We start from the raw sequence: 44,200 nt of genomic DNA, 5'->3' as shown, positions 1-44,200 counted from the left end.
CCCGCGTGCCCGCCGCCGTCCGCCCGCCGCCCGCCTTCCGCTTGGCGCCCGCCCTCCGCTCGGCGTAAGTGCACGCCTTCCCGACTCGGCCACCTGCCCACCTCGGCTCCCTTTGGAGCTGATGTCGCAAACGAATCAGGCTGGGTTCCCGTGGGTGATGTCGTAAACGATTCAGCTCCAAAGGGACTGTGGAGTGGGTCATCCACCGCCCCAGGCTGTTATCCACAGCGTTATCCACAGCCCTCGGCAAGGGTGTTGATAGCTCGCTGACCAGCGGGGACGATCGGCCTGTGAGTGAGGCGACTGACCGCACCGACGGGGCTGACCGCACCGACGGGACTGACCGCATCGACGGGGCTGACCGCACCGACGGGCCTGACCGCACCGACGGGCCTGACCGCACCGACGGGGCTGGCGGCATCGACGGGGCTGGCGGCGCCGACGGGAGTGGCGGCACCGACGGGGCTCGCCGCACCGACGTCGGCAGGATGCTTCGGGCGCTGCGTCGTCGGGCTGATCTGAGTCAGCGGGAGTTGGCCGAGAAATCCGGGGTGCCCCAGCCGACGCTGGCGCGGATCGAGTCGGGACGATCGGTTGATCCCCGGTTCCGGACTGTGGAGCGGCTCGTCCAGGCGGCAGGCGGGGAGGTGGCCGTCGGCGTGCCGTCAAGCACCCCCACTACGACCGTGCCGACGCTGGTCCCCCACGACGACATGCGGGACGAGGCAGGGCGGAGGTATCCGGCCCACCTGGACGTTTGGGAGGTCCACGAGCCCCGGGACTGGCCGGGTGCCTGGTGGGCGGAGTGGTACCGGTTGCCGCCCGAGCGATATCCGCTTCCGTTGCCGCCGGCTGCCTACGAGCTGAACCGTCGCTACCGGGACAACCGGCGCTGGGGTGCGGAGGTTCGGCGCACGGTTCAGGTGCGGCGGTTCACCGGCGACAACCTGCCGGCCACCTGTTGGCGGTTCCTCGCCGAGCTACCCGACGGGGAACTGGTCGGTGAGCTGCGGGCGCACGAGCGGAGCCCGCAGCTCGAATACGGGGAGTGGCATCCGGGCATGCCGGAGCGGGAGATGGTGCTCGACGGAGTCCTCGTCGCTGCTCGGTACCGACGGCTGGGGCTCGGGCGTCGGCTGGTGACGGCCCTGGTCACCGAGATGCGCGAGGCGGGGATCGAGGACGCGGCGGGCGTTGCCGAGGGCTTCGGCGTCGAACTGCTGCTGGCCTGCGGTTTCTGGATCGAGTCCCGCAGGCCTGCCGCACTGCGGTTCGGCCCTTGGCGAGCCTACGGCTGAACGCAAAGCCACCGCCGCACGGCTGAACGCAAAGCCACCGCCGCACGGCTGAATGCAAAGGCCGCCGCCGCACGGCTGAACGCAGTGCCGCCGCGTCACGGTTGAACGCAGTGCCGCCGCGTCACGGTTGAGCGCGGGGGAGGCGGCCCTACGGTCGAGCCCGAGCCGGCGGCGTCGACGCAGCCAGGTCAGCGCAGTGCTGAGGCCGCCTCGGTCAGGGCGGTGAGGGCCTCGTGCAGGCGCCAGGCGTCGCGGTCGCGAGGGCCTATCGGGTTGGAGATGGTGCGCAGCTCGACGAAGGGCACACCGGCCTGCGCGGCGGCGACCGCCACTCCGTACCCCTCCATGGCCTCGGCCACGGCGGTCGGATGGCGGCGGCGTAGCTCCTCGGTGCTGGCGGCGGTGCCGGTGACCGTGCTGACCGTGAGGACCGGACCTGTCGTGGCGGCGGGCAGGGCTGCCCGCAGCGCCGCCAGCAACTGTGGGTCGGCCGGCACCACGCTGCCGCCGCCGAGCAGCGCGGGCGGCATGCCCAGCTCGTCGACGGGGATGAAGCCCTCGGGTGATTCGGCTCCGAGGTCTGCGGCGACGCTTGCGGTGCCGAGCACGATGTCGCCGACGGCGGCGCGGCCGGTGAAGCCGCCGGCCACGCCGGCGCTGACCACGGCACGGTACGGACGTCGGGCCGCCTCGGCCAGCGCCAGCAGCCGGGCGGTGGCGGCGCCGGCCACGGCGGGGCCGACCCCGACCGGGGCGACGGTCACGGTGGCGTCCGTCAGGCCCGCCCGCACCGCGTCGGCCTCGGCCGGCACCGCAGTCACCACGAGCAGCCCGGTCACGAGAGAGGCCCGGGGGACTCTCGGCGGGTTTCGTCGTCCGCGCCGCTTCCGGGGCCGCCGACGGCCGAGGATGGGCGGTAGATGTGGTAGCCCGGCGGGGCGAGCCCGGGGTCTTCGTACTGCGGCGAACTGGCCTGCGCGGGTGCCGGTGAGGTGGGGGCGGCGTCGCTCGGAGTCGTGGGCTCGTCGGCCGTCTCGTCCTCTGCCAACTCGTCGTCACCAAGTGGCCGGCCGGCCAGCTTCTCGGCGCGCAGCCGGGTGGCGACCAGCACCCCTCGGGCGGCGGCCAGGACACCAACGCCGGCGGCGACCGCGATGCCGGTGCGACCGTCGAACGGGACCAGCCCGAGCCCACCGCCGACGACGAAGGCGAGCATCAGCACCGTCTCGGAATGGGCGAACGAACTGGCCCGCAGCCGCTCCGGGATGCGCTCCTGGATCGAGGCGTCCACGGCCAGCTTGGCCACGCCGCTGACCAGCGCGGTGACCAGGCAGAGCAGGGCCACCATCAGCAGTGAGAACTGGATGACGGCGAGCACACCCACCCCGGCCACGATGATCATGCTGCTGGACTGGATGGCGGTCGGCCGGTGGATGCGCAGGCGGGTGCCGACCGCGGTGGCAAGGAAGCTGCCCACGGCGAGCGCGGCACCGACCAGCCCCAGCGCCCACTCGGCGCCCAGGTCCCGGCCGAACATCTCGGTGTCCAGGTCGCCCTTCTTGATCGCGAAGGCGAGGAAGAGCAGCAGGAAGCCGTACAACGCGCGTAGGGTCGCGGCGCCGATCAGGCTGGCGATCACCAGCCGGCCGGCCGGACGGCCGCGGCCCAGCGGCCGGTCGCCCCGTCGCCGGCCCAGAGCCCGCAGCGGTCGGGGGACGCGCTCCGGTGGCTCCGAATCCGCCTTCGGAGGCAGCCGCAGCGAGATGACCATGCCGACCAGGAAGATCACCGACGCGACGCGCAGCGGCCACTGCGGCCCAAACCAGAACGCGGCGAGCCCGATGGGCGCCACGAGTGCGCCCGCCACCGTGCCGTAGACACTTGCTCGTGCGCCCACCTGGGAGAGGCCGAGCCCTGCCGGCAGCAGTCGGGGCACGGCAGCGGACCGGGCCACGCCGTACGCCCGGGACAGCGCGAGCACCCCGAACGCGGCCGGATAGAGCCCGAAGCCGTGGATGTAGTCCGAGATCAGCCAGGCCAGGAATGCCCGGCCGAGCATTGTGGCGGCCAGGGCGTAGCGCCGGCCGTGCCGGAAGTGGTCAAGCAGCGGGCCCACCACGGGGGCGAGCATCGCGAACGGAACCATCGTCACCAGCAGGTAGAGCGCGACCTTGCTGCGGGCCTCGCCGAGCGGCACGTTGAAGAAGATCGTCCCGGCCAGGCCGATGGCGATCAGGGTGTCGCCCGCGCAGGAGACAGCGTGCAGGTCGAACAGGCGGACCATGCCGACCTCGCCGCCGGCCCCCCGGGTCCGGGCTAGGCCGGCGCGGCGGGTCACCCAGCGTCCGCTGCCAACCGAACCACGCAGAAGAAGGCGGATGGCCCGAATGCCGGTGCCGACGGTCCGCCCGAGGACGGATCGCCCGGAGCGGGTGTACGGCGGCATGTGCACCATCCTCGCCCATCCGCTGCGCGTACGCCGCACCACTGCGGTGAAAGGTTCCCCGGGAGTCCCTGTCACCCGTGCGGGGCGCATGAGGAACAATGGTTGGGTGACCAGGCCCGTCTCCACCCGTGCCGCCCGCCTTGACCAGGTCTGCGCCGCCGCCGTCGAGGCGGCCCGCGCCGGCATCACCGAGGTGGGTGCCGATGATGTCGGCGACCACCTGCAGGTTGTGGCCGAGGGTGATCGGCTGGTCACCCACTACTTTGACTGTCGCCTCGCCGGCTACCAGGGCTGGCGCTGGGCGGTCACCGTGACCCGGGTGCCGCGCAGCCGGACGGTGACCATCTGCGAGACGGTGCTGCTGCCCGGCTCGGACGCGCTGCTCGCGCCCGGCTGGCTGCCCTGGCAGGAGCGGCTCAAGCCGGGCGATCTCGGCCCGGGTGACCTGCTGCCGACCTCACCTGAGGACGAGCGGCTGGCTCCCGGCTATCTGCTCTCCGACGACCCGGCGGTCGAGGAGACGGCCTGGGAGTTGGGCCTCGGCCGGCCCCGGGTGCTGTCCCGGGAGGGGCGCGCCGACGCGGCACAGCGCTGGTATGACGGCGACCACGGTCCCACCGCGGCCATTTCCACCGCTGCTCCGGCCGCCGCCCGCTGCGGCACCTGCGGCTTCTACCTGCCGCTGGCCGGTGCGATGCGTCTGGCGTTCGGTGCGTGCGGCAACTTCTACGCCCCCGACGACGGCCGGGTGGTGAGCGCCGACCACGGTTGCGGCGCCCACTCCGAGACGCTTATCGAGGCCGCCGAGTCCGCGGTCGACGATCTTCCGACGGTGTACGACGACAGCGCGGTGGAGGCCATGTCGGTGAGCCGCGCGCCTGGTTCGGTGGAGTCCGCTGAGCCGGCGGAGCCGTACGGGCACCCCTGACCGTTCGCGCCGGTGCCGGGGCGGGCGGCTGAGGTCAGCCCGCTCGGCGGCGACGTCGGTTGGCGTCGTGCCGCATCATCACGGCGAGGCCGGGAAAGCCCCACAGGAAACCGGCCAGGCAGGTCCAGAGCCAGTTCTGGTGGTCGTGCTCGGTCAGCCAGCCGCGGAAGAACACGAGCAGGATCAGCCCGGCGACCGCCCAGCCGATCAACCCGGCGACGGCGAACGGCACCATCGGCGGGTCCAGCGGCGCGGGCCGCGGTTGCTGGTCGTTCGGCACCCGGCAAGCGTACGCGATCTACTTCCCCTGCCTGCCGGTGATCTGGGACGATGCCCGCGTCAAACCGGAAGATCACCTGCGAGGACCTGATGGCAGTATTGCCGCCCGAGAACGGCACACCTCCCGCCCCCGCTCAACCGCGTAACGGCTTTGACCGCTTTTTTGAGATTTCCGCCCGTGGCTCAACGCTGAGCCGTGAAGTACGCGGTGGTCTGGCGACCTTCTTCACGATGGCGTACATCGTGGTGCTCAACCCGCTGATCCTCGGCGGTGCCGTCGACGGTGACGGAAAGTCCCTCCCGATTCCCGCGCTGGCCGCGGCGACCGCGTTGGTCGCCGGTCTGATGACGATCCTGATGGGGGTGGTCGGCCGGTTCCCGCTGGCGCTCGCCGCCGGCCTGGGTGTCAACGCCCTTGTGGCGTACGAGATCGCGCCCGAGATGACCTGGGCCGACGCGATGGGCCTCGTGGTGATCGAGGGTGTGATCATCGGGGTGTTGGTGTTGACCGGCCTGCGGACCGCCGTGTTCCGCTCGGTGCCTACCCAGATGAAGACAGCGATCGGCGTCGGAATCGGTCTCTTCCTGACCATCATCGGCCTGGTGGACGCCGGGTTCGTCAGGCGGATCCCGGACGACGCCAACACCACGGTGCCTGTCGGTCTGGGTATCGGCGGCAAGCTGGTGAGCTGGCCGATGCTGGTCTTCGTGGTGGGCCTGCTGGTCACCCTGGTGCTCGTGGTGCGACGGGTGAAGGGCGCGATCCTGATCGGCATCTTCGCGTCCACGGTGCTCGCGGTGATCGTGGAGGCCGTCGGCAACATCGGCCCGTCGTTCGTCAACGGTCAGCCCAACCCGAAGGGCTGGTCGCTGAACGTGCCGGAGTTGCCGAAGACGGTCGTGGACATGCCGGACCTGTCGCTGCTCGGCAAGTTCAACGTGCTCGACTCGTGGGGCCGGGCCGGCTGGCTTGTCGTGCTGATGTTCGTCTTCACTCTGCTGATCACGGACTTCTTCGACACCATGGGCACGATGGTCGCGGTGGGGCAGGAGGGTGACCTGCTCGACAAGGAGGGCACTCCGCCGAGGGCGAAGCAGATCCTGCTCGTCGACTCGATCGCGGCTGCGGCCGGTGGTGCTGCCAGCACGTCCAGCAACACGTCGTACGTCGAGAGTGCCGCAGGTGTCGCGGAGGGTGCCCGGACCGGCGCGGCCAACCTGGTCACCGGCGTCCTCTTCCTGCTGGCGATGTTCCTGGCGCCGCTTGTGGTGGTCGTGCCGTTCGAGGCGGCCTCGACGGCCCTGGTGGTGGTCGGCTTCCTGATGATGACGGCGGTGCGGACGATCGACTGGTCCGACTACGAGATCGCCATTCCGGCGTTCCTCACCATCGTGTTGATGCCGTTCACCTACTCGATCTCCAACGGGATCGGTGCTGGTCTGATCACGTTCGTGGTGGTCAAGCTGGCCAAGGGCAAGGCCCGAGAAATCCACCCGCTGCTGTACGGGGTGGCCGCGCTGTTCGTGCTGTATTTCCTGCGTGGGCCCATCGAGTCTTTGGTGCTCTGACGCGTTCGGGCGGGGGATCCCTCCGGATTCCCCGTCCGAAACAGCCCCAATGTCCTCGTGAGCCTGGTCATAACGGATGTCGTTAGCCAGGCTCATTAGTTAAGCTAACTATCGTGACGGAGCGGACGGTGACGGCGGAACGCGTGCCACCGGCGCAACTGGCTCCCCAGTTGCGTGATGCGATCACCCGACTCAACCGGAGGGTCCGACGGGCCCGGCCGGTCGGCGACCTCACGGTCACCCAGGTCTCCGCGCTCACCAGCCTCCGGCTGGCGGGTGCGATGACGCCCCGGGAACTGGCCGAGGTCGAACGGGTGCAGCCGCCGACGATGACCAAGATCGTTGCGAAGTTGGAGGAGCGCGGCCTCGTGCAGCGGACCCCCCACCCGACCGACGGCCGGCAGGTCATCCTCGCGGCGACCGAAGGAGGGCAGGCCGTGCTCGACCAGTTCGAGCGGGCCCGCGACGAATGGCTGGCCCACCGGCTGGCCGCGCTCGACGAGGACGAACGGGAGACCCTGCTCAGGGCCGCCGGGATTCTCCAGCAGCTCGCTCGCGCCTGAGCCCGCGCCCGCGCCACCGGGCCGTGCCGTCACGTGTCGATGACGCGTACGTCCAAGGAGGCGCACCAAGAGTGCAGGCCAAGCTGAGCACGATGTTCCAGTCCCTACAGGTCCGCAACTACCGGCTCTTCGCGTCCGGGCAGCTGATCAAACTGATCGGCGTCTGGATGATGTTCATCGCCCAGGACTGGCTGGTCCTCGAGCTCTCCGACAACTCGGCCACCGCCCTCGGTGTGGTGACCGCACTTCAGTTCACTCCGGTGCTGCTGCTCACGCTGCTCTCCGGCCGGCTCGCCGACCGGTACGACAAACGGGTGCTGCTCTTCGCCGCCAACGCGTTCTGGACCGTGCTGGCGCTCGGCATGGCAATGCTGGTCCTCACCGACATGGTGCAGCTCTGGCACGTCTTCGCGTTCGCCGCGCTGCTCGGCACCGCCAACGCCGTGGAGACCCCGGTCCGCCAGGCGTTCGTCTCCGAACTGGTCGGCACGCCGCTGCTGCCCAACGCGCTGTCGCTGAACGCGGCCGTCTTCAACTCCGCCCGGATCGTCGGCCCGGCCGTCGCCGGCCTGGCCATCGCCGCCTTCGACGTGGGCCCGGTGTTCCTCTTCACCGCGCTCAGCTCGATCGCGCCGCTTGTCAACGTGGTCCGGATGCGGACGGCCGAGCTGCACCGAGACGCGCTGCTGCCGCGCGACGAACGGGCGCCCGCCCGGGTTGTCGACGGGCTGCGGTATGTGTGGCGTCGCCCGGACCTGCTGCTGCCGATGGCGGTGATGTCGGTGATCGGCATGTCGCTGTTCAACTTCCAGCTCACCCTTGCCGCGCTGGCCAAGACGGTCTTCCACACCGGTGCCGCCTCCTTCGGCCTGTTCAGCACCGCGCTGGCGGTCGGCGCACTCGGTGGCGCACTCAGCGGCACCGGCCGGCGCAGCCGCCCGTCGGTCTGGCTGGTGCTCGGTGCGGCCATCGCCTGCGCCAGCTTCGGCACCCTCGTCGGCTTCGCGTCGACGTACTGGCTGGTCGTGGCACTGCTGGTGCCCACCGGTTTCTTCATGGTGTTCTTCGCCCAGGCCGCCAACCAGCGCGTCCAGCTCGGCGTGGACGCCGCCTTCCGGGGTCGGGTGATGGCCCTGTGGGTGCTTGTGTTCCTGGGCACCAACCCGGTCGGCGCACCGCTTATCGGCTGGGTCGCGGAGCACTTCGGTGCCGGCGCGAGCATCTGGATGGGTGGGCTGATCTCGCTGACCACCGCCCTGATCGCGCTCACCTGGCAACTGCGCCGCTCCGGTGCCCGGGTGCGCTTCCGGGTGCTGCCGATGCCCCGCTTCTACGTCGTCTCCGCCAACAGCTGAGCGCGTCCGACAACGGCCCCTTCCTCTCGAAACCCGTCGAGGAGGGGGCCGTCGCCGACCCGGGGCGCCGACGTGAGTCCCGATCTGCGGATCGTGCGGATGCGGCCAAATCGCTGGCGGGGTGGCACGACGGGGCTTAGCGTCGATATGTGGGAGCCGAACGCGCGCTGATGCTGACCCTGGCGTTCCTCGCCGTGGCCAGCCTCCCGGCGGTGTTCGCCCTGCTCTTCTGCGCCGACGAGATCCTCGACCGGGTGGTCTGCGGCTGGTCGGAGTGGCGCGAGCGCCGTCGCGAACGACGCACGATCGCCCGCCTCGACCGCGCCGTCGAAGCCGACTCGCTGACGCGGGACATCGACCTCAGCGATTTCGATCGCACCGACCGGCGTCCTCTGGAGCAACTCGCCGCCGACCTGCGCCGCCTCGGCGGCCAACGGCTGGGCAGCAGCGGCCGGTCCATGGTCTGGTACGCGGGGGTGGTCCAGGCGTACGACGACCGGCTCCGGCTGGCCTGCCGCGCCCTCGGCATCACCGAGCACCTCGCCGAGCTGAGCGGCGTCGACCAGGAGATCGAACGCGTACGCGTCGAAGGTGTGCTGCACGCCGCAGGCCTGACCCTCCCGGCGGCCCGCGCCGGGCACCGTCAACGGCACCGCTGAACGGTTCGTCGTTGCGGCTCTTCGTCGCTGTCTACCCGCCGGCCGAGGCGGTCACCCACCTCGGCGCGTGGGTCGCCGGCCTGCGGGTCGGTGCGGCGGCTGCCGCCGGCACCCCGGTCCGGCTCGCCGACCCGGCCAACCTCCACCTCACAGTGGCATTCCTCGGCGAGGTCGAGGCCGCCCGGCTGGTCGAGGTCTTCAGCGCCCTAGGGCTGGCCGCCGAACGGTTCCGCGACGGTCAGGACAACCCGCCCCGGCTGCGGCTCGGCGGCGGAGGCCTGTTCGGCGATGGCCGGCGCACAGTGCTCTGGACCGATGTGCGAGGTGACGTCGAGGCGTTGCGGACACTGGCCCGGCTGACCCGGGACCGGTTGCGGCACGCCGGGCTGCCGTATGACGAGAAGCCCTTCCGGGCGCACCTGACCATCGCCCGCCCCGGCGACCGGATGGCACCGGCCGACATCGAGGCCGACCGGGTCACCCTCGACGACTACCAGGGGCCGGAATGGCCGGCCAACGAACTGCTCCTGGTGAGCAGCCACCCCGGCCCGCGCTACGAACGCCTCGCCGCCTGGCCCCTGTGAACCGAGGCCGGCGGCGAGCGTACGTACGTCGCATTCGGTGGGTGGGGTCGCGCGGCCCCGCGTCGACCGGCGGCGGATCGCCACCCGTCAACGCGGAACGTCAGGAAGACTCGCGCGCCGCCGGGCCGCTGCCGAAGAGGACGTCGTCCCAGCTCGGCAGCCGCTTACGCGGCTTGCCGCTGGCGTCGGTGGACTCGCCACCGGCCGCCGCGGCGGCACCGGTCCGTCGGGGCCGCAGCACCGCAAGCGACGGCACGGCCGGGACCTCCTTGGGCGCGTCCGCGTCGTCGTCGAAGGCCGAACCCTGGCCACCACCGAGGAGCGCGGCGGCACCGCCGCCGACCGGCCGCTGCCGGGGGGCGTCCGACCCGGCCAGAGCAGCCGGTGTACGCGGTTCCAGGCCACGACCCGACGAGGAGCCGAGCGGACGGTCCAGTGAGGCGAGCAGGGCGTCCCGCCCGGCCCGGATCGGGTCCCGACCGGGGCGGGGGTGCTCGGACGCCGCCGGCAACCCGTGCCCACCACGGCTCGGCTCACCACGTGACGGACCGGGCAGGGCGTGCCCGCCCCGCTCCGGTGCCGGCTCCTGGCCGAGGATCGGCGTGGGCCGCTCGGCGCACAGATATTGCGCCATGTCGTCGTGCGGCGTGACCGCCTGCCGGGTCTTGTCGAGATCCCAGATGGCCTGCGCGGTGGCCTTGCCGGACGGCCAGGTGGCGATGATCCGCCACGTGCCGTCGTCGCGCCGGTATGCGTCCCAGGAGATCTTCTCGGTGTCGATGCCGTGCTGGCTCAGCCGACCGTTGACCACCTCGGCGAGTGGCGTGGGCTTCTCCGCGCCCTTGAGCCGGGTGCGACGGGCGTGCTGGGCGAGCATCGCCCGCTCCTGCAGCACCGGGCCTGCGTAGCGCAGCACCCGGTCGACAGGCACACCGGCGATCCGGGCGACGTCCTCCGCGGACTCACCCGAGCGGATCCGGGCCTGAATGTCCCGGGGGGACAGTGAGGGGATCGGGTCGGCGGCACTCGGTGCCACCGCGAGCGGCGGCGCACCGGGCTCGGCGTGCAGCGCACCGGCGATCCGCTCGTCGATCGGCAGGGCGAGCAGTCGCCCGACCTCGTCGGCGAGAACCAGAGCATGGCCGTCCTCGGAGAGGGCGACGAAGCGTACTGGGCGCATTGCGTTGCCTCCGTCCCGCTTCGCTGGCCGCACGCCACGAGTCGGCCACCCAGGCGTCTCCGAACACCGTACGCGCATCTGCCACGGGGTGGGGGAAGCGACACCCCGCATGTCGCGACTGAGCTGCGGCGATGATCACGGTCGGTGTCGGTCGAGGCTCCGACCGACACCGACCGTGACGATCGTCAGAGGCGTTCGACCACGTAGTCGATGGAGGCGGTCAGCGCCTCGACATCGGACGGCTCGACAGCCGGGAACAGCGCCACCCGCAGCTGGTTGCGGCCCAGCTTGCGGTACGGCTCGGTGTCGACGATGCCGTTGGCGCGCAGCGCCTTCGCGATCGCGGTGGCGTCCACCCCGTCGGCGAAGTCGATTGTCGCGACCACGTTGGACCGCAGTGCCGGGTCGGTCACGAACGGGGTGGCCACTGTGGACCGCTCCGCCCAGCCGTACACCGTCGCGGCGCTCTCCGCGGTGCGCTTCGCTGCCCAGGCCAGGCCACCCTGCGCGTTCATCCAGTCGGTCTGCTCGGCGGCCAGGAAGATGGTCGCCAGCGCCGGAGTGTTGTAGGTCTGCTCCAGCCGCGAGTTGTCGATCGCGGTGACCAGGTCGAGGAACGCCGGGATGTAGCGCCCGGACGCCTTGATCTCGGCGGCCCGGTCCAGCGCGGCCGGCGACATCAGGGCCAGCCAGAGGCCACCGTCGGAGCCGAAGCACTTCTGCGGTGCGAAGTAGTAGACGTCGGTCTCGCCGACGTTGACATCCAGGCCACCGGCGCCGGAGGTGGCGTCGACAAGCAGCAACGAGCCCTCGTCCGCGCCGGCGACCCGGCTGATCGGCACTGCCACGCCTGTCGAGGTCTCGTTCTGCGGAGTGGCGTAGACGTCCACGCCGCTCTCGGCGACAAAAGTCGGCGCGCTGCCCGCGTCGGCCTTGCGGACGGTCGGCTCGCCCAGGAACGGGGCGTCCTTGACCGACTTGGCGAACTTGGCGCCGAACTCGCCGAAGCTGGCGAACTGCGCCCGCTCGCGTACGAGGCCGAACGTGGCGACCTCCCAGAACGCGGTGGTGCCGCCGTTGCCGATCACGACCTCGTAGCCCTCGGGCAGCGAGAAGAACTCGGCGATGCCGGAGCGCAGCCGGGCTACCTGATCGCGGACCGTCTTCTGCCGGTGCGAGGTGCCCAGGTAACTGGTGGCCACGTCGGCGAGGGCGGACACGGCCGCCGGACGGACCTTGGACGGGCCGCAGCCGAATCGTCCGTCAGCGGGCTTGATCTCGTCGGGAATCCGGATGATCGGGGCGTCAGCCACGGTGTAAAGGTCCTTCCACAAGGGCGGGGGCGGCCCGGCGACACTGCCGGCCCCCATCCTCGCACCCCGATTGAGCGGTGGAGGCCAGGGTCTCAGGGGCTGGCCTGAGTCCTTCAACACACTCAGCCCCACCCGCCCCGAGGAAGGGCCCCTTCTTGACAGCAGGCGTTGAAAAGGGGCCCCTTCTCTGCGCCAGGCGTTGAGAAGGGGCCCTTCCTTACACCTCAGACGCCGTGGGGGATGGCGGCCCAGCCTTCGACGTCGGACGGCTTGCGGGTCTCCGGGCCGACGTAACGGGCGGACGGGCGGACCAGCCGCTGGAGGCGCTTCTGCTCCAGGATGTGCGCGCTCCAGCCACCCATCCGGGCGCATGTGAACATCGACGTGAACATGTGCGCAGGCACCTCGGCGAAGTCCAGCACGACGGCCGACCAGAACTCGACGTTCGTGGCGAGCACCCGGTCGGGGCGGCGGGCCTGCAACTCGGCCAGGGCCGCCTTCTCCAGCGCCTCGGCGATCTCGAAGCGCGGCGCGCCCAGCTCCTTGGCGGTGCGCCGGAGCACGCGGGCGCGCGGGTCCTCGGCCCGGTAGACCCGGTGGCCGAAGCCCATCAGCCGCTCGCCGCGGTCGAGGACACCCTTGACGTACCCCTCGGCGTCGCCGCTGCGCTCCACGGCCTCCAGCATGCTGAGCACCCGGGACGGCGCGCCGCCGTGCAGCGGGCCGGAGAGGGCGCCGATGCCGGAGGAGATGCACGCCGCGGCGTCCGCCCCGGTGGAGGCGACGATCCGGGCGGTGAAGGTGGAGGCGTTCAGGCCGTGCTCGGCGGCCGAGATGAAGTACGCGTCGACGGCCTTGACGTGGCGGGGGTCGGGCTCGCCGCGCCAGCGCTTCATGAACCGCTCGACGATCGTCTGCGCCTTGTCGATCTCCTTCTGCGGCACCGCCGGCAGGCCGAGGCCCCGGGCGGACTGGGCGACGAAGGAGAGCGCGGTCACCGAGACCCGGGCGAGGTCCTCACGGGCCTGCTCGTCGGAGATGTCAAGCAGTTGGTTGAGCCCCCAGTACGGGGCAAGCATGGCGACCGCGGACTGCACGTCGACCCGGATGTCACCGGAGTGCACGGGCACCGGGAACGGCTCCGCCGGGGGCAGGCCCGGCCCGAAGCGGCCGTCGACAAGCAGCGCCCACACATTGCCGAACGAGACCTGCCCGATCAGATCCTCGATGTCGACCCCGCGATAGCGCAGCGCCCCGCCCTCACGGTCGGGTTCGGCGATCTCGGTCTCGAAGGCTATGACGCCCTCCAGACCGGGTTTGAAATCGGCCATGTCGCTCTCCTGGATCTGCTCGGTGCGCCCGATCAGCTCATCCGGCCCGGTCGGCCGTGCGCCTTAGGCGACCCTCAGGGATGTGTCCGGAACATCTTGCCTGCTGTGTAACTGGATACGCGACCCGCTGCGACTGTGCTGCACGCGACATCCCCGGATGCGCGTTTCGGCTGCCGCCGGGTGAGACTGTGCGGTGCGGGCTGGTCAGCGCCGGGGGTGCGCCGACAGGGCCGCCGAGAAGGAGTACGTTGTGACGGGCGACACACCCGCCCCGTCCGCGATGCGTAACGAGTACGCCGCGGAGCTGGGCCTGACCGAAGCTGACCTGGCCGCCGACTGGCACACCCAGTTCGACGGCTGGTTCGCCGACGCGGTGGCCTTCGGGCTACCCGAACCGAACGCGATGGTGGTGGGCACGGCCGACGCCGCCGGCCGGCCAAGCGGCCGGACCGTGCTGCTGAAGGGGTACGACCCCGAGGGCTTCGTCTTCTTCACCAACCATCTCTCGCGCAAGGGCGTCGAGGCGTCCGCGAATCCGTACGCCAGCCTGGTCTTTCCGTGGTTTCCCATGCAGCGGCAGGTGGTCGTCGCCGGCCGGGTCACCCCGGTCGAGGCGTCGGTGACCGAGGCGTACTTCGCCAGTCGGCCGCGCGGCTCCCAACTGGGTGCCTGGGCCAGCCCGCAGTCGCAGGTGGTGCCGGACCGGGCCGCGATCGAGGAGCGCTACCGGGAGGTGGCCGAGCGGTTCGCCGACGAGGCGGTCATCCCGCCTCCGCCGAACTGGGGTGGGCTGCGGGTCCGGCCCGATTCGGTGGAGTTCTGGCAGGGCCGGGCCGGCCGGCTGCACGACAGGCTGCTCTTCCGTCGCACCGACGACGGGCCACCCGGCGGCACCCCCGGTGGCGGCGGAAGCTGGATCGTCGAGCGGCTGGCGCCGTGACGGGTGTGCAGGAGGCCCGGCGGGGAGCAGGCCGCTGGGCGATCGACGTACGTCCGCTGCGTGTGCCCGCGTACCGCCGGCTCTGGCTCGGCAACACCGTGGCGATGTTCGGTTTCCAGTTCACCGCCGTCGCGGTGCCGGTCGAGATGTACGCCCTGACCAGGAACTCGTTGTGGGTCGGTCTGCTGGGCGTGGCGGCCTTCGTGCCGCTGCTGATCTTCGGGCTGTGGGGCGGGGCCATCGCCGACGCCCGGGACCGCCGGGTGGTGCTGCTCGGCGGGTCGGTGCTGCTCTGGGCGTCCACCCTCGGTCTGCTGGTCCAGGCGCTGCTGGATGTCGGCAGCCCGGTGCTGCTGCTGGCGTTGATGGCGGTGCAGTCGGTGGCGTTCGCCATCAGTTCGCCGGCCCGCAGCGCCATGCTGCCCCGGCTGGTTCCGGAGAACCTCGTTCCGGCCGCCGCCACCCTGAACTACACGACGTTCACCGCCGCCTCGGTGGCCGGACCGCTCGCCGCAGGCCTGATCCTCGCCGCCTCCACGGACACCAGGTTGGCCCTGTCGATCGCGTACGGCGTCGACGCGGTGCTGTTCACCGCGATGCTCTGGGCCGCGCTGCGCCTGCCCGCGCTGCCGCCCGAGCCCGCCGCCGACGGTGAGCCCCGCCGTGCCGGCCTGGCAAGCGTTGTCGACGGGTTCCGCTACCTGGCGACCACGCCCGTGCTGCTGCTCTCCTTCGGGGTGGACCTGATCGCGATGATCCTGGCCATGCCGCGGGCGCTGTTCCCGGAGATCGCGCACGAACGGTTCGGCGGTGGTGGCGCGGTGGGCCTGCTCTACGCCGCCATCGCGATCGGCTCGATGATCGGCGGGTTGACCTCCGGTTGGATCGGCCGACTCCGCAGGCAGGGGCTCGGCCTGGTGGTCGCGGTGGTCGCCTGGGGCCTGGCGATCGCCGCCGCCGGGCTGGCCCACCACCTCTGGCTGATGGTCGTACTGCTCGCTGTGGCCGGTGCCGCCGACCTGGTCAGCGCGGTGCTGCGCCAGTCGATGCTGTTGATCTACGCGCCGGACCGGATGCGTGGTCGACTCCAGGGCGTCAACACGGTGGTGGTGGCCGGCGGGCCGCGCCTGGGCGACCTGCGGGCCGGCACGATGGCCGCCGGGTTCGGTGGCGGGGTCGCCTGGGTGGCCGGCGGGCTCGCCTCGGCGGTGCTCGTGGTGGTGCTCGCGCTCGTCTTCCCGGCGCTGCTGCGCTACCGGGCCGCGACAGCGTCGAGCGGTGACCGGTCGTGACGGTGTCGAGCGGCGCTCGGGCGTGACCGTGTCGAGCGGGGACCGACGGTTACCGGTTAGGGTCGCCGGCATGGAGAGCCCCGACCAGCGCCCGTTCTCCGGCGCCCAGTGGACCATCGCCGCCGCCGGCCACGAGGCCGTCATCGTCGAGGTGGGCGGCGGGCTGCGGACGTACCGGCAGGACGGTGTCGATCTGCTCGACGGGTACGCCACCGACGAGGTCTGCCCCGGTTGCGCCGGGCAGGTGCTGGCGCCCTGGCCAAATCGGATCCGGGATGGCCGCTACCCGTTCGCCGACCGGACGCACCAGCTCGCGCTTACCGAGCCGGAGCGGCACGTGGCCATCCACGGGCTCGTCAACTGGGTGCCGTGGCAGCTGGTGGAGCAGACGGCGGACACGGTGACTGTCGGCTACGACCTGCCGCCGCAGCCGGGCTACCCGTGGCCGCTGCGGCTGGTCAGCCGGTGGCGCGTCGGCGCGGACGGTCTGCGCGCCGAGCACGAGGTGACCAACATCGGTGCCGAGGTGGCGCCGTTCGGCTTCTCCGTGCACCCGTACCTGCAATTGCCGGGTGTCGCGGTGGACGACCTGGTCATGCGGATGCCGACGCGTAGCCGGGTGCTTGTGGACGGTCGGCTGCTGCCGGTCGGGGTGACACCGGTGACCGGCACCGAGTACGACTGGACCAGCCCGCGCCGGATCGGTGCGGCTGTGCTGGACCTCTGCTTCGGTGATGTCATCCGCGACGCCGACGGCGGCTCCTCGGTGAGCCTTGCCGCGCCGGACGGCTCGTCCGGGGTGAGCATCTGGGCGGATGCCGAGTTCGGCTGGTGGCAGGTCTTCACCGGCGACGCCCTCACCGGCGAGCGGCACAGGCGTTCGGTGGCGATCGAGCCGATGACCTGCCCGCCGGACGCGTTCCGGTCCGGTAGGGACATGCTCACGCTCAAGCCGGGCAGCACCTGGCGGGGTTCCTGGGGCATCCGGCCCGGGGCCTGAGCAGGCCGGCGAGGGGGAGCGGGATGGAGTTCGCCGAGGTCGTCAGGCGGCGGCGGATGGTGCGCAACTACGACCCGGACCGTCCGGTCCCGCCCGACGTGGTGGACCGGCTGCTCGACCACGCGGTCCGGGCCCCGTCGGCCGGTTTCGCCCAGGGTTGGGGCTTCCTGGTGCTGGAGGAGGCCGCCGACCGGGAGCGGTTCTGGGCCGCCACCACTCCCGAGGGTGGGGGGCGGGAGCGCTGGCTGGCGGGGATGCGTCGGGCGCCGCTGATCGTGGTGCCACACGCGAACGAGTCGGCCTACCTGCGGCGCTACGCGGAGTCGGACAAGGGCTGGACGGATCAGTCCACCGACCGATGGCCGGTGCCCTACTGGTACGTCGACACCGGCTTCGCCGCGCTGCTGATGCTTCTCACGGCAGTGGACGAGGGTCTGGGGGCGTGTTTCTTCGGCATTCCGCCGCAGCGGCTGGCCGCGTACCGGGACGCGTTCGGCGTACCGGCGGAATACCACCCCATCGGTGCGATCACAGTTGGTTACCGGGCACCCGACCATCGGTCACCATCCCTGCGCAGAGGGCGTCGTGGAGTGGACGAGGTGGTACGACGAGGCCGGTGGAGCTGAGGTGTTCGTCCCGTTCGTCCAGGTGCGGAACGGACGAGCGGTAGCGAAACTGACATCAGGCAGCAGAACGCGACGTGCGCTGGGCCGCTAGGCTGGCACGGTCATCGGTGCTGCGCCGTGCGGTACCCGCTGCGGCCCGGCACGGCGCCGTCTGGTCGGCCCGGCCACAGGGGAGGGGAGCGTGCCGTCGTGATCTTCAGAGCGGTCCGGGACGGGCGTCCCTATCCGGAGCACAACCTGACGCTCAAGCAGTGGGCGGAGATCCCGCCGCGTCCGCTGCGCCTGGATCAGTTGATCACCACCAAGCGTGAGCTGGCGCTCGACAAGCTCCTCGCCGAGGATTCCACCTTCTACGGTGACCTCTTCCCGCACGTGGTGCAGTGGAGCGGCGGGCTCTACCTGGAGGACGGCCTGCACCGCGCCCTGCGCGCGGCCCTGCAGCAGCGCAACCAGATCCACGCCCGGGTGCTCGTGCTCTCCGGGTCGATCGAGTGACGCGAGCACTCCCACCGGCCTGAGTCTTCGTTAAGGTGGCGTCCATGACCGCTCCGCTGGACCTGCTCGACCTGGACCCGTCGCTCAGCGAGGAGGAGCGGCAGATCCGCGACGTCGTCCGCCAGGTCGTGGACGACCAGGTCCGCCCCTACGTCGCCGACTGGTACGACAAGGGTCGCGTGCCGGCCCGGGAGTTGGCCCGGGAGTTCGGCAAACTCGGGCTGCTCGGCATGCACCTGACCGGCTACGGCTGCGCCGGCGCCTCCGCCGTCGCCTACGGGCTCGCCTGCCAGGAGTTGGAGGCCGGCGACTCCGGCGTCCGCTCGCTGGTCTCGGTGCAGGGCTCGCTGGCCATGTACGCCATCTGGCGCTACGGCAGCGAGGAGCAGAAGCAGCGCTGGCTGCCGTCGATGGCGACAGGCGACGCGATCGGCTGTTTCGGGCTGACCGAACCGGACCACGGCTCCGACCCGGCGTCGATGACCACCCGCGCACGCCGCCACGGCGACGACTGGGTGCTCACCGGCGGCAAGCTGTGGATCACCAACGCGCCGATCGCCGACGTCGGCGTGATCTGGGCGCGCACCGACTCCGGCGTGCGGGGTTTCGCCGTACCCATGGACACGCCAGGCGTCACGGCCCGCGAGATCCACCGCAAGATGTCGCTGCGCGCGTCGGTGACCGGCGAGATCTCCCTCGACGACGTCCGGCTCCCGGCGGACGCCCTACTGCCCGAGGCGATCGGGCTCAAGGCCCCGCTGAGCTGCCTCACCGAGGCCCGCTACGGCATCGTCTGGGGCTCGGTCGGCGCCGCCCGGGACTGCCTGGAGACCGCCCTGGCGTACGCCACCACCCGCACCCAGTTCGGCCGCCCGCTCGCCGGGTTCCAGCTCACCCAGGCCAAGCTCGCCGACATGGCCGTCGAGCTGGTCAAGGGCCAACTGCTCGCCCTGCACCTCGGCCGGCTCGCCGACGCCGGCCGCCTGCGCCCCGAGCAGGTGAGCGTGGGCAAACTGAACAACGTGCGGGAGGCCCTGGCCATCGCCCGGCAGTGCCGCACCATCCTCGGCGCCAACGGCGTCTCCGGGGAGTACCCGGTGATGCGGCACGCGAACAACCTGGAGAGCGTGCTGACGTACGAGGGCACCTCGGAAATCCACCAGTTGGTCGTCGGGCAGCGGCTCACCGGGCTCTCCGCCTTCGCCTGACCTGCCCGTTTGTGCTTTCCGGCCGCTCGGCGCGCGGCTGTCGTACGGGGGCCGTACCGTCATTGACAGACGACGTGTCTGACGAGGACGGTGAGTGTGATGGCTCGCGACGCTGGCATCAACGAGCCCACGAGAGAGTTCCCCGGTTACCCGACCGGCGACGATCTCAAGGAGCGCTCGACCCCTGCACTCGAATCGACAGCGGACACCCCCGGTGGCACCGGTGACCCGACGACAGGCGGGCCAGGTGGGTCCGGTGGGGCGGCCCGTGGCCTTCTCCTGCTGCTCGGTGCTGCCGCGTTGGCCGTGGTGGTGCTGCTCGGCGTGCAGGCGACAGGCTTCCTGCCGGATTTCCGCAACCCGTTCGCCAAGGAGCAGACCGACCGCAGTCAGCCGCCGCTGTTGAAGTCGATTCAGGACCTCAGCCGCTACGTGGCGGCGGAGGGCAACTTCCAGGTCGTGGTGGACACCCAGAACGACAGGCGCAACGTTCCCGACTTCCTGCTCAACGAGCGCACGCTCTTCGTCGGGGCCGGCAGCGTGGAGGCGTACGTCGACTTCGCCAAGATCGGTGAAGGTGCGGTCGTCGAGTCCGCCGACGGCACCTCGGTCGAGATCAAACTGCCCGCGCCGCAACTCGGTGAGACAAACCTCGACCTGGAGAAGAGCTACGTCTTCGCCGAGCAGCGCGGTCTGCTCAACCGGCTCGGTGACCTGGTCGGCAACGACCCCAACCGGCAGCAGCAGGTCTACCAGTTGGCCGAGGAACGGATCACCGCCGCCGCCCGGGACAGCGGGCTCTCCGCCCGCGCCGAGGAGAACACCCGCAAGATGCTTGAGGGGCTGCTGCGCTCATTGGGCTACCAGCAGGTCACTGTCACCTACACGGCTCCCTGATCTGCCACTACTCCGTACGCGCAAGCGCCCGCCCCGACCATCGTCGGGGCGGGCGCTTGACGGTGGCGCGGTTGGGGGTCAGTGCCGGGCGGTGGCGAAGTAGCGGTCCTCGTTCGGCATGAGGACCCAGAGGATCAGGTAGACGATCACCTGGGTGCCGGGCAGCAGCAGCGACAGCAGGAACAGCAGCCGAACCATCCCGGCGGACATGCCGAACCGCTGACCGAGGCCGGCGCAGACACCGGCGAGCATGCGCCCCTGGCGGGGCCGAACCAGTTTGCGACTCATGTCGTACTCCCACTCTGCGGCAGTGCGCCGCGTCTGCAATCCACGGTAGGAAGGGGCCGCGATCCCGCCCTCGGTCTGAGGGATGATCGGCAGCCCGTGGACCCGTAGGTACATACCCGTGCGGCCCCACTCCAACGCCCCGCGCTGCCCGCGACGGGGTGGGCGGGGCGGGCGGGCGGGTAGGCTCGCAGGTCGGGCACCCACACCCCGGGTGCCCGGCGGCCGCCCGACCGGGCGACCACGAGCGGAGCCGCCTACCGGTGGCTACGAGCGGGCCGGATCCCGTACGACGGGACGGCGAGAAAGCGCAGCCATGATCAGTGTTTTCGACCTCTTCAGCGTCGGCATCGGGCCGTCAAGTTCGCACACGGTGGGGCCGATGCGGGCCGCCCGTACGTTCGTGGCGGGGCTCAAGGCCGACGGGCTGCTCTCCGACACGGCGCGGGTGCAGGCAGAGCTGTTCGGTTCGTTGGGCGCTACCGGGCATGGGCACGGCAGTGGCCCGGCGGTGCTGCTGGGGCTCTCCGGCGAGGCGCCGGAGACGGTCGACACGGACACCGTCGGCCCCCTGGTGGAACGGATCAGGGCCGAGCGGCGGCTCAGCCTGCTGGGCGCGCACGAGATCGACTTCGACCCGGATCGGGATCTGACGCTGCATCGTCGCCGGTCGTTGCCGTACCACCCGAACGGGATGACCTTCGCGGCGTACGACGGGGCCGGTGCCGTGCTGTGCGGCCGTACCTACTACTCCGTCGGTGGCGGTTTCGTGGTGGACGAGGCGGCGGCGGGCGCGGATCGCATCAAGCCCGACAGCACCACGGTGCGGTATCCCTTCCTGACCGGCGCGCAGCTGCTGGAGGTGACCACACGCACCGGCTTGTCGATAAGCGAGGTGATGCTTGCCAACGAGCGCTCCTGGCGCAGCGAGGCGGAGATCCGAGCTGGCCTGCTGGACATCTGGCGGGTGATGCGGGAGTGCGTGCAGCGGGGCGGCGAGCGGGACGGCGTACTCCCTGGTGGTTTGAAGGTTCGGCGGCGCGCGGCGGAGCTGCGGCGCAGCCTGGAGGCGGACACCGCGAGCACCGACCCGCTGCGGGTGATGGACTGGGTGACGCTGTTCGCGCTCGCGGTGAACGAGGAGAACGCGGCAGGTGGTCGGGTGGTCACCGCACCTACCAACGGCGCGGCGGGGATCATCCCGGCGGTGCTGCACTACTACACCCGGTTCATCGAGGACGCCGACGACGAGGGTGTGGTGCGGTTCCTGCTGGCGGCCGGGGCTATCGGCGTGTTGTTCAAGGAGAACGCCTCGATCTCCGGCGCGGAGGTCGGCTGTCAGGGTGAGGTCGGCTCGGCCTGCTCGATGGCCGCCGCCGGGTTGGCCGAGGCGCTCGGCGGCACGCCCGAGCAGGTGGAGAACGCCGCCGAGATCGGGATGGAGCACAACCTCGGGTTGACGTGTGACCCGGTGGGTGGCCTGGTGCAGATCCCCTGCATCGAGCGGAACGCGGTGGCTAGCATCAAGGCGATCACGGCCGCCCGGCTCGCGCTGCGCGGTGACGGGGTGCACGCGGTGTCGCTGGACAAGGTCATCAAGACCATGCGGGAGACGGGCGCCGACATGAAGGTCAAGTACAAGGAGACGGCGCGTGGCGGTCTGGCCGTCAACGTGATCGAGTGCTGAGTCTGCCGATTCGGGGCATTCGTTCACCGACTGCTAACCTGTCGTCCGTTTCAGGAGGCGGGAGGCTGCGGTGACCGCTGGCGTCGCGGCGTTGTGGTCGCACCGCAACTCGCTGCGCATCCTTGTGAGGCGGGATCTGGCGGTCAAGTACCAGCAGTCGGTCCTTGGCTACTTCTGGTCGTTGATCGAGCCGCTCGGCATGGGCGCCATCTACTGGTTCGTCTTCGGCGTGCTCTACTCCCGGGACACCGGGCGGCATCTCGGCGAGGCCGCCGGGTCGTACCCGCTGTTCCTGATCACCGGGATCTTCGCCTGGATGTGGACCAGTTCGGCGCTGAGCGAGGCGACGAACGCGCTTACCGGCCAGTCCCGGCTGATCACCACGATGAACGTGCCGCGCCAGGTCTTCCCGATCGGGCGGGTCACCGGCCGGTTCGCCGAGTACGCGGCAGGCCTGCCGATCCTCGCCGCCATCGCGGTGATCTACACGGTGCACGGGCGGATCCACCCCGGCTGGTCGTTGCTGGCGCTGCCGCTCGCGGTGGCCGTCCAGGCTGCCCTGCTGATCGGGCTGGCTCTGCTGCTGTCGGCGTGGAACGTGCTGATGCGCGACGTGGAACGGCTCATGCGGCTGATCATCCGGGTGCTCTTCTACGCCACGCCGATCATCTACCCGCTCAGCCTGGTGCGGGAGTCGAGCCTGCCCGGCTGGTTGAAGGTGGTGTACGAGCTGAACCCGCTGGTCGGGATCTTCCAACTGCACCACGCGATCTGGTACCCGGACGAGTTCCCGGACGCCCGACTGCTCGTCACCACCGTCGCCGGCAGCCTGCTGGTGCTGGTCGCCGGCTGGTGGTCGTTCCGCCGGCTGGAACCCGCAGTGCTCAAGGAACTCTGAGATGGCCGCGCCGATCATCGAGGCCGACGGCCTGGGCATCCGGTTCGTCCGCAACCGTCGCCGCCAACTGCGGCTGCGGGAGTTGTTCATCCACCGGGGCGCGCGGGGTGCCCTGCCGGGCCAGTTCTGGCCGCTGCGCGACGTGTCGTTCACCGTCGAGCCGGGCGAGACCGTAGGGGTGATCGGCCGCAACGGCACAGGTAAGAGCACCCTGCTGCGGCTGATCGCCGGGGTGCTCATTCCGGACGAGGGCAGCATCCGGGTGCACGGGGCGGTGGCGCCGCTGCTGGAGTTGTCCGCCGGCTTCTCCAACGACCTGACCGGGCGGGAGAACCTGCACCTCGTCGGTGGGCTGCACGGGCTGTCGGCGAGCTACCTGAAACGGCACTTCGACGAGATCGTCGAGTTCGCCGGTGAGCAGGTGGAACGGGCCATCGACACGTCGGTGCGGCATTACTCGTCGGGGATGAAGGTGCGGCTCGGCTTCGCGATCATCTCGCACCTGCCGCATCCGATCCTGCTGATGGACGAGGTGACCGCTGTCGGCGACGCGGAGTTCCGCAAGAAGTGTTACGCGACTATTGATCGTCTGCTCGGGGAGGGGCGCACGCTCGTGTTGGTGTCACACAACGAAAAGGACCTGACCCGGTTCTGCCGTCGGGGGTTGTACCTCGACGCGGGCCGGTTGACGCTCGACGGCACCATCGCCGAGGCGCTCGACGCGTACCACGCCGCGGTCCCGCGGTGACGCTCGCGATCGTGCTCGCCGCCGGGACGCCCGCGGCGGGCCTGACCACCGCGACCGGTGAGCCGCTCGCCGACCGGCTCGCCGCCCAGTTGCGCCGGGCCGGGGCGGCCGAGGTGCGCTTCGCCGCGACCCTCGACGAGTTTGCCGCGCTTGCCGACTCCGCCACCGGCCCGCTGCTGGTGACCGGCACGGACCTGGTGGCGCACACTGCCGTCCTGCGGCACCTGGCCACCAGCCCGGTCGGGCCGACCGTGGCGTTGGTGCTGAGCGACCCGCCGGTGCCCGGCCGGACGGCCGTGCGCGAGGAGCGCGGACAGGTCGTCGATGCCGGCGCGGTGGGCGACCTCGACGGCGACGCCACAGGCGTGTTCGGCGGTGCGCTGCGGGTCGGCGTGGACGACCTACCGACCCTCGCCGCTGCTGCCCGGGCCGCTACGGCAGGCCTGCTGCCCGTCGCCACCCCGTTCGGCCCGGCCGGCGACGTTTCGCCGCTGTCCCCGGGCGATGGGGGTGGATCTGGCGCGCCGGTCGCGGCCGGCGGCCCCGGGTCCGCCGTGGACCGGCTCTTCGCGGGCCTCGCGGGGCTCGGCACCCTGATCTTCGCCCAGCGGGTACGCCTGCTCGTCGCGCACCGCGTCGAGGACGCCGCCGGGCTGGCCGCCGCGGAGGCGGCGGTGACGGCCGTCGACGAGGACCGCGCCGAGTTGCGGCTGTCGGTGAAGGAGAAGGACGACTTCTTCTCCACGTACTTCGTCAGCACCTGGTCGCCGTACGTGGTGCGGCTGGCGGCACGGATGCGGCTCACCCCGACCGGGGTGACCGCGATCTCGGTGCTGTTCGCGCTGGCCGCCGCCGTGCTGTTCGGCGTCGGCGGGCGACCCGCGCTTGTGGTCGGCGCGGTGCTGCTCTACCTCGGGTTCGTGCTGGACTGCGTGGACGGTCAGTTGGCCCGCTACACGAGGCATTTCAGCGCGTGGGGTGGCTGGCTGGACACGATGGCCGACCGGGCGAAGGAATACCTGGTCTACGCCGGTCTCGGGTTCGGCGTGAGCCACGCCGGGCTGGGCAACGGCTGGGCGTTGGCGATCGCCGCGATGACGTTGCAGACCGTCCGGCACATGACCGACACCTGGTACGGGGCGCTGCACGACGAGGCGGCTCGACGGCCCCGGTCGGCGTCGGGTGCCAGCGGCGGGATCGGTGACCGTCTGAACGCCGCGTCGACACGGGTGCAGGCGGACACGGGTTCGCTGTCGTACTGGCTGAAGCGGACTGTGGTGTTCCCGATCGGCGAGCGGTGGGCGCTCATCGCGGTGACCGTCGCGCTGTTCAATCCGCTTGTCAGCCTGATCGCGGTGTTGGTGTGGGGTGCGCTGGCGTTCGCGTACACGGGGGCGCTGCGGACGTTGCGGGCCCGCTGGATGTGGGTGCCGGTGTTGGACACGGTCGACGCGACGCTGCACCGCGACGACGGGCCGCTGGCGCGCCGGCTGCCTGTGGTCCGCCCGATGGGGCCGCTCACCCTGGCGGTGATCGCCGCGCTCGGCCCTGTGGTGCTGCTTGTCGCGGCGCTGCTGAGCGACACGCCCGACGGGCTGCGCTGGGCGGTGCCTGTGGCGTTGCTTGTGCTGCTCGCCGGTGGTCTCGGTGCCGGTGCGGCGCACAACGGCCCGCTGGACTGGCTGGTGCCGGCGGCGTTGCGGGCCGCCGAGTACCTGTTCGCCATCGCGGTAGGGGTGGTCGGTGGCGTGCCGGGGTGGTTGATCTTCGGCTATGTCTTCGTGCTCACCGTGCACCACTACGACCTGACCGCGCGACTGGAGAAGCGACAGGCGGCACCGCCGCTGCACGGGGCCACGCTGGGCTGGGAGGGTCGTTCGGTGCTGCTGGCCCTCGCCGCGATTGCCGATATAGCCGGTATCGGCATGGCTACACTCGGTGCGTACCTTCTCGTGGTCTTCTTGGCGAGCGCCGTCCTGGCCTGGTTCGTCCGGCCGGCCCGTAGCGCGCGGGCGTCGGCCGCGCCCCTGGGCGCGGGAGGTGTGGCGCCGCGCTGACGGAGGGACGGCCGGATGACCCTTATCAGTTTCGTGGTTCCGGCCTTCCGGGTGCAGGGCTACCTGCGCGAGTGCCTGGACTCCATCCTCGGCCAGCCGGAGACCGATCTTGAGGTGATCGCCGTCGACGACTGCTCGCCGGACGCCAGCGGCGAGATCATCGACGAATACGCCGCCCGTGACCAGCGGGTTCGATCAGTCCGGCTGCCGGAGAACGTCGGCCTCGGTCCGGCCCGCAACATCGGGCTGGACCGGGCCGTCGGCGAGTACGTGTGGTTCATCGACGGCGACGACTGGCTGACGCCCGACTGCCTGTCGGAGGTCGCCGAGCGACTGCGGGCGACCCGACCGGACGTGCTGCTCGTCGATCACGTTCGGACGCACTGGAACGACACCGCCACCCGCAGCGCGATGGCCGAGGTGTTCCCCGAGTCGCCCGGGCCGGACACCTTCCGGCTGCGGGACCGGCCGGAGGCGATGCGGCTGCTGCACACCGCCTGGAACCGGCTGGTCCGGCGGGAGTTCCTTGTCGACCTGGGGCTGCGCTTCTCGGCCGGGTGGTACGAGGACGTCTCGTTCAGCTATCCGGTGCTGATGGCGGCGCGGCGGATCGGCGTACTGGATCGGGTCTGTGTCAACTACCGGCAGCGCCGAGCGGGCGCGATCACCAAGACGCGTGGGGATCGGCACTTCGAGGTGTTCCCGCAGTGGCACCGGGTCTTCCACCTGATGGACGCCTGGTCACCGGCGGTGGACGCGCTGCGGCCAGCGGTCTTCGAGCGGATGATCTGGCACTACCTGACGGTGCTCGGCAACGACCAGCGGATCGCCCCGGAGCTGCGAGCCTCCTTCTTCGCGCAGATCACCGCCGACTACGCGCGGTGGGTGCCCGACGGCGGCTACCCCGTGCCGGAGGGGGTGGAGGGGGTCAAGCACCGGTTGGTCGCGACCGGCCGGTGGCGGACGTTCACCGCGCTGCGGGCGGCCAGCCGGGCCCGGGACACGGCCCGCCGGCAGGTGCGTACCGCCCGCCGCCGGGTCGGGCCCGTCGCCCGGCGCAGTGCCCGACGGACACGCGACGGCCTGCTGCGCGAGTACTACCGGGCGGAACTGCGCCGACCGGTCGACCCGACCCTCGCGGTGTACGCGGCCTACTGGTACCGGGGCTACGCCTGCAACCCGGCGGCGATCTACGAGGTCGCCCGCCGGCTGGCCCCCGGCGTGCGCGGGGTGTGGATCGTGCGCCGCGACCGGGTGGACGCCGTGCCGGACGGGGTGGAGTACGTGGTCGCCGGCACCCCTGCCTACTACCGCGTGCTCGCGCGGGCCCGCTGGCTGATCAACAACGTCAACTACCCGGATTTCGTCCGCAAGCGGCCGGAACAGGTGCACGTGCAGACCCACCACGGCACTCCGGTCAAGGTGATGGGGTTGGACCAGCAGCGCTACCCGATCGGTGCGGGCCGGATGGACTTCGCCGGGCTGCTGCGCCGCGTCGACCGTTGGGACTACAGCGTCAGCGCCAACAGCTTCTCCACCCAGATGTGGGATCGGGCGTACCCGGCCGCGTACACCACGCTCGAGGTGGGCTATCCGCGCAACGACCGGCTGGTCACCGCCAGCCCGGAGGAGGTACGTCGGCTGCGGGCGGAGTTCGGCTTCGGCCCCGACGAGCGGGTGGTGCTGTACGCCCCGACGCACCGCGAACATCTGCCCGGTTACCGGCCGCCGTTCGACCCGGACCGGTTCGTCGAGGCGCTTGGTGACTCGGGTCGGCTGCTGATGCGCAGTCACTACTTCCACGACCGCGATCGCCGCCCCGGCCGGCCGGTGGAGTGGGAGCGGGTGCGCGACGTCAGCGGCTACCAACGGGTCGAGGACCTGTACCTGGTGGCCGACGTGCTGGTCACCGACTATTCGTCGGCGATGTTCGACTACGCGGTGCTGGACCGGCCGATCGTGCTCTACGCACCCGACTGGGAGGCGTACCGCCTGGCCCGGGGTGTCTATTTCGACGTCACGGCCGAGCCGCCGGGCGCGGTCGCCACCACCTTCGCGGACCTGCTGGACCTGCTCCGCGCCGGCGCGGAGCGCTCGGACGCGGCGACCAAGGCCCGGGAGCATTTCCGGGGCCGTTTCTGCAGGTTGGATGACGGTCGGGCGGCGGAGCGGGTGGTGCGCCGGGTGTTCCTGGGCGAGTCGCCCGAGCCGTCGGCGGGGTGCTGACCGCGCCGACATGCGGTGCCCGTTGTCGCGGTAATAGAAGCGACATCAGCCGAACATAAGACGTTTACCCGATGTCCGAATCGAATGATCCTGGTCACAGTCTTGTGGGGTTCGGCCGACGAACTGGGGGAGGTGACGGTGAGTACCGTCGCGCTCAAGGATGTCAGTAAGATTTTCAAGGACGGCACGCTTGCCGTCGACAGCGTCAACCTGGACGTGAACGACGGCGAGTTCATGGTGCTGCTGGGGCCGTCCGGGTGCGGCAAGTCCACTGTGCTGCGGATGATCGCCGGTCTGGAGGACCCGACCCACGGTGCGGTCCTGCTCGACGGCGAGCTGGCGAACGACCTGCCACCGCGGGATCGAAAGATCGCCATGGTCTTCCAGGACTTCGCGCTCTATCCGCACATGACCGTCGGCGACAACATCGCCTTCCCGCTGCGGCTGGCCGGGGTCGAGCCGACACCGCGGGGTGAGCGGGTCACCGACGTGGCAAGCGCGCTGGGCATCAACGACGTGCTGGGCCGCAAGCCTGGCCAGCTCTCCGGTGGGCAGCGTCAGCGGGTCGCGATGGGTCGGGCGATCGTCCGCCGACCGGGGCTGTTCCTGATGGACGAACCGCTGTCCAACCTCGACAGCGGCCTCCGCGCCGAGCTGCGCGCGGAGATCTCGGGCCTGACCCGGGAGCTGGGTGTCACCACCGTCTACGTCACCCACGACCAGGCCGAGGCGCTGACAATGGCCGACCGCGTGGCGATCATGCGCCGTGGCGTGCTCCAGGACGTGGGCACACCCACCCAGGTGTACGGCCGGCCGGCGACGCTCTACGTGGCAGCGTTCCTGGGCAGCCCCCGGATGAACCTGCTGGAGGCGTCGGTCTACGTCCACCTCGACAGGTACGTGACGCTCAACCTCGGTGACCAGTCGCTCTACCTGCCCTGGAACGACATCCGTAGCCGGGCTGTGGCGCACTACCACGGCGAGCGGATCGTGGTCGGAATGCGCGCCGAGGCGCTCACCCCTGTCGCCCCGGACAGCCCTGGCGACGTGCTGCGCGGCCGGATCCGCTATCTGGAGCACCACGGGCACGAGTCGCTGGCGTTCCTCGACATCGGAGCGACCGCGATCATGGTGGACGAGATGGGCGCACCACTTGACCCGCCGCCGGTGGGCCAGCGTGGCCTGCGCCGGTTCGGCGCGGTGATGCAGCGGCTCACCGGCAAGCCGGTGGAGACCGAGGAGCCGCCGCCTGCCGTCGGCAACCGCACAAGCGTGCTTCCCGACCCGGGCCGGCACCACCGCCGCCCGGCGGAGCTGGCGGTGCGGCTGGCGCCGTACCCGGCGGTCACCGCCGGTCACCCGCTCGCGGTTTCGGTCCGGATGGACGCGCTGCACTTCTTCGACGAGCGCGGCGACCGGATCGACGTGGGTTGGCGGTGACGTCACGCCGGAGCGGGGTGGCGGGGCGGCCGCCCGGTGGCCTACCGTCTGCCCACCCAGTTCACAGTGAACGTCATCGAGAGGGGTGCACCCGTGTCGGGTGACCGTCCCAGCCCGCTCGTCATCGAGCGCATCCTGCGCGACCGGCAGGGCATCTGGCAGCAGATCGTGGCGGAGCGTGATCTCAACGCGCTTACCGGTCGGATGCTGGCCAGCTCGGCCATCGCACTCGCCTGCTATGGCGCGGTGCTCGGCGCCTTCCACAGCCCGCTGATGGCGCTGACCTCCGCGCTGAAGCTGCCGCTGCTGTTCCTGGTCACCCTGGCCATCTGCCTGCCCACGCTCTACCTGTTCAACCTGGTCTTCGGCGCTCGGCTGTCGGTGCGCCAGTCGCTGGCGCTGGTGATGGTGGCGATCACTGTCACCTCGATGCTCGCTGTGGCGTTCGCGCCGATCAGCCTCTTCTTCCTGATCACCGCACCGGACTACGGCTTCTTCAAGCTGCTCAACGTCGCCATCCTGACGCTGTCGGCGTTTGTCGGGCTGCGTTTCCTGACCGGCGGGATGCAGGTCCTCAACGACAGCGGTCTGTTGGCGCCGGCGGTGGCGACCGCGGACGCCCCGGCCCAGGCCAACGCCCAGGCGCCGGCCGTGCTGGTCGCGGCCGGTTCGGCACCGACGGCCGTGTCCACCGGTGCGGTGTCGTCGGCAGGTGAGAGTGCCGCGCCGGTCGCGGTGCCGGCCGGAGCGGCGGTGGCGGCCTCGAACGGCGGCACGCCCGACGCGGCGTCGACCGTCCAGACCCCGACCCAGGCTCCGGCGCAGGCTCCGGCGCAGGTCCCGGCCCAGTGGGGCGGGCAGCCGGCCGCCGGGTCGTTCCCGCCCGGCGTGCTGCCGCCGGGCTACCCGGCGTCGCAACGGCCGTGGGCCAACCCGCCGGTACGGCGCGGCGAGCCGACGCAGCGGCCGGCCAGCATGACGCTGCTCTACATCTGGATCCTGCTCTTCGGCTTCGTCGGGACCCAGTTGGCCTGGACACTGCGCCCGTTCTTCGGTGACCCGGGTCAGGATTTCGCCTTCTTCCGCAGCATCGACGGCAACTTCTACGCGGAGATCCTGCGCACGATCGCCAACCTGTGACCAGGGCGGCAGCAGGGAAAACCCCTGTTGCCGCCCTGGTTACTGGCGAGTAACGTCAGGCCATGACAATCGACTCGCGCCAGGTGGCGGCCGGAATACTGGAAGCGGTGCCGTTCGCCCGCACCCTCGGCATCGAATTCGTCGAGGTGGCACCCGAGGCGAACGGCGGGGTGCGGGTCGTCGTACGGCTCCCCGACACTCCGGCCACCCACAACCACATCGGCGGGCCGCACGCCGGGGCGATGTTCACGCTCGGTGAGACGGCCTCCGGAGCGGTCGTGCTCGTCGCCTTCGGACACCTGCTCGACCGGGCCGTGCCGCTCGTCGTCCGAGCCGACATCGCCTACCGCAAGCGTGCCTTCGGGCCGGTCCTGGCCACCGCGCGACTCGGGCGACCCGCCCAGGAGGTGGCCGACGAACTGGAATCCGGCCAACGACCCGAGTTCCCCGTCGAGGTGGAGATCGGCACCGAGGACGGCAAGCACACCTCCACGCTGACAGTGCTCTGGACGCTTCGGCCCAACTGACCGAGCGTCATTCCTCCGCGAAACGACGGGATCGCCCGTAACGTTGGCTAGATTCGTAGGGTGCTGGGTCTACCTGATCATGTGACCGCCTGTCTCTTCGATCTGGACGGTGTGCTGACGCAGACCGCCCGCGTGCACAACGCCGCCTGGACGCAGACGTTCGACGAGTTTCTGCGCCAGCACGCGACGGCTACCGGAACACCGTTCCAGCCGTTCGACCCCGGCCCGGACTACAACCGCTACGTCGACGGCCGACCCCGCGCCGACGGCGTCCGGTCGTTCCTCGCCTCCCGTGGCATCGTGCTCCCCGAGGGCAGCCCCGACGACCCACCGGACGCCGACACCGTCAACGGCATCGGCAACCGCAAGAACGTCCTGCTGCTGGAGCGCCTGCGCGCTGACGGTGTCGAGGTCTACCCGGGCTCGGTGCGCTACCTGGAGGCGGCGACCGCCGCCGGGCTGCGCCGGGCCGTGGTGACCGCGAGCGCCAACGGGCGTGAGGTGGTCGCCGCCGCCGGGCTGGAGCACCTGCTGGAAACGCGTGTCGACGGGCTTGTCGCTCGACAGCAGGGGCTGCGCGGCAAGCCGGAGCCCGACACCTTCCTGGCCGGGGCCGCACTGCTCGGTGTCGAACCCACCCAGGCCGCCGTCTTCGAGGACGCGCTCTCCGGCGTGGCCGCCGGTCGTGCCGGCGGCTTCGGCTACGTGATCGGGGTCGACCGGGTCGGGCAGGCCGACGAACTGCTCGCGCACGGCGCCGACATCGTGGTCACCGACCTCGCCGACCTGCTCGACGCGAGCGACGCCGACGCGCCTCGGCGTCCGGCCGCTGCGGCGTCCGCCGACGAGCGGGGCACCGCGTGATCCGGGAACGGGCCTATCCCGTCGAGCCCTGGCACATCCGCGAGACCCGCCTGGACATGGACGTGCTGGCCCAGTCGGAATCGGTCTTCGCGCTCTCCAACGGGCACGTCGGGCTGCGCGGCAACCTCGACGAGGGCGAGCCGCACGGCCTGCCCGGCACGTACCTCAACTCGTTCTTCGAGCTTCGCCCGCTGCCGTACGCGGAGGCCGGCTACGGCTTCCCCGAATCCGGCCAGACCATCGTCAACGTCACGAACGGCAAGCTGATCCGGCTGCTCGTGGACGACGAACCGCTCGACGTGCGCTACGGCGAGCTGCTCTCCCACGAACGGGTGCTCGACATGCGGGCCGGCACCCTGCACCGCGAGCTGCACTGGCGCTCCCCGGCCGGTCGTGAGGTAAAGGTCCGCAGCACCCGGCTCGTGTCGTTCACCCAACGCTCGGTCGCCGCGATCAGCTACGAGGTGGAGGCCGTCGACGGCCCGCTGCGGCTCATCGTGCAGTCCGAGCTGGTGGCCAACGAGTCGCTGCCCGCGCAGAGCAAGGACCCCCGGGTCGCGGCAGTCCTGGAGTCGCCGTTGCAGGCCGAGGAGGAGCTGACCACCCCGGACGGCGGGCAGCTCATCCACCACACGAAGGTCTCCGGGCTGCGGGTGGCCGCCGCCATGGAGCACGAGGTGCACGGCCCGGACCGCACCACGATCGAGTCCGAGGGGTACGAGGACTGGGTGCGCACCACAATCGCCTGCGTGCTCAAGCCCGGCGAGAAGCTGCGGATCGTCAAGTACCTGACGTACGGCTGGTCGAGTCGACGCTCCCTGCCGGCGTTGCGGGACCAGGTCGGCGCGGCTCTGGCCGGTGCCCGCCTGGACGGTTGGGATGGGCTGCACCGGGAGCAGCGCAACTATCTCGACGAGTTCTGGGACGCGGCGGACGTGCTTGTCGAGGGCGACCCGGAGATCCAGCAGGCGGTCCGGTTCGGTCTCTTCCACGTGCTCCAGGCCGGTGCCCGGGCCGAGCAGCGGCCGATCTCGGCCAAGGGGCTCACCGGCCCCGGGTACGACGGGCACGCCTTCTGGGACACCGAGATGTTCGTCCTGCCGGTGCTCACGTACACCCAGCCGAGCGCGGTGCGCAGCGCGTTGCAGTGGCGACACAGCACGCTGGACAAGGCACGCGAGCGGGCCGAGACACTCAACCTCAAGGGCGCCGCTTTTCCCTGGCGGACCATCGAGGGGCCGGAGTCCTCCGGATACTGGCCGGCCGGCACCGCGGCGTTCCACATCGCCGCCGACATCGCCGACGCGCTGCGCCGGTACGTGCTGGTCACCGGCGACACTGACCTGGAGCGGGAGATCGGGCTGGAGCTGCTTGTGGAGACCGCCCGGCTGTGGCGCTCGATCGGGCACCACGACCGGCACGGCCAGTTCCACATCGACGGGGTGACCGGCCCGGACGAGTACACAGCCGTGAAGAACGACAACATCTACACCAACCTGATGGCGCAGCGGAACCTGCTCACGGCCGCCGAGACGGTGATGCGCTACCGAAACGAGGCGTTCCGCCTGGGTGTCACCGACGAGGAGGCGGCGAGTTGGCGGGACGCCGCCGCCTCGATGCACGTCCCGTACGACGACGAGCTGGAGGTACACCAGCAGGTGGAGGGGTTCACCCGCCTCGAGGAGTGGGACTTCCCGCACACCCCGGCGGAGAAGTACCCGTTGCTGCTGCACTACCCGTACTTCGAGCTGTATCGCAAGCAGGTGGTCAAGCAGGCCGACCTGGTCCTGGCGATGCACTGGCGGGGGGACGCGTTCACCCCCGAGGAGAAGGTGCGCAACTTCCTCTACTACGAGCGCCGGACGGTCCGTGACTCGTCGCTGTCGGCGTGCACGCAGGCGGTGCTCGCCGCCGAGGTGGGCCATCCCGAGTTGGCGCACATCTACCTGCGCGAGGCCGCGCTTATGGACCTGCACGACCTCAACGAGAACACCCGCGACGGTGTACACATGGCGTCGCTTGCCGGCGCGTGGCTCGCCCTGATCGCCGGGCTCGGCGGGTTGCGGGACCACGACGGTCGCCTGTCGTTCGCGCCCCGGCTCTCCAGCCGGCTCAGCCGCCTGGAGTTCTCGTTGCAGTGGCGCGGGCTGGCGCTGCGGGTGGACGTCCGGCCGCACCAGACGACGTACTCGCTGCGCCACGCCGGCCCGGACGACGTGGTGGAGTTGCGCCACCACGACCAGCTGCTGCGGGTCACCTGCAACGAGCCGGTGACCGTGCCCGTGCCGCCGGCGGAGCCGACGACCGCTCCGCCGGAGCAGCCACCGGGCCGGTCGCCACTGCTCCGGTTGCCCGAGCGCGAACAGTGACGGCCGGGACGGGAGTGCTCCCGTCCCGGCCGTTCCACGCGTACGTCAGATGGGTTCTCCGGTCGACGGGCGTCCCAGTGCGTCCCTGGGCGCCATCGCCCGCGGATCGTCGGGCAGACGGGCCTCGGAGGCCTCGTCCCCCCAGTTCGGGTGCCGCTCGGTGTCCTGTTCGCGCCGGTTTCGGTCGTCCATCTGCTGCTGTCGGGAGGTCTGCTGCTTGGCCATGGCGATCCTCGCGATCCGTCGGGGCGCGGTTGCGCCTACGCGGTCTGCGGTCACCCAGCGGCTACCCGGCGGCCCACCCGACAAACGCGGCCGGCGACCGGGCGTCGGGGTGCGTGCGACGCGACGGGCGGGGTACGCGGGCCGTAGGCGAGTACTGCGGAGGTGCGGCATGGACGAGCAGAGCAACACGGTGACCATTCCGGTCGGGGACGCCCAACTCCCCGCCGACCTGCTGCTGCCCGCTCAGCCGCTCGGCGTGGTGCTGTTCGCACACGGCAGCGGCAGCTCGCGGCACAGCCCGCGCAACGTGGCGGTGGCCCGGACCCTCAACGGGCGTGGCCTCGGCACCGTGCTCGTGGACCTGCTGACACCGGACGAGGATGAGGTGGACGCGCGCACCGCCGAACTGCGGTTCGACATCGGGCTGTTGGCCAGCCGGCTGGCCGGGATCGTCGACTGGCTGGCGGTCGAACGCCCCGCCGGAGACGCGCCGATCGGCCTCTTCGGTGCCAGCACGGGTGCCGCCGCCGCGCTCGTCGCCGCGGCCTCCCGCGCCGACCGGGTGAGTGCTGTGGTGTCCCGGGGTGGTCGACCCGATCTGGCCGGTGCCGCGCTGGGCCGGGTGCGTACCCCGACGTTGTTGCTTGTGGGCGGCTTGGACGAGGAAGTTATCGCGTTGAACGAGCAGGCGCTGGCCGAGTTGGGCGAGGTCGGCGAGCTGCGTGTGGTGCCCGGCGCCACGCACCTGTTCGAGGAGCCCGGCACGCTCGACCAGGTCGCCGACCATGCTGGCACCTGGTTCACCGACCACCTGTCCCGGGCGGCCCTCCCGACGCGTCGGCAATGAGGTCGGCCGACGTGGGCGGGACCGCCAACGCCGGGGTGGTGTGGTGGCGTTGGACGGTGTCGATGATGCGCCAGAGGACGGCAGTGATCGGGACGCTCACGAAGGCGCCGGCGATGCCCGCGATCAGGGTGCCGGCGGTGACGGCCACAAGGATCACCGCCGGGTGCAGCCGGACCTGCCGCTTCATGACGAGCGGTTCGAGCAGGTTGCCCTCGATCTGTTGCACGGCGATCACCGCGGCGAGGGTGAGCAGGGCCGTCGTCGGCCCGTTTGCCGCAAGCGCCACGAGCACCGCCACCGCGCCGGCCACCGTCGCCCCGATGATCGGCACGAAGCCGCCGAGGAAGGTGATCAGCGCCAGCGGCAGAGCCAGCGGCACCCGCAGCACCACGAGGGCCAGGCCGATGCCGAGCGCGTCGATCGCGGCGATCAGCATCGTGCCCCGGCTGTACGCGCCGAGGGTCTGCCAGCCGCCCCGGCCGGCCTCGGCCACCAGGAGCCGGTTCGGGCCGGTCGTCCGGGACAGCACCCACTGCCACATCGACCGGCCGTCCTTGAGCAGGAAGAAGAGCAGCACCAGGGCGAGCAGCGCGGAGCCGAGCACCTCGGTGGCCGTCCGGGCCCCGGCGACCGGGTCCGGCGAGCTGCCGCTCAACCCCTCCCGGGCCTGGTCGATAAGTCGGTCCAGTTGGGCGTCGGTGACGGGCAGTGTGGACGTGACGAAGTCCCGGCTGCGGTCGAGCCCCTGGGTCAGCTCCTGGCTGAGCTGGTCGAACTGGTTGGCGGTCAGGTTCCACACCAGCGCGCCCACACCCACGAGGATGCCGAGCAGCAGCAGGACGGTGAGCAGCGCGGCAAGCGACGCGGGCACCCGCAGTCGACGCAGCCGGAGCAGCACCGGGTCGAGCAGGGCGGTGAGGAAGATGGTGGCGGCGAGCGCGATGGCAAGCGGTGCCAGCAGCACGGCGATCCGACCCAGCAGGTAGAGACCGGTGACGATCACCACCAGGCAGGCGCTCCACAGCACTGCGGTGCGGACGAGCCACGGCAGTGCCGTCCACGCCTGGCGCGGCCCTGACCCGTCAGTTGTCTCCCCGGCGTCTGCCCCGGGTTCCTCTGCCGCCATGTCGGTCCTCCTCGATATCCGCGAGGGTCGGTACCCGGCCTGACACGCGCCGACACCCGTACCGCTCCACCGTAGGGCGGATCATCGGCGTGATGGGGGTCGTCCCGTCCCGAGGTCGAAGTCCGGATCGCCCCCGCTCGGGCGTTTCGGCCCAGTACGGCGACAACCACGATTGCCGTGACGACGCCGGGGTATCCGCCGCCATGGCCGACGACCGTCCACCACCCGGCCGCGACCGATCTCGACTCGAGGTGGCTGCCGAGAAGGGCGGCCAGGCTGTCGAATCAGTGCGGCACCGCAGCGGGGAGGCCGGCCGGGTCCGCGCCCGGCAGTGGGAGATCACCCTGGTGATCGCCGCCCAGGCAGGGTTGGCCGCCGCGCTCGCCGCCCTGATCGCCCAGCACTTCCTCGGCCCCGGGTCGCACGTCTTCGCTCCCGCCGCCGCCGTCGGAACGATCGCCACCGCCATCGGGCAGCGCGCCCGGCGGACCTTCGAACTGCTGGCCGGCGTCGCCCTGGGCCTTGTCATCGGTGACACGCTGCGCTTCGTCGTCGGCTCAGGACCGTGGCAGACCGGTGTGGTCGTCGCTCTCGCCATCGCCACCGCCCTGCTGGTGGCCGGCAAGGGCGGCCCGCTTGTCGGTCAGGCCGGCGGTACCGCCGTACTGATCACCACGCTGGCCCCGATGGAGAGCGGCCTGGAGGTGCCACGGATCTTCGACGCGCTTGTCGGTGGCGTCGTCGGCCTCGTGGTGGTCGCGCTGCTGCTGCCGGTCAACCCGATGCGGGTGCTCGACAGGTCGGCGGCACCGATCTTCGCGATCCTCTGCGAACAGCTCGCCGAACTCGGGCAGGCGGTGCGGGAACGCGACAGCGACCGGACGTTGCGCGTCCTCGACCGATTCCGCGCCGCCGACGACGACCTGGGTCGACTGCACGACGCGCTGAGCGGGGCGGAGGAGGTGGTGACGATCGCGCCGGCGCGGTGGCACCGCCGCCAGCAGTTCCACAGGTACGCCGTCAGCGCCAGCCACCTCGAACGGCTGCTGCTGGACAGCCGCGCACTGGCCCGCTGGTCGACCACCGCACTGGAGTACGACGAGCCGATCCCGCCGGAACTACCGGACGCGATCACCAAACTCGGCGAGGCGGTGGCACAGCTGCGTACCGAGTGCAAGGGCGACGACGCGTTCCAAAGGACCCGCGCGCTTGTCGAGGAGTGCGCCGATCTGGCCGGGCGGGCGAGCGTCCGCGGGGTCAGGTCGTTCGGCGACGCCCTCGTCACAGGCCTGCGCACCGCGGCCAGCGACCTGCTCCGCGCCACCGGCTGCGACCCGGACGACGCCAACGCGCTCGTGCGCAGTGCCGCCGGTGCCGGGGAGGCCACCGTGCACCCGCCGCCCCGGCGACACCTGTACCGGAACCGCCCGACCCGCGCCGCGCGGACCCGTCGACGGGCGGACCTCGCCGCCCGTCGACGCGAAGAGAGCCGGGCCGGCATCCCCGACAGGGGGAGACCGGCCCGGTGAACCGTCCGGATCAGGAGGAGTAGCCGCGCTCCGCGATCCAGTTGGCGACCTTCGGCAGGGTCACCCAGTATTCGCCAAGCGTCGGGTCGGCCGGGTCGGCGACCCGGATGGTGTCCCCACCGTCGCGGTAGCCGACAAGCGTCACGTAGTGGCCGCCCTCGTACGAGTGCGGGTTGCCGTCGACGTCCACCGTCGTGCCCTTGATGTTGGCCACCACCGGCCGTCCGGCGTCGACCGCGGCCAACACGTCCCGCCGCAACTGCTCGATCTGGTCGGGGCGGGCCGCCGAGTCACTGATCTCGGTCGTCCGGTACTTGCCGCCGGTCAGCTCGTTGAGCACCCGGGTCGTGTCCAGAACCGACGGGGTGCCCGCCTCGGTGGTGCCGAGCAGCCTCGCCACCTCGTCCTGGGGCAGCGCCTTGCCCTGGGCGGAGAGGGCGATCCGGGTCGCGGCCGGCCCGCAGTAGTAGAAGTTCGGCTGCGCCTGGTAGTCGATGCCGAGCACCCGCTCGCCACTCCGGTTGGTCTGGTTCGACGAGGTTGCGGCAGCCGGTGCGGAGGCGGCCTGCGCGGCGACCGCAGGGCCGAGAACGCAGCCGCCGGCGACAAGCAGGCCGACGACGGACAGACCGCTCTTCTGCATGATCGGGTTCATGGTCGAGTCTCCGTTCGGGGGTTGGAGCCTCCGACTGGCGGAGGGCAGCAGCACCGGGAATGGCGCTCGGCTCATCAGGGGGCGACCCGCGGCGGTCACGGCCGTGGGCGTACCGGGAGTAACGGCCCTGGTCCGGCCGGCATTCCGCCCCCTGCCGAGGCCCCCTCGGACCCCAGATGGGCACAAACGACGCGGCTGTCCCCGATGGGGGAGATGGTGGGTCAGAGGCTCCCGAGCAGACCGGTCACGGTGATCTCGATGACCACCCGCTCCGGATTCGGACGCGGGGCCCGATACCGCTCGGCGTAGCGGCGTTCCGCCTCCGCCACCGAGGCCGGATCCGACCGGAGCACCGCCCGGCCCTCGATGGTCAGCCAGCGTCGGCCATCCACGTGGCAGACGGCCACCGGCAGGCCCGCCGCGCCGGCATCGGCCACGTGACGCGCCTTGCGGGACGTGCCTGAAGTGATCACCCGGGCCAGCCCGGCCGCCGGGTCGAGAGTGACCCCTACGGGCACCACGTGCGGGGTGCCGTCGGCACGCGGGGTGGTAAGCGTCGCGAGGTGCCGCTCCGCGCAGAAGGCGGCCACCCGGTCGTCGCGTACGTCCAGCCGGTGATCGCCCGCCATGCCCGTCCCCCGTCCGTCAAACCGATCTCGATCATCGTACGGAGCGGCGGGTGCCCTCCGACGCCGTCGGCGCTTCGGGCTGCCCGGGCAGCCGGTGGCTCGCCGCCTGGCGCTTGTGGACCAGCCGGGTCAGGTAGATCAGCGCACCGGCCAGGATGCCCATGTCGTCCAGGTAGATGGGGTCCGGGAGGACGTCGACCGGGAAGATCGCGTAGATCAGCGCCCCGTAGAAGACGACATTGCCGCTCGCGCCGAGGCCGGTAAGCATCCGCCGGATGCGCACCACACGTACCGCCAGCACCACCGCGCCGACAAGGGTGGCGATCGCCAGGAGGCCAGCGATCACCACGAGAACCCACGCCTGTCGGGACATGCCGTCACGCTAACCCACAGACGTCCGTCCGACCCGGTGTCGGCACCGGCGCGCTCTCCGCCCGACGCATCGGCGCGCGGCGTTGCCTGCTCGGCGCGCCGTGTCGCCGTGTTGTCAGGTCAGAACGCGGGGACCGCCGCCCGGCCACGGGCGACCACGACGTTCTCCCGGGTCGGCTCGGCCGGTGGCCGGATGACCTCACTGAGCGGCAGCACCGAGGGCGACTCCGCCACCCGCCGCTCGGTCGCGGCGTGGGCCTCCTCGCGGAGGCTGCGGGCGGCTGCCACGGCCAGCTCGGCAGCCCGCCAGGCGGCCTGCTCCCGCTCCTGGGCGGCGACGTGCCGGGCCACCAGGTTGTCGCGAATCGCCCGCTGGAGCACGAGCTCCTGCTCGACCGGGTGCAGCCGCGGATCCCAGCCGTCGCGGTGCGCGAAGACGTCACTGAGCTGCTCCACCGACAAATCCTGCCGCCAGTACGCGGTAAGCGCGGCCCGATGCAGGTAGCGCTCGCGGTCGGCGTACTCGGCGGGGGTCTGTGCGGTGTACGGCAGCGGCATCGCGGCCGCGCCGCTGAGCCGACGGACGCCGGCCTCGGCCGCCTCACGGGCCTGCCAGGCGGCTTCGGCCTCCTCCTGAGCGGCCAGCCACTCCGCCCGCCGGCGCTGGGCGGTGGTGGTGGCGCGCTCGGCGGCCACCGCGACCTCCTGCGCGTAGCGGCTCTGCTCCCGCTCCTCCTGCGCCTCTTCGACCTGACTGGGCATTGCGGCGTCACGGATGCGGGCGGCCGGGTCGAGGCGAAGCCGGCCGGGTCGCAGCAGGAGGACGGAGACAGCGACCACTACCACCCCGAGCAGGCCCAGCCAGATGGCGGCGGCCCGGGGCACGTCGGGTAGGACGGCGGAGAGGACGGTCTGCATGATCAGCACCTCGCGGTCGAACAACGGGTATCGACGGATGGGTCCTGAGCGCACCGGGCCGTTGATCGACTGATGTCGACGCGATCGGCTCCGAGTGGTCGGGAGGGGGCTGTCGGGATGGTCGGCCGAGGACGATCACCGCTGGGCGGGATGGGCGGTCCGGTCGGTGACCGCAGGCGGGTCGCACCCTGCCCGGAGTGCCCGGACGCGCGACCCGGGGTCGGGTCGAGCGGATCGTCGGGGCGGCCTGGGTCAGCGGGTGGGCGGGCCGCGTCGGGGCGGTGCGCCCCGACCGAGCTCAACGGCCGGCGCGTGCCCCAGCGCTGCGGTGACCGGGCCGGTCGTCGTGGCGGTGACGAAGCCGTCGGCCGGCCGGGACGGGGTCGGCCGGCTCGCCTGGTCGGCGGCCGGAGCGGCGTCGGGTCGGAGGGTGTCCACCCGGCTGCTCACGGCGCTCGGCTGTGTCGGGGCGGGAGGCGGTGTCGCGGCGAGGGCGCCGCCGAGGCCGACCGCGAGCACCAGCGCGGTGAACGCCAGCCGGGTCAGCTCCCGCAGTGACCGCAGCATGATCCACCGGGCTGGGTGGACCAGGTTCGCGGACGGCACCCCACAAACCTATCGTCCGACTCGGCGTGGTGCAGCACGACAGCCCTGTGACAAGGGCGACCGTCGCCACGGCACCCACTGTGGACGGACCGACCCCGCGAAGGCGGTGACCCCTGCCGGACCAGGTCCGGCAGGGGTCACCGAGGCGTCGTGTGCGGCGTCGCCGATGGGCGCTGGCCGAGGAGCGGTCAGCCCGCCGTGCCGAGCACCGGCGGTGCGGCGTCCCCGCCGTCCCGCCACACCATCTCGTCCTCGGTCAGCCAGGTCAGCCGCTCGTCGGACTCGTCGTCGGCCGGCTGGCCGTGCCCGCCGAGAATGCCGGGCCGCTTGGTGCCCGCCGCGCGGCCGGAACCCGGCTGGCCGCTGCCGGCGGCCGCCCGACCGGTGGTCTCACCGCGCCGGCCGTCGATGCCGCGCCCGACCCCACTGGCGGAACGGGCCTCGGTCGCGGCGGCGCCGCCGGCCGGCCGCGCCGACACTGTGGGCGTGCTGCTCGAACCGGCGAGCGTCGAGGTGCGCAACACGCCGCCGGCCGGTGCCCCACCAGGTGCCCCGAAGACCAGACCCGGGCCGGACCCGGCGCTGGCGGGCGCGGTGGTCGGACCGGACAGACCGACAAGCCCGGCCGTGCCGCCGGCGAGCAGGGCCCCGCCGAGCAGCGGGTCCGCCCCGGCGAGGGAGGTGGTGCCCCCGGAGCCGCCCGGGCCGGTGACGACGCCCGGCGTGCCGCCGGTGGTCGTGCCGCCCACGTGGGTGATGGTCCCGCCGCCGGTGCCCGGCGGCGGGGACGAATGGGTAGGCGTCGCGACTGTCGCGCCGCCGGTGTGCGCGGTGAGCCCGGTGGCGGTGGGAGCGGCGGACGGCGTGCCGGTGGCCGGGACACTGCGGGGCGTCGTCGGGTCCGGGTTGGCCGTCTTCGGCGTCTCCGCATGGGGACGCGGCGGATCGACCACACGATCGTATGCGGAGAGGTCGTAACCGGCGGCCAGCTCGGCCACCACGTTCACCATCCGCTTGTGGGCCTTCTCCTGCTCTGCCTTGTCCTGCTGGTGGCCCATGACGCCCCCGACGACCGCGCCGGGCAGACCGAAGACGGCACCCTTGAGCGCGCCGGAGATCGCCTGGTCGTTGTCGTCGGTCTCGTCCGGGCTCTCCGCCTGCTTGTGAGCGGTGCGAAGCTGGCCGGCCATCATGGTCAGGCCCTGCTGGATGTCGGACATCCCCTCGCCGAGCGCGTCGGCGTGGTCGACGATGAGCGTCAGCCGCCGCTGGAACTCCAGGCCCGCCGAGCCCGTCCAGCTGTTGCCGAGCTTCTCGAGGTCGCCGCTGAACTCCCGGCTGAAGCTGTCCAGGATGCCCTTGAGCGTGGCCCACTTAGCGGCCAGCCCGTCGATCTGCTCGGGCTTACCGGCCATCACCGCGTCGTACAGCTGCTGGTGGCTGCTGCCCTGGTAGCGCTGGGTGTACTCAGACACGCCCATCCCCCCTCGGCCGCAACGCCCGGTCGACACCGGTCAGCGCGGCGGTGATGTCTGAGGCGTTTGCCGCGTTGCGCGCCTCCGCGGTGCGGTAGTTGGCCAGGATCGTGCTTGTCGCCTGCTGTGCCGCCTGCACCGCCTGCCGGAGTCGCTCGGCCTGCTCCACGTACGACTGGTGGACGGCGCTGTATCGGCGAGCGTTCTGGGTGGCGTCGGTGAACTGGCCCAACGCCGGAGGGCTGCACTGCATCTCGGTGTTGAGCTTGCGCAGCACCGCCTCGGCCTGACTCAGCCGCGACGCCAGGTGCTTGTGGAAGTCCTCAAGGGACAACAGGTCGACTTCCGTACGCCCGGTCATAGCAAATCCCCGTCGTTGGTTGACAACCGTCAGCGGAACCAGGCTAGTCCACCGCACCAAGCCTCGGCGACCCATGTGGGCCGCTCAGCCGTCGGCCCCGGTCTATTCCCCGGAGGCCCCGCCGCCCGTCCCGCCACTCGTCGGGTCACCCGAGGCGGGCGCGGACGACGTCGACTGCGGTGCCGAGTCGGTCGTCGGTGTGTCACCGGGCGAGAAGGTCGCGCGCGCGTCCTCCCGGTCAAGCGTCGGCCCGGTGGGGATCAGTGCGAGCAGTGAGCCGGGCACCGCCAGCGGCGTGACGCCCTCGTAGCCGAGCGCCGCCAGCGTCTCGCCGGACCCGAGCGGATACCGGACGCCCTGCGGGCTGATCAGGTAGACCGTCGACCCGGCGGCGCCGGAGCCGCTGGTCCCGGCCCCGGGCGCGGCCTGGGCCAGCACGCCCTTGCCGCCGGGCAGCAGCACCGACTCGGCCGTACGGACCGCGTCCCGATTGGTCTGCCGCACTGGCACCGAGTTTGGTTCGTCAGCGGTCAACTCGGCCGGTACCCGGTCGAAGACCTCAAGCGTGATTGTCGGCGGACCGCCTCCGCTGCTGGCCCGGTACGTCGCGCAGAGCAGCGTCTGTCCGGCCCGGACCTGGTGCAGGGCGGGCAGCGCCCGAGGCATCCCGTCCGGGTCCACCCGCTGGTCGGTCAACAGCCGGCCGGCCTGGTCCGGTGTGATGTCGGTGATCTGACCGCCGCCGCTGATCATCAGCAGCGCGGTGATCTCACTTATCGAGGCGAGCCCCTCCCGGGCCAGCACGTAGTGCTGCCCGGCCGCCCGGAACACCTGACCGATGGTGGCCGGCCGGTCGGCCACGCTCAGCCCACTGCGGTCACCGATGCCGGGCAGCGACGGCTTGCGCAGCGGCGGCCCGGCCGGCAGCGCGTTGAGCAGTTGCTGCCCGACCGGCAGCGGCGCGGTGCCCGTCATCCGTAGCGCCGCGATCGACTGATCGCCGCCGAGCACTTCGAGCCGCGAGTTGCCGGTGAGCAGGTGCCGCTGACCGTCCACGGTGACCAGAACAGCGCTGTCACCCAACGGCGCGCCTCCGGGCAGTGCCCTGTCGATCACGACGCGTGTGGTGGAACGGCGCGGGTCGACGGGATCGGGCACGTCGCAGACCGACCACGGAAAGCCGGTCAACGACTTGCGGTCGGGCAACGCGTCCGGGGCGCCGACGATGCCGACCGTGCGGCCGCGCGGCCGGT

At 71.5% G+C, this 44,200-nt stretch carries 43 protein-coding genes (1 of these 43 only partly in view); 26 read left to right on the top strand and 17 right to left on the bottom strand.

The window, feature by feature from the left end:
- Positions 1 to 290 precede the first annotated feature (290 nt).
- Complete coding sequence (locus tag ACFY2Q_RS00950; RefSeq protein ID WP_387126288.1) at positions 291 to 1,298, top strand: helix-turn-helix domain-containing protein; 1,008 nt, start codon at positions 291 to 293, stop codon at positions 1,296 to 1,298.
- Positions 1,299 to 1,486: 188 nt separating this feature from the next.
- On the opposite strand, the gene ACFY2Q_RS00945 is transcribed toward ACFY2Q_RS00950, so the two are convergent.
- Positions 1,487 to 2,137 (bottom strand): futalosine hydrolase, encoded by a 651-nt coding sequence (locus tag ACFY2Q_RS00945; RefSeq protein ID WP_387126285.1) that lies wholly within the window; start codon positions 2,135 to 2,137, stop codon positions 1,487 to 1,489.
- The gene (locus ACFY2Q_RS00940) at positions 2,134 to 3,744 is read right to left on the bottom strand and encodes an MFS transporter (protein ID WP_387126282.1); all 1,611 of its coding nucleotides are present in this window, start codon (positions 3,742 to 3,744) and stop codon (positions 2,134 to 2,136) included. The genes ACFY2Q_RS00945 and ACFY2Q_RS00940 overlap by 4 nt, the downstream gene beginning before the upstream one ends.
- Here ACFY2Q_RS00940 and ACFY2Q_RS00935 point away from each other — a divergent pair.
- A complete protein-coding gene (locus ACFY2Q_RS00935) occupies positions 3,743 to 4,672 on the top strand; it encodes a DUF3027 domain-containing protein (protein WP_387126280.1) in 930 nt (309 codons plus the stop codon). The genes ACFY2Q_RS00940 and ACFY2Q_RS00935 overlap by 2 nt on opposite strands.
- 34 nt (positions 4,673 to 4,706) lie before the next feature.
- Here the strand turns inward: ACFY2Q_RS00935 and ACFY2Q_RS00930 are convergent, their stop codons facing one another.
- Positions 4,707 to 4,907 carry a DUF2530 domain-containing protein gene (locus ACFY2Q_RS00930; RefSeq protein ID WP_387127518.1) on the bottom strand — a complete coding sequence of 67 codons (201 nt, stop codon included), beginning with the start codon at positions 4,905 to 4,907 and terminating at the stop codon, positions 4,707 to 4,709.
- 134 nt (positions 4,908 to 5,041) lie between these two features.
- Here ACFY2Q_RS00930 and ACFY2Q_RS00925 point away from each other — a divergent pair, with 134 nt between their 5' ends.
- The 5 genes from ACFY2Q_RS00925 (at position 5,042) to thpR (ending at position 9,681) form a co-directional block, all read left to right on the top strand.
- A complete protein-coding gene (locus tag ACFY2Q_RS00925) occupies positions 5,042 to 6,520 on the top strand; it encodes an NCS2 family permease (RefSeq protein WP_387126278.1) in 1,479 nt (492 codons plus the stop codon).
- Between the two features lie 113 nt (positions 6,521 to 6,633).
- A complete protein-coding gene (locus tag ACFY2Q_RS00920; RefSeq protein ID WP_387126276.1) occupies positions 6,634 to 7,083 on the top strand; it encodes a MarR family winged helix-turn-helix transcriptional regulator in 450 nt (149 codons plus the stop codon).
- A 71-nt stretch (positions 7,084 to 7,154) separates the two neighbouring features.
- Complete coding sequence (locus tag ACFY2Q_RS00915) at positions 7,155 to 8,438, top strand: MFS transporter (RefSeq protein ID WP_387126274.1); 1,284 nt, start codon at positions 7,155 to 7,157, stop codon at positions 8,436 to 8,438.
- Positions 8,439 to 8,587: 149 nt separating this feature from the next.
- A complete protein-coding gene (locus ACFY2Q_RS00910; RefSeq protein ID WP_387126272.1) occupies positions 8,588 to 9,097 on the top strand; it encodes a hypothetical protein in 510 nt (169 codons plus the stop codon).
- 11 nt (positions 9,098 to 9,108) lie between these two features.
- Positions 9,109 to 9,681, top strand: coding sequence for an RNA 2',3'-cyclic phosphodiesterase (gene thpR / locus ACFY2Q_RS00905; RefSeq protein WP_387126270.1), 573 nt, complete (start codon positions 9,109 to 9,111; stop codon positions 9,679 to 9,681).
- A gap of 100 nt (positions 9,682 to 9,781) precedes the next feature.
- Here thpR and sepH read toward each other — a convergent pair whose 3' ends face one another.
- The 3 genes from sepH to ACFY2Q_RS00890 all read right to left on the bottom strand — a co-directional run bounded on the left by sepH (position 9,782) and on the right by ACFY2Q_RS00890 (position 13,505).
- On the bottom strand, positions 9,782 to 10,861 hold the full coding sequence (gene sepH, locus ACFY2Q_RS00900) for a septation protein SepH (protein WP_387126268.1): 1,080 nt from the start codon (positions 10,859 to 10,861) through the stop codon (positions 9,782 to 9,784).
- Between the two features lie 185 nt (positions 10,862 to 11,046).
- On the bottom strand, positions 11,047 to 12,174 hold the full coding sequence (gene serC, locus ACFY2Q_RS00895; RefSeq protein ID WP_387126266.1) for a phosphoserine transaminase: 1,128 nt from the start codon (positions 12,172 to 12,174) through the stop codon (positions 11,047 to 11,049).
- A gap of 224 nt (positions 12,175 to 12,398) precedes the next feature.
- The gene (locus ACFY2Q_RS00890) at positions 12,399 to 13,505 is read right to left on the bottom strand and encodes a citrate synthase 2 (protein ID WP_387126264.1); all 1,107 of its coding nucleotides are present in this window, start codon (positions 13,503 to 13,505) and stop codon (positions 12,399 to 12,401) included.
- Positions 13,506 to 13,785: 280 nt separating this feature from the next.
- Between ACFY2Q_RS00890 and pdxH the strand changes: the two genes are divergently transcribed.
- The 7 genes from pdxH (at position 13,786) to ACFY2Q_RS00855 (ending at position 19,963) form a co-directional block, all read left to right on the top strand.
- Positions 13,786 to 14,445 (top strand): pyridoxamine 5'-phosphate oxidase, encoded by a 660-nt coding sequence (gene pdxH, locus ACFY2Q_RS00885; RefSeq protein ID WP_387127516.1) that lies wholly within the window; start codon positions 13,786 to 13,788, stop codon positions 14,443 to 14,445.
- Positions 14,442 to 15,737: an MFS transporter gene (locus ACFY2Q_RS00880; protein ID WP_387126262.1), complete on the top strand. Its 1,296-nt coding sequence runs from the start codon at positions 14,442 to 14,444 to the stop codon at positions 15,735 to 15,737. Before pdxH ends, ACFY2Q_RS00880 begins: the two co-directional genes overlap by 4 nt.
- Positions 15,738 to 15,807: 70 nt before the next feature.
- Complete coding sequence (locus ACFY2Q_RS00875; protein WP_387126261.1) at positions 15,808 to 16,737, top strand: aldose 1-epimerase family protein; 930 nt, start codon at positions 15,808 to 15,810, stop codon at positions 16,735 to 16,737.
- A 23-nt stretch (positions 16,738 to 16,760) separates the two neighbouring features.
- Complete coding sequence (locus tag ACFY2Q_RS00870; RefSeq protein ID WP_387126259.1) at positions 16,761 to 17,363, top strand: nitroreductase family protein; 603 nt, start codon at positions 16,761 to 16,763, stop codon at positions 17,361 to 17,363.
- A gap of 189 nt (positions 17,364 to 17,552) precedes the next feature.
- Positions 17,553 to 17,858, top strand: coding sequence for a type II toxin-antitoxin system VapB family antitoxin (locus ACFY2Q_RS00865; RefSeq protein ID WP_387126257.1), 306 nt, complete (start codon positions 17,553 to 17,555; stop codon positions 17,856 to 17,858).
- A gap of 44 nt (positions 17,859 to 17,902) precedes the next feature.
- A complete protein-coding gene (locus tag ACFY2Q_RS00860; protein ID WP_387126255.1) occupies positions 17,903 to 19,066 on the top strand; it encodes an acyl-CoA dehydrogenase family protein in 1,164 nt (387 codons plus the stop codon).
- A 96-nt stretch (positions 19,067 to 19,162) separates the two neighbouring features.
- Entirely contained in the window at positions 19,163 to 19,963 is an 801-nt protein-coding gene (locus tag ACFY2Q_RS00855) for a DUF4230 domain-containing protein (RefSeq protein WP_387127514.1), read from the top strand.
- 78 nt (positions 19,964 to 20,041) lie between these two features.
- Here the strand turns inward: ACFY2Q_RS00855 and ACFY2Q_RS00850 are convergent, their stop codons facing one another.
- Positions 20,042 to 20,251: a PspC domain-containing protein gene (locus tag ACFY2Q_RS00850; RefSeq protein ID WP_387126253.1), complete on the bottom strand. Its 210-nt coding sequence runs from the start codon at positions 20,249 to 20,251 to the stop codon at positions 20,042 to 20,044.
- Positions 20,252 to 20,564: 313 nt separating this feature from the next.
- On the opposite strand from ACFY2Q_RS00850, the gene ACFY2Q_RS00845 reads away from it, so the two are divergent.
- From ACFY2Q_RS00845 to ACFY2Q_RS00800, 10 genes are all read left to right on the top strand, one after another.
- Positions 20,565 to 21,935: an L-serine ammonia-lyase gene (locus tag ACFY2Q_RS00845; RefSeq protein WP_387126250.1), complete on the top strand. Its 1,371-nt coding sequence runs from the start codon at positions 20,565 to 20,567 to the stop codon at positions 21,933 to 21,935.
- 70 nt (positions 21,936 to 22,005) lie between these two features.
- Complete coding sequence (locus ACFY2Q_RS00840) at positions 22,006 to 22,833, top strand: ABC transporter permease (protein ID WP_387126248.1); 828 nt, start codon at positions 22,006 to 22,008, stop codon at positions 22,831 to 22,833.
- Between the two features lies 1 nt (position 22,834).
- Positions 22,835 to 23,581 carry an ABC transporter ATP-binding protein gene (locus tag ACFY2Q_RS00835; protein WP_387126245.1) on the top strand — a complete coding sequence of 249 codons (747 nt, stop codon included), beginning with the start codon at positions 22,835 to 22,837 and terminating at the stop codon, positions 23,579 to 23,581.
- Positions 23,578 to 25,638, top strand: coding sequence for a DUF5941 domain-containing protein (locus ACFY2Q_RS00830; RefSeq protein WP_387126242.1), 2,061 nt, complete (start codon positions 23,578 to 23,580; stop codon positions 25,636 to 25,638). The genes ACFY2Q_RS00835 and ACFY2Q_RS00830 overlap by 4 nt, the downstream gene beginning before the upstream one ends.
- A gap of 15 nt (positions 25,639 to 25,653) precedes the next feature.
- Positions 25,654 to 27,864, top strand: a complete 2,211-nt coding sequence (locus ACFY2Q_RS00825) for a CDP-glycerol glycerophosphotransferase family protein (RefSeq protein WP_387126240.1) — start codon at positions 25,654 to 25,656, stop codon at positions 27,862 to 27,864.
- A 138-nt stretch (positions 27,865 to 28,002) separates the two neighbouring features.
- Positions 28,003 to 29,304 carry an ABC transporter ATP-binding protein gene (locus ACFY2Q_RS00820; protein WP_387126238.1) on the top strand — a complete coding sequence of 434 codons (1,302 nt, stop codon included), beginning with the start codon at positions 28,003 to 28,005 and terminating at the stop codon, positions 29,302 to 29,304.
- Between the two features lie 36 nt (positions 29,305 to 29,340).
- A complete protein-coding gene (locus tag ACFY2Q_RS00815) occupies positions 29,341 to 30,444 on the top strand; it encodes a hypothetical protein (RefSeq protein ID WP_387126236.1) in 1,104 nt (367 codons plus the stop codon).
- Between the two features lie 62 nt (positions 30,445 to 30,506).
- Positions 30,507 to 30,971 carry a DUF4442 domain-containing protein gene (locus ACFY2Q_RS00810; protein ID WP_387126234.1) on the top strand — a complete coding sequence of 155 codons (465 nt, stop codon included), beginning with the start codon at positions 30,507 to 30,509 and terminating at the stop codon, positions 30,969 to 30,971.
- A gap of 60 nt (positions 30,972 to 31,031) precedes the next feature.
- A complete protein-coding gene (locus ACFY2Q_RS00805; protein WP_387126232.1) occupies positions 31,032 to 31,835 on the top strand; it encodes an HAD family hydrolase in 804 nt (267 codons plus the stop codon).
- Positions 31,832 to 34,204 carry a glycoside hydrolase family 65 protein gene (locus ACFY2Q_RS00800; RefSeq protein WP_387126230.1) on the top strand — a complete coding sequence of 791 codons (2,373 nt, stop codon included), beginning with the start codon at positions 31,832 to 31,834 and terminating at the stop codon, positions 34,202 to 34,204. The genes ACFY2Q_RS00805 and ACFY2Q_RS00800 overlap by 4 nt, the downstream gene beginning before the upstream one ends.
- A gap of 45 nt (positions 34,205 to 34,249) precedes the next feature.
- Here ACFY2Q_RS00800 and ACFY2Q_RS00795 read toward each other — a convergent pair whose 3' ends face one another.
- On the bottom strand, positions 34,250 to 34,429 hold the full coding sequence (locus ACFY2Q_RS00795) for a hypothetical protein (protein ID WP_387126228.1): 180 nt from the start codon (positions 34,427 to 34,429) through the stop codon (positions 34,250 to 34,252).
- A gap of 169 nt (positions 34,430 to 34,598) precedes the next feature.
- On the opposite strand from ACFY2Q_RS00795, the gene ACFY2Q_RS00790 reads away from it, so the two are divergent.
- On the top strand, positions 34,599 to 35,276 hold the full coding sequence (locus tag ACFY2Q_RS00790) for a dienelactone hydrolase family protein (RefSeq protein WP_387126226.1): 678 nt from the start codon (positions 34,599 to 34,601) through the stop codon (positions 35,274 to 35,276).
- Here ACFY2Q_RS00790 and ACFY2Q_RS00785 read toward each other — a convergent pair.
- Complete coding sequence (locus ACFY2Q_RS00785) at positions 35,230 to 36,402, bottom strand: AI-2E family transporter (RefSeq protein ID WP_387126224.1); 1,173 nt, start codon at positions 36,400 to 36,402, stop codon at positions 35,230 to 35,232. The genes ACFY2Q_RS00790 and ACFY2Q_RS00785 overlap by 47 nt on opposite strands.
- Positions 36,403 to 36,653: 251 nt before the next feature.
- On the opposite strand from ACFY2Q_RS00785, the gene ACFY2Q_RS00780 reads away from it, so the two are divergent.
- Complete coding sequence (locus ACFY2Q_RS00780) at positions 36,654 to 37,931, top strand: aromatic acid exporter family protein (protein ID WP_387126222.1); 1,278 nt, start codon at positions 36,654 to 36,656, stop codon at positions 37,929 to 37,931.
- Positions 37,932 to 37,941: 10 nt separating this feature from the next.
- Here the strand turns inward: ACFY2Q_RS00780 and ACFY2Q_RS00775 are convergent, their stop codons facing one another.
- The 8 genes from ACFY2Q_RS00775 to eccB form a co-directional block, all read right to left on the bottom strand.
- Positions 37,942 to 38,586: a C39 family peptidase gene (locus ACFY2Q_RS00775; RefSeq protein ID WP_387126220.1), complete on the bottom strand. Its 645-nt coding sequence runs from the start codon at positions 38,584 to 38,586 to the stop codon at positions 37,942 to 37,944.
- Between the two features lie 221 nt (positions 38,587 to 38,807).
- Complete coding sequence (locus ACFY2Q_RS00770; protein WP_387126218.1) at positions 38,808 to 39,215, bottom strand: pyridoxamine 5'-phosphate oxidase family protein; 408 nt, start codon at positions 39,213 to 39,215, stop codon at positions 38,808 to 38,810.
- A 31-nt stretch (positions 39,216 to 39,246) separates the two neighbouring features.
- Complete coding sequence (locus ACFY2Q_RS00765; protein ID WP_387126216.1) at positions 39,247 to 39,588, bottom strand: hypothetical protein; 342 nt, start codon at positions 39,586 to 39,588, stop codon at positions 39,247 to 39,249.
- 119 nt (positions 39,589 to 39,707) lie between these two features.
- Entirely contained in the window at positions 39,708 to 40,505 is a 798-nt protein-coding gene (locus tag ACFY2Q_RS00760) for a hypothetical protein (protein WP_387126214.1), read from the bottom strand.
- A gap of 252 nt (positions 40,506 to 40,757) precedes the next feature.
- Positions 40,758 to 41,111: a hypothetical protein gene (locus tag ACFY2Q_RS00755; protein WP_387126212.1), complete on the bottom strand. Its 354-nt coding sequence runs from the start codon at positions 41,109 to 41,111 to the stop codon at positions 40,758 to 40,760.
- Positions 41,112 to 41,299: 188 nt separating this feature from the next.
- Positions 41,300 to 42,586, bottom strand: a complete 1,287-nt coding sequence (locus ACFY2Q_RS00750; RefSeq protein WP_387126210.1) for a hypothetical protein — start codon at positions 42,584 to 42,586, stop codon at positions 41,300 to 41,302.
- Positions 42,579 to 42,947: a hypothetical protein gene (locus tag ACFY2Q_RS00745; RefSeq protein ID WP_387126208.1), complete on the bottom strand. Its 369-nt coding sequence runs from the start codon at positions 42,945 to 42,947 to the stop codon at positions 42,579 to 42,581. Before ACFY2Q_RS00745 ends, ACFY2Q_RS00750 begins: the two co-directional genes overlap by 8 nt.
- A gap of 102 nt (positions 42,948 to 43,049) precedes the next feature.
- Positions 43,050 to 44,200, bottom strand: the 3' portion of a protein-coding gene (gene eccB / locus ACFY2Q_RS00740; protein WP_387126206.1) for a type VII secretion protein EccB. 358 nt of this gene lie beyond the right edge of the window; 1,151 of the gene's 1,509 nt are visible here — the last part of the coding sequence; its start codon lies beyond the right edge, outside the window — the gene reads right to left on this strand; it ends in the stop codon at positions 43,050 to 43,052.

This window comes from Micromonospora sp. NPDC000316 (genome assembly GCF_042898885.1).
In the GTDB taxonomy this organism is placed as follows: Bacteria; Actinomycetota; Actinomycetes; order Mycobacteriales; family Micromonosporaceae; genus Micromonospora.
Note: the sequence above shows the minus strand (reverse complement) of the source record. Positions and strands in the feature narration are given on the sequence as shown.

What these genes read in the sequence shown, in the direction of transcription:
- ACFY2Q_RS00785 (WP_387126224.1), bottom strand. Translation starts at nt 36,402, where the DNA reads ATGGCGGCAGAGGAACCCGGGGCAGACGCCGGGGAGACAACTGACGGG.
- ACFY2Q_RS00745 (WP_387126208.1), bottom strand. Translation starts at nt 42,947, where the DNA reads ATGACCGGGCGTACGGAAGTCGACCTGTTGTCCCTTGAGGACTTCCAC.
- ACFY2Q_RS00770 (WP_387126218.1), bottom strand. Translation starts at nt 39,215, where the DNA reads ATGGCGGGCGATCACCGGCTGGACGTACGCGACGACCGGGTGGCCGCC.
- ACFY2Q_RS00925 (WP_387126278.1), top strand. Translation starts at nt 5,042, where the DNA reads ATGGCAGTATTGCCGCCCGAGAACGGCACACCTCCCGCCCCCGCTCAA.
- ACFY2Q_RS00795 (WP_387126228.1), bottom strand. Translation starts at nt 34,429, where the DNA reads ATGGCCAAGCAGCAGACCTCCCGACAGCAGCAGATGGACGACCGAAAC.
- ACFY2Q_RS00790 (WP_387126226.1), top strand. Translation starts at nt 34,599, where the DNA reads ATGGACGAGCAGAGCAACACGGTGACCATTCCGGTCGGGGACGCCCAA.
- ACFY2Q_RS00825 (WP_387126240.1), top strand. Translation starts at nt 25,654, where the DNA reads ATGACCCTTATCAGTTTCGTGGTTCCGGCCTTCCGGGTGCAGGGCTAC.
- pdxH (WP_387127516.1), top strand. Translation starts at nt 13,786, where the DNA reads ATGCGTAACGAGTACGCCGCGGAGCTGGGCCTGACCGAAGCTGACCTG.
- ACFY2Q_RS00890 (WP_387126264.1), bottom strand. Translation starts at nt 13,505, where the DNA reads ATGGCCGATTTCAAACCCGGTCTGGAGGGCGTCATAGCCTTCGAGACC.
- ACFY2Q_RS00810 (WP_387126234.1), top strand. Translation starts at nt 30,507, where the DNA reads ATGACAATCGACTCGCGCCAGGTGGCGGCCGGAATACTGGAAGCGGTG.
- ACFY2Q_RS00845 (WP_387126250.1), top strand. Translation starts at nt 20,565, where the DNA reads ATGATCAGTGTTTTCGACCTCTTCAGCGTCGGCATCGGGCCGTCAAGT.
- ACFY2Q_RS00760 (WP_387126214.1), bottom strand. Translation starts at nt 40,505, where the DNA reads ATGCAGACCGTCCTCTCCGCCGTCCTACCCGACGTGCCCCGGGCCGCC.
- ACFY2Q_RS00765 (WP_387126216.1), bottom strand. Translation starts at nt 39,588, where the DNA reads ATGTCCCGACAGGCGTGGGTTCTCGTGGTGATCGCTGGCCTCCTGGCG.
- ACFY2Q_RS00940 (WP_387126282.1), bottom strand. Translation starts at nt 3,744, where the DNA reads ATGCCGCCGTACACCCGCTCCGGGCGATCCGTCCTCGGGCGGACCGTC.
- sepH (WP_387126268.1), bottom strand. Translation starts at nt 10,861, where the DNA reads ATGCGCCCAGTACGCTTCGTCGCCCTCTCCGAGGACGGCCATGCTCTG.
- ACFY2Q_RS00935 (WP_387126280.1), top strand. Translation starts at nt 3,743, where the DNA reads ATGTGCACCATCCTCGCCCATCCGCTGCGCGTACGCCGCACCACTGCG.
- ACFY2Q_RS00870 (WP_387126259.1), top strand. Translation starts at nt 16,761, where the DNA reads ATGGAGTTCGCCGAGGTCGTCAGGCGGCGGCGGATGGTGCGCAACTAC.
- ACFY2Q_RS00875 (WP_387126261.1), top strand. Translation starts at nt 15,808, where the DNA reads ATGGAGAGCCCCGACCAGCGCCCGTTCTCCGGCGCCCAGTGGACCATC.
- ACFY2Q_RS00850 (WP_387126253.1), bottom strand. Translation starts at nt 20,251, where the DNA reads ATGAGTCGCAAACTGGTTCGGCCCCGCCAGGGGCGCATGCTCGCCGGT.
- ACFY2Q_RS00860 (WP_387126255.1), top strand. Translation starts at nt 17,903, where the DNA reads ATGACCGCTCCGCTGGACCTGCTCGACCTGGACCCGTCGCTCAGCGAG.
- ACFY2Q_RS00775 (WP_387126220.1), bottom strand. Translation starts at nt 38,586, where the DNA reads ATGAACCCGATCATGCAGAAGAGCGGTCTGTCCGTCGTCGGCCTGCTT.
- ACFY2Q_RS00930 (WP_387127518.1), bottom strand. Translation starts at nt 4,907, where the DNA reads ATGGTGCCGTTCGCCGTCGCCGGGTTGATCGGCTGGGCGGTCGCCGGG.
- ACFY2Q_RS00835 (WP_387126245.1), top strand. Translation starts at nt 22,835, where the DNA reads ATGGCCGCGCCGATCATCGAGGCCGACGGCCTGGGCATCCGGTTCGTC.